This window comes from Fontibacillus panacisegetis (genome assembly GCF_900102215.1).
GTDB classification, from domain to species: Bacteria; Bacillota; Bacilli; order Paenibacillales; family Paenibacillaceae; genus Fontibacillus; species Fontibacillus panacisegetis.
This window is the reverse complement of the sequence record NZ_FNBG01000001.1, coordinates 115,344-173,014: the sequence shown is the minus strand read 5'-3', so window position 1 is coordinate 173,014 and position 57,671 is coordinate 115,344. Positions and strand designations below refer to the sequence as shown.

General features: G+C 42.2%; 50 protein-coding genes and 2 pseudogenes (1 of these 52 only partly in view). 44 read left to right on the top strand and 8 right to left on the bottom strand.

The features are described from left to right. Positions 1-302: 302 nt before the first annotated feature. Together BLS49_RS00790 and cysI are read left to right on the top strand one after the other, a co-directional pair. Positions 303-2,147: an assimilatory sulfite reductase (NADPH) flavoprotein subunit gene (locus BLS49_RS00790; protein ID WP_091225894.1), complete on the top strand. Its 1,845-nt coding sequence runs from the start codon at positions 303-305 to the stop codon at positions 2,145-2,147. A gap of 33 nt (positions 2,148-2,180) precedes the next feature. Further along, positions 2,181-3,896 carry an assimilatory sulfite reductase (NADPH) hemoprotein subunit gene (gene cysI, locus BLS49_RS00785; protein ID WP_091225892.1) on the top strand — a complete coding sequence of 572 codons (1,716 nt, stop codon included), beginning with the start codon at positions 2,181-2,183 and terminating at the stop codon, positions 3,894-3,896. 176 nt (positions 3,897-4,072) lie between these two features. Here cysI and BLS49_RS00780 read toward each other — a convergent pair whose 3' ends face one another. The 3 genes and pseudogenes from BLS49_RS00780 to BLS49_RS25675 all read right to left on the bottom strand — a co-directional run. Then, the gene (locus BLS49_RS00780; protein WP_091225890.1) at positions 4,073-4,900 is read right to left on the bottom strand and encodes a CPBP family intramembrane glutamic endopeptidase; all 828 of its coding nucleotides are present in this window, start codon (positions 4,898-4,900) and stop codon (positions 4,073-4,075) included. Between the two features lie 125 nt (positions 4,901-5,025). Then, positions 5,026-5,385 carry a GNAT family N-acetyltransferase gene (locus BLS49_RS00775; RefSeq protein ID WP_217640014.1) on the bottom strand — a complete coding sequence of 120 codons (360 nt, stop codon included), beginning with the start codon at positions 5,383-5,385 and terminating at the stop codon, positions 5,026-5,028. 301 nt (positions 5,386-5,686) lie between these two features. Further along, positions 5,687-5,914 (bottom strand): annotated as a pseudogene (locus BLS49_RS25675) (alcohol dehydrogenase catalytic domain-containing protein); the annotation flags it as partial. A 329-nt stretch (positions 5,915-6,243) separates the two neighbouring features. On the opposite strand from BLS49_RS25675, the gene BLS49_RS00765 reads away from it, so the two are divergent. The 3 genes from BLS49_RS00765 to BLS49_RS00755 all read left to right on the top strand — a co-directional run bounded on the left by BLS49_RS00765 (position 6,244) and on the right by BLS49_RS00755 (position 9,884). Next, entirely contained in the window at positions 6,244-7,272 is a 1,029-nt protein-coding gene (locus BLS49_RS00765) for a LacI family DNA-binding transcriptional regulator (protein ID WP_091225886.1), read from the top strand. 70 nt (positions 7,273-7,342) lie between these two features. After that, complete coding sequence (locus tag BLS49_RS00760; RefSeq protein ID WP_091225884.1) at positions 7,343-8,899, top strand: ABC-F family ATP-binding cassette domain-containing protein; 1,557 nt, start codon at positions 7,343-7,345, stop codon at positions 8,897-8,899. A 103-nt stretch (positions 8,900-9,002) separates the two neighbouring features. Then, on the top strand, positions 9,003-9,884 hold the full coding sequence (locus BLS49_RS00755; RefSeq protein ID WP_091225882.1) for a LysR family transcriptional regulator: 882 nt from the start codon (positions 9,003-9,005) through the stop codon (positions 9,882-9,884). Here BLS49_RS00755 and BLS49_RS00750 read toward each other — a convergent pair. Further along, positions 9,869-11,107 carry an MFS transporter gene (locus BLS49_RS00750; RefSeq protein ID WP_091225881.1) on the bottom strand — a complete coding sequence of 413 codons (1,239 nt, stop codon included), beginning with the start codon at positions 11,105-11,107 and terminating at the stop codon, positions 9,869-9,871. The genes BLS49_RS00755 and BLS49_RS00750 overlap by 16 nt on opposite strands. 120 nt (positions 11,108-11,227) lie before the next feature. Beyond that, the gene (locus BLS49_RS00745; RefSeq protein WP_091225879.1) at positions 11,228-11,779 is read right to left on the bottom strand and encodes a helix-turn-helix domain-containing protein; all 552 of its coding nucleotides are present in this window, start codon (positions 11,777-11,779) and stop codon (positions 11,228-11,230) included. A gap of 153 nt (positions 11,780-11,932) precedes the next feature. On the opposite strand from BLS49_RS00745, the gene BLS49_RS00740 reads away from it, so the two are divergent. The 12 genes from BLS49_RS00740 to BLS49_RS00685 all read left to right on the top strand — a co-directional run bounded on the left by BLS49_RS00740 (position 11,933) and on the right by BLS49_RS00685 (position 22,409). Further along, a complete protein-coding gene (locus BLS49_RS00740) occupies positions 11,933-12,334 on the top strand; it encodes a DoxX family protein (RefSeq protein WP_091225877.1) in 402 nt (133 codons plus the stop codon). A 291-nt stretch (positions 12,335-12,625) separates the two neighbouring features. Then, positions 12,626-13,051, top strand: coding sequence for a DMT family transporter (locus BLS49_RS00735; RefSeq protein ID WP_091225875.1), 426 nt, complete (start codon positions 12,626-12,628; stop codon positions 13,049-13,051). Between the two features lie 65 nt (positions 13,052-13,116). Continuing rightward, positions 13,117-13,815, top strand: coding sequence for a Crp/Fnr family transcriptional regulator (locus BLS49_RS00730; protein ID WP_091225874.1), 699 nt, complete (start codon positions 13,117-13,119; stop codon positions 13,813-13,815). A gap of 33 nt (positions 13,816-13,848) precedes the next feature. Continuing rightward, the gene (locus tag BLS49_RS00725) at positions 13,849-14,313 is read left to right on the top strand and encodes a DMT family transporter (protein WP_091225872.1); all 465 of its coding nucleotides are present in this window, start codon (positions 13,849-13,851) and stop codon (positions 14,311-14,313) included. 244 nt (positions 14,314-14,557) lie between these two features. Further along, positions 14,558-15,541 carry a carbohydrate deacetylase gene (locus BLS49_RS00720; RefSeq protein ID WP_175471258.1) on the top strand — a complete coding sequence of 328 codons (984 nt, stop codon included), beginning with the start codon at positions 14,558-14,560 and terminating at the stop codon, positions 15,539-15,541. 656 nt (positions 15,542-16,197) lie between these two features. Then, positions 16,198-16,920 (top strand): YebC/PmpR family DNA-binding transcriptional regulator, encoded by a 723-nt coding sequence (locus BLS49_RS00715; RefSeq protein ID WP_091225869.1) that lies wholly within the window; start codon positions 16,198-16,200, stop codon positions 16,918-16,920. 138 nt (positions 16,921-17,058) lie between these two features. Further along, positions 17,059-17,724 carry an acetylglutamate kinase gene (locus BLS49_RS00710; protein ID WP_245742220.1) on the top strand — a complete coding sequence of 222 codons (666 nt, stop codon included), beginning with the start codon at positions 17,059-17,061 and terminating at the stop codon, positions 17,722-17,724. A gap of 282 nt (positions 17,725-18,006) precedes the next feature. After that, positions 18,007-18,831 (top strand): molybdate ABC transporter substrate-binding protein, encoded by an 825-nt coding sequence (gene modA, locus BLS49_RS00705; protein ID WP_091225868.1) that lies wholly within the window; start codon positions 18,007-18,009, stop codon positions 18,829-18,831. Between the two features lie 32 nt (positions 18,832-18,863). Then, positions 18,864-19,553, top strand: coding sequence for a molybdate ABC transporter permease subunit (modB, locus tag BLS49_RS00700; protein ID WP_425432098.1), 690 nt, complete (start codon positions 18,864-18,866; stop codon positions 19,551-19,553). Between the two features lie 148 nt (positions 19,554-19,701). Further along, a complete protein-coding gene (locus BLS49_RS00695) occupies positions 19,702-20,424 on the top strand; it encodes a LuxR family transcriptional regulator (RefSeq protein WP_091225865.1) in 723 nt (240 codons plus the stop codon). A gap of 94 nt (positions 20,425-20,518) precedes the next feature. Further along, positions 20,519-21,163, top strand: coding sequence for a hypothetical protein (locus tag BLS49_RS00690; protein ID WP_091225863.1), 645 nt, complete (start codon positions 20,519-20,521; stop codon positions 21,161-21,163). Between the two features lie 331 nt (positions 21,164-21,494). Beyond that, on the top strand, positions 21,495-22,409 hold the full coding sequence (locus BLS49_RS00685) for a tyrosine-type recombinase/integrase (protein WP_091225861.1): 915 nt from the start codon (positions 21,495-21,497) through the stop codon (positions 22,407-22,409). Positions 22,410-22,432: 23 nt separating this feature from the next. Here BLS49_RS00685 and BLS49_RS00680 read toward each other — a convergent pair whose 3' ends face one another. Both BLS49_RS00680 and BLS49_RS00675 read right to left on the bottom strand, forming a co-directional pair. Continuing rightward, entirely contained in the window at positions 22,433-23,083 is a 651-nt protein-coding gene (locus BLS49_RS00680; protein WP_091225859.1) for a response regulator, read from the bottom strand. After that, positions 23,080-23,910: a sensor histidine kinase gene (locus BLS49_RS00675; RefSeq protein ID WP_091225858.1), complete on the bottom strand. Its 831-nt coding sequence runs from the start codon at positions 23,908-23,910 to the stop codon at positions 23,080-23,082. Before BLS49_RS00675 ends, BLS49_RS00680 begins: the two co-directional genes overlap by 4 nt. A gap of 121 nt (positions 23,911-24,031) precedes the next feature. Here BLS49_RS00675 and BLS49_RS00670 point away from each other — a divergent pair, with 121 nt between their 5' ends. The 25 genes and pseudogenes from BLS49_RS00670 to BLS49_RS00550 all read left to right on the top strand — a co-directional run bounded on the left by BLS49_RS00670 (position 24,032) and on the right by BLS49_RS00550 (position 51,274). Further along, positions 24,032-25,384 carry a PepSY-associated TM helix domain-containing protein gene (locus BLS49_RS00670; RefSeq protein ID WP_091225856.1) on the top strand — a complete coding sequence of 451 codons (1,353 nt, stop codon included), beginning with the start codon at positions 24,032-24,034 and terminating at the stop codon, positions 25,382-25,384. 15 nt (positions 25,385-25,399) lie between these two features. Then, a complete protein-coding gene (locus tag BLS49_RS00665) occupies positions 25,400-25,885 on the top strand; it encodes a FixH family protein (RefSeq protein ID WP_091225855.1) in 486 nt (161 codons plus the stop codon). Positions 25,886-26,060: 175 nt separating this feature from the next. Continuing rightward, entirely contained in the window at positions 26,061-26,489 is a 429-nt protein-coding gene (locus BLS49_RS00660) for a GT-D fold domain-containing glycosyltransferase (RefSeq protein ID WP_091225853.1), read from the top strand. Beyond that, complete coding sequence (locus tag BLS49_RS00655; RefSeq protein ID WP_091225852.1) at positions 26,462-26,752, top strand: GT-D fold domain-containing glycosyltransferase; 291 nt, start codon at positions 26,462-26,464, stop codon at positions 26,750-26,752. The genes BLS49_RS00660 and BLS49_RS00655 overlap by 28 nt, the downstream gene beginning before the upstream one ends. 327 nt (positions 26,753-27,079) lie before the next feature. Next, positions 27,080-28,345, top strand: coding sequence for an ABC transporter substrate-binding protein (locus BLS49_RS00650; RefSeq protein WP_091225850.1), 1,266 nt, complete (start codon positions 27,080-27,082; stop codon positions 28,343-28,345). Positions 28,346-28,364: 19 nt separating this feature from the next. Then, positions 28,365-29,681 (top strand): ABC transporter substrate-binding protein, encoded by a 1,317-nt coding sequence (locus BLS49_RS00645; protein WP_175471256.1) that lies wholly within the window; start codon positions 28,365-28,367, stop codon positions 29,679-29,681. Positions 29,682-30,221: 540 nt separating this feature from the next. Continuing rightward, positions 30,222-33,896: a nitrate reductase subunit alpha gene (locus BLS49_RS00640; RefSeq protein ID WP_091225847.1), complete on the top strand. Its 3,675-nt coding sequence runs from the start codon at positions 30,222-30,224 to the stop codon at positions 33,894-33,896. After that, positions 33,886-35,419: pseudogene (gene narH / locus BLS49_RS00635) on the top strand (nitrate reductase subunit beta). The gene BLS49_RS00640 and the pseudogene narH (BLS49_RS00635) overlap by 11 nt, the downstream one beginning before the upstream one ends. Next, entirely contained in the window at positions 35,412-35,987 is a 576-nt protein-coding gene (gene narJ, locus BLS49_RS00630; RefSeq protein WP_091225845.1) for a nitrate reductase molybdenum cofactor assembly chaperone, read from the top strand. The pseudogene narH (BLS49_RS00635) and the gene narJ (BLS49_RS00630) overlap by 8 nt, the downstream one beginning before the upstream one ends. Then, entirely contained in the window at positions 35,974-36,666 is a 693-nt protein-coding gene (gene narI, locus BLS49_RS00625) for a respiratory nitrate reductase subunit gamma (protein WP_091225843.1), read from the top strand. Before narJ (BLS49_RS00630) ends, narI (BLS49_RS00625) begins: the two co-directional genes overlap by 14 nt. A 50-nt stretch (positions 36,667-36,716) precedes the next feature. Then, the gene (locus BLS49_RS00620) at positions 36,717-37,181 is read left to right on the top strand and encodes a GAF domain-containing protein (protein ID WP_091225842.1); all 465 of its coding nucleotides are present in this window, start codon (positions 36,717-36,719) and stop codon (positions 37,179-37,181) included. After that, on the top strand, positions 37,178-38,263 hold the full coding sequence (locus tag BLS49_RS00615) for a sensor histidine kinase (protein ID WP_091225840.1): 1,086 nt from the start codon (positions 37,178-37,180) through the stop codon (positions 38,261-38,263). Before BLS49_RS00620 ends, BLS49_RS00615 begins: the two co-directional genes overlap by 4 nt. Beyond that, positions 38,260-38,907 (top strand): response regulator transcription factor, encoded by a 648-nt coding sequence (locus tag BLS49_RS00610; protein WP_091225838.1) that lies wholly within the window; start codon positions 38,260-38,262, stop codon positions 38,905-38,907. Before BLS49_RS00615 ends, BLS49_RS00610 begins: the two co-directional genes overlap by 4 nt. 178 nt (positions 38,908-39,085) lie before the next feature. Next, positions 39,086-40,579: a nitrate/nitrite transporter gene (locus BLS49_RS00605; RefSeq protein WP_091226425.1), complete on the top strand. Its 1,494-nt coding sequence runs from the start codon at positions 39,086-39,088 to the stop codon at positions 40,577-40,579. A gap of 77 nt (positions 40,580-40,656) precedes the next feature. Further along, entirely contained in the window at positions 40,657-41,100 is a 444-nt protein-coding gene (locus BLS49_RS00600; protein ID WP_091225837.1) for a molybdenum cofactor biosynthesis protein MoaE, read from the top strand. Position 41,101: 1 nt separating this feature from the next. Then, the gene (moaD, locus tag BLS49_RS00595; RefSeq protein ID WP_091225835.1) at positions 41,102-41,335 is read left to right on the top strand and encodes a molybdopterin converting factor subunit 1; all 234 of its coding nucleotides are present in this window, start codon (positions 41,102-41,104) and stop codon (positions 41,333-41,335) included. Between the two features lie 37 nt (positions 41,336-41,372). After that, complete coding sequence (gene moaA, locus BLS49_RS00590) at positions 41,373-42,389, top strand: GTP 3',8-cyclase MoaA (RefSeq protein WP_091225833.1); 1,017 nt, start codon at positions 41,373-41,375, stop codon at positions 42,387-42,389. 160 nt (positions 42,390-42,549) lie between these two features. Further along, positions 42,550-42,993, top strand: a complete 444-nt coding sequence (locus tag BLS49_RS00585) for a hemerythrin domain-containing protein (RefSeq protein WP_091225830.1) — start codon at positions 42,550-42,552, stop codon at positions 42,991-42,993. After that, on the top strand, positions 42,980-43,270 hold the full coding sequence (locus BLS49_RS00580) for a hypothetical protein (RefSeq protein ID WP_091225828.1): 291 nt from the start codon (positions 42,980-42,982) through the stop codon (positions 43,268-43,270). The genes BLS49_RS00585 and BLS49_RS00580 overlap by 14 nt, the downstream gene beginning before the upstream one ends. A gap of 21 nt (positions 43,271-43,291) precedes the next feature. After that, positions 43,292-43,540: a hypothetical protein gene (locus BLS49_RS00575; protein WP_245742219.1), complete on the top strand. Its 249-nt coding sequence runs from the start codon at positions 43,292-43,294 to the stop codon at positions 43,538-43,540. A gap of 27 nt (positions 43,541-43,567) precedes the next feature. After that, positions 43,568-47,251: a nitrate reductase subunit alpha gene (locus BLS49_RS00570; RefSeq protein ID WP_091225825.1), complete on the top strand. Its 3,684-nt coding sequence runs from the start codon at positions 43,568-43,570 to the stop codon at positions 47,249-47,251. Next, positions 47,241-48,740 carry a nitrate reductase subunit beta gene (gene narH / locus BLS49_RS00565; RefSeq protein ID WP_091225823.1) on the top strand — a complete coding sequence of 500 codons (1,500 nt, stop codon included), beginning with the start codon at positions 47,241-47,243 and terminating at the stop codon, positions 48,738-48,740. Before BLS49_RS00570 ends, narH (BLS49_RS00565) begins: the two co-directional genes overlap by 11 nt. Then, positions 48,737-49,405 carry a nitrate reductase molybdenum cofactor assembly chaperone gene (gene narJ, locus BLS49_RS00560; protein ID WP_091225821.1) on the top strand — a complete coding sequence of 223 codons (669 nt, stop codon included), beginning with the start codon at positions 48,737-48,739 and terminating at the stop codon, positions 49,403-49,405. Before narH (BLS49_RS00565) ends, narJ (BLS49_RS00560) begins: the two co-directional genes overlap by 4 nt. 1 nt (position 49,406) lies before the next feature. Continuing rightward, positions 49,407-50,099, top strand: a complete 693-nt coding sequence (narI, locus tag BLS49_RS00555) for a respiratory nitrate reductase subunit gamma (protein WP_091225819.1) — start codon at positions 49,407-49,409, stop codon at positions 50,097-50,099. A gap of 164 nt (positions 50,100-50,263) precedes the next feature. Next, entirely contained in the window at positions 50,264-51,274 is a 1,011-nt protein-coding gene (locus tag BLS49_RS00550) for an alpha/beta fold hydrolase (protein WP_091225818.1), read from the top strand. Between the two features lie 584 nt (positions 51,275-51,858). On the opposite strand, the gene BLS49_RS00545 is transcribed toward BLS49_RS00550, so the two are convergent. Next, positions 51,859-53,097 carry a nitrate/nitrite transporter gene (locus BLS49_RS00545; RefSeq protein ID WP_091225816.1) on the bottom strand — a complete coding sequence of 413 codons (1,239 nt, stop codon included), beginning with the start codon at positions 53,095-53,097 and terminating at the stop codon, positions 51,859-51,861. 411 nt (positions 53,098-53,508) lie between these two features. On the opposite strand from BLS49_RS00545, the gene nirB reads away from it, so the two are divergent. After that, positions 53,509-55,650, top strand: coding sequence for a nitrite reductase large subunit NirB (nirB, locus tag BLS49_RS00540; RefSeq protein ID WP_091225814.1), 2,142 nt, complete (start codon positions 53,509-53,511; stop codon positions 55,648-55,650). 31 nt (positions 55,651-55,681) lie between these two features. Next, positions 55,682-57,671 carry the 5' portion of an assimilatory nitrate reductase catalytic subunit NasC gene (nasC, locus tag BLS49_RS00535; protein WP_091225812.1) on the top strand. It continues 110 nt past the right edge of the window, so the window shows 1,990 of its 2,100 coding nt (coding positions 1-1,990); its start codon is at positions 55,682-55,684; its stop codon lies beyond the right edge, outside the window.

Below are 57,671 nucleotides of genomic sequence, written 5' to 3'. Positions count from 1 at the left end.
GAAAAGGTGGGTGGAGCGGAAAACAGGAGAATTTTAGCAGGCAGTTTAAAAGATGGACGGGAGAGTCTCCAACAGGCTTTAGAAATCGCTTTCATTAGTAAATTTATACATTATCAATTTTCCTAATAGAACCTATAAAATCATTAGAATTGACCTGTTCTGGCAAGCTATGATAAGTTCTAACAAGAAGATGAAAGTGAGAGAAAGACTACGGAATTACTTGGTATTATTTTTTACTTGTTGAGCTTGGAATTTATTGTTTAAATGTGAAACTTATTATGTAGGGTCGTGAGGTGGATGTGTTGGAACTTCAAGTCACAAACAGTCCTTTTACACAGGAACAGGTAGAGCTTTTGAATCGTCTGCTGCCGCAGCTGGGTGAATACCAGAAAATCTGGTTGAGCGGATACTTAACTGCTGCTCAGGGAACGGCGGTAATTTCCGGATTGGCATCAGCACCTGAAGCGGCTCAAATAACAAGTGCTGCTCCTCAGGCTGCTCCAGTATCCAAAGAGGTAACGGTGCTATTCGGATCACAGACAGGCAACAGCCACGGGCTTGCCAAGAAACTGTCGAAAAAGCTGGAAGAGCAGGGATTTCAAGTTTCTCTGTCATCAATGGGAGATTTTAAATCTAACAATCTAAAAAAAGTAGAGAATCTTTTCATCGTGGTAAGCACACATGGGGAAGGAGAACCACCGGATAGTGCGATTCCGTTCCATGAGTTCCTACACAGCAAGAGAGCTCCGCAGCTCCAGAATTTACGCTATTCCGTACTTGCGCTTGGCGATACTTCCTATGAGTTCTTTTGCCAAACGGGTAAAGATTTTGACCAGCGTCTCGAGGAGCTCGGCGGAACACCGGTAGTACCACGTGTAGATTGTGATGTCGATTTCGATGAACCTGCTGCAGAATGGATGAATCAGGTTTTAAATGCTTTAAATTTAGCTGAGGGAGCCTCTAGCAGTGCAGGTTTAGCAACCGGAACAACCGGAGCGGCCACTAGCAATGCTGAATCACAATATTCACGATCCAATCCTTTTCGCGCAGAAATACTGGAAAACCTGAATTTGAACGGACGTGGATCGGATCGGGAAACTCGCCACATTGAGTTATCATTAGAAGGTTCTGACCTTCAATATGAGCCAGGGGATAGCCTTGGTATTTATCCAGAGAATCATCCTCGCTTGGTAGACGAACTGATCGAAGCTTTTGGTTGGAATGCAGGGGAGCTTGTTCCAGTGGGCAAAAATGGTGAGCAGCAAACCGTACGTGAAGCATTACTGCGTTATTATGAAATTACTGTTCTGACCAAACCATTGTTAACTCAAATTGCAGAGCTTACAGGTCATACCGGACTCAAAGAGCTGCTTAATGCAGGTCATGAAGAAGCGCTACGTTCTTATATAAATGAAAGCGATCTGTTGGATCTTGTACAAGATTATCAGTTGAAAGGCGTATCTGCAGACAAGTTAATACCTCTTTTCCGCAAAATACCGGCTCGTCTCTATTCCATAGCGAGCAGTCCGAATGCTTATCCAGGCGAGGTACATATCACGGTTCGTACAGTTCGTTATGAGACAAAGGGACGTAATCGGTACGGAGTATGCTCAGTTCAACTAGCAGAGAGACTCCAGTCAGGTGACGAGCTGCCAATCTATATTCAGCATAATGACAATTTCAAGCTTCCGGAAAATCCGGAAACTCCGATTATCATGATTGGTCCAGGTACTGGTGTTGCCCCGTTTAGAGCGTTTCTTGGTGAACGTGAGGAAAGTGGTGTCGAAGGAAAATCTTGGTTGTTTTATGGAGACCAACATTTTTCCACCGATTTCCTGTATCAGCTGGAGTGGCAAAAATGGCTTAAGGACGGCGTATTAACTCGTATGGATGTCGCTTTTTCACGGGATACCGATAAGAAAGTTTATGTACAGCATCGGATGCTTGAGAAGAGCAAGGAGCTTTACGCATGGCTGCAAGAAGGAGCTGCGGTATATGTATGCGGTGATGAGAAGAAGATGGCTCATGACGTTCATAACGCATTGCTAACTATTCTTGAGCAAGAAGGAGGCTTATCTCCTGAAGCGGCTGCGGAATATTTAACTTCATTGCAACAGCAGAAACGTTATCAGCGGGATGTCTACTAGAGTCTCATTGATTTACGGAGAGGAGATTGTAATATGTCAGATAATAACTTATTGTCACCTAACAGTGCACCGTACAGCGATGTTGAAGATATAAAAATTAGAAGTAATTATTTACGCGGTACGCTTGAAGAAGTACTTGAGGATCGAATTACAGCGTCGATCCCTGAGGACGAAAACCGCTTGATGAAGTTTCACGGCAGCTATATGCAGGATGACCGGGATTTGCGTAATGAGCGTAAGAAGCAAAAGCTTGAGCCTGCTTATCAATTCATGCTACGTGTGCGTGCTCCAGGAGGAGTAGTAACACCTGATCAGTGGCTAATGATGGATCGTATTTCACATAGCTATGGCAATGGAACCATTCGTCTTACTACTCGCCAGTCGTTCCAAATATACAATGTATTGAAATGGAACATGAAGAAAACGATTCAGGAAGTACACAATTCATTACTGACTACTCTAGCTGCTTGCGGTGACGTAAATCGTAATGTCATGTGTAATCCGAATCCGGACCAATCCGAGATTCATGCTCAGGTGTATGAGTGGGCATGCAAGCTGAGCAGTCACCTTGAGCCACAAACCAAAGCTTATCATGAGATTTGGCTGGACGGGGAGAAGGTACTCGACAGTAAAGAAGAGCAGGAACCGATTTATGGCCATTTGTACTTGCCGCGTAAGTTCAAAATTGGCATTGCAGTACCACCATCGAACGATGTTGATGTATTTTCACAAGATCTTGGCTTTATTGCAATTGTCGAGCAGGGCAAGCTCATCGGATTTAACGTTAGCGTCGGCGGCGGTATGGGGATGACGCATGGTGATCCTAACACTTATCCTCAAGTTGCAAAGGTGATTGGCTTCTGTACTCCAGAGCAAGTGATCGATTTGGCGGAAAAAACAGTTACAATTCAGCGTGATTACGGTGACCGTGCAGTCCGTAAACATGCCCGCTTTAAGTATACGATTGATGATCGTGGAGTCGAATGGTTCGTAGAAGAGCTGAAAAACCGTCTAGGCTGGGGGCTGGAGGAGGCTCGTCCTTATCATTTTGAGCGCAACGGTGACCGCTATGGCTGGGTGAAAGGGAATAAAGGCAAATGGCACTTTACGCTGTTCATCCAGAACGGACGAATTAAAGATGAAGAAGATTATCAGCTAATGACAGGTCTTCGTGAAATTGCGAAGATTCATACTGGTGATTTCCGTCTCACAGCAAATCAAAACCTGATCATTTCAGATGTGACCACCCAGAAAAAGAAGCAAATTGAGGCGCTTGTTGCACAGTATGGATTAACTAACGGCAAGCATTATTCCGCACTTCGCAGAAATTCGATGGCCTGCGTATCCTTGCCAACCTGCGGTCTTGCGATGGCGGAGTCAGAAAGATATTTACCGTCGCTGCTCGATAAGATCGAACCGATCCTGGAAACGAACGGGTTAAGAGATGATGACATCGTCATTCGGATGACAGGTTGCCCGAACGGCTGCGCAAGGCCAGCTCTGGCCGAGATTTCTTTTATCGGTAAGGGTCCTGGCAAATACAATCTCTATCTCGGAGGTAGTTTTTCCGGTAATCGGCTGAACAAGCTGTACAAGGAAAACATCGGAGAGACAGAAATTTTGGATTCGTTAACACCGATTATCAAGCAATATGCTATAGAGCGGAATGATGGCGAGCATTTCGGAGATTTCGTCATTCGTGCCGGATATGTTCCTGAGGTTACTTCAGGCCAATACTTTCACGTATAAACTTATATGAGAAAAAGGAGTGCACCTCTTAGCTGACACCCAATAAGGAAGTATCAAGGAACATGCAGATTGGTAGTCGGCAAGTGGAATGTGACAATAAAAAGACGGACTATCGGCGTAAAGCTGAGCGTCCGTCTTTTGCGTTGAGAGAGGGGAAGGGCGAAGCCATGACACGCTCAACGGGGTTCCAAAGGGGCACTCTTTGGAACTATTTTCCTGCTCTTTTTGTCGTATATCACAACGGTTACAATTGAAACAAGAACAATCACAGCATTTGCGGCAATAGTTCCCGCCCAAGTCATAGGCAGGATGCCAAAGACGGGGGATGCCGCATTGAACATGGTGTGGAATAATACGCACATAAATACATGGCCTTTTCCTGATATTTTGTAGATTGCCCCGTAGAAAAACCGAAACGCAATGAGTTGAACTGCAAACATCCAAAAGTCAATAAGTCCCTCGTAGTGACCCGTCCCCGGAATGAAGAAGAGAGGGAGATGCCATAAAACCCAAATGATTCCAACAGAAATAGAAGATAAAACAAATCCATATTTTTTGTCAAGCTCAGGCTGCAATATGTACATCCAGCCAGATTCCTCCAAGCCACCGATAATAAGATTACCAGGCAGGAAAAGGAAGAACATATAAAATGGAAGCTCCATTTCCGTGCGGCCCTCAATTGCAAGATGTAGTAAGAAATACAGTGCAAGCCCTGCAACAACAAACAAATAGAGAGATAGGTTATTTTTGGCGTAAAAAACAGTTTTCAGCCATTCCTTAAAATCTGCTATTTTGTTGTTTTTCTTCAGAACGATATATGAAGCAATAGCGGGCGATAAAATATAGATTGAAAAAGGAATATTCATCCCAAAGTCCTGTAACGATTGAACCGAAGAGTGAACCGAAAATCCGAATTGCCCAAGAGCAATCAAAGCACCTGACACAAGATAGGCTACGCAAAATGTCAGCATCGTAAATTGTACTATGATTTTTTTGTCTGTCACGATTTCTTCACCTCACATTTTGAAGTATATATTAATTTTAACGGATGGACACTTTGACTTTTATCACCTAATGTTTGCTTTCAGCCATTTCAAAGTTGTGCTCCGCTTAATAATCTCATATTTGTCTATAATTTTTTTTCCATAAGATAAAATAGTCCTTTTCTCCATTGAACTTCTCCGACCTTACGATAGTTTAGTTTTTCATACATACGAAGTGCATATGGATTCTGAAAAAAAGCATCCAATCTGATCGTTTCGAATCCCATTTGTTTTACAAGATCCTCTATAAGCAGCATGGTTGTTGAGCCAATCCCCTTATTCTGGAATAAAGGATTCACACATAATCTATGTATCACGCAAAATGAAGTATCAGGATGCTGCCATTTTCCAAATTGATATTCCTCGTCGAAATCTTGATTTAACACAAATACGGAGAACACTGCATCCAATTCGTGAGCCTTTGCTTTTCTTATTGAAAAATCCATCTGCACTCGATTCCTCCTTATAATAGTATCCATCCTCATAAATTGATTTTTATTATATTGGTCTATCACAAGTTTTACAATAAAAAACAGCCGAATGGCTCCTGAGATAACAGGGCATTCGGCTGTTTTATTAATAAGCTTATTTTTGAGGGGACACCAGGATTTTGACTTGATTTTTTTCTTTGAGCAGAGCTTCAAATCCGTTGTCAACAACCTCAGCCAGCTTAATTTTTTTCGTTACCAATTTGTCAGCAGGGAAGTAGCCTTGTCCCATCAAGCTGATGACAGAAGGGAACACGTCAATTTGACCGGAGAATTCATGTCCCATGACGATCGGAGCTTTTTCACCAGTAAGTGGATGTTCTGTATTTTCAGGAATGAAGATAGGGCCTGCTACATATTTGTGAAGGTCACTACCACAAATTCCGCACCATTCAACTTTAATTTTAACTTTACCTTCAAGAGCTGAAGGTTCGTCAATTGCTTCCAAACGAAGGTCTTTCACACCGTGCCATCTCAATGCCTGCATGAATTGTCATCTCCTAATATTCTATGATGAATTCAGTTGTTAAATATGCTAATTAGGGAAACGTTTCCGAAATCAAATATTTCATGTTTCGCATGAATTGTCAAATATAAAATATTAAAATTTAATCTACTAAAATTATGAATTTACGCACAATAATAGCGTTATCAATGATAGTAAAACGCTGGGATAAGGGAGCGTAGTGATTGTTCGATCATATCCATAATTGTAACTGTGTATCAGTCCATCAGAATGTGGTATAGTAACAGTAATAAAATGAGTGATAATTTCATAATTTCGAAAACGATTCCGAAAATGAAAGGGCGACTAAAGTGTCTAGTAAAAGGAAGGTCACGATTGAGGATGTAGCCAAGCAAGCGGGGGTAGGAATCGCCACCGTATCGAGAGCCATTAACAATTCCGGTGGAATTAGCGAGAAGACGAAATTGCATATTTTACAGGTTATCGATGAGATGGGTTTTGTTCCGAATACATCTGCTCAAAGCTTGAAAATTCGGCAGACCAATCAGATAGCTCTCGCTGTACCTGATATACGAAATGCGATCATACCAGATATTGCATGGTCTGTTGAGCAAGTAGCCAAGCAGTCCGATTACCGGGTGATTCAGATCAATACCTCTGGAAATGCCAAATTGGAATTGGATACATTAAGGGATGTCAAGAAATTGCATGTCGACGGTCTTATTATTATGCCTTTGGCCTATCCGAAGACGATGGTCGAGTTGATCAATAAATTAAATGTTCCGGTCTCAATAATCAATTACGGTAAAAGACTGACAGATACCGTTAAAGCCGATATCGTCAGCTTATCCAAGCTTGAGGGTAATATGGTAATGGAGCATTTGCACAACATTGGAAGAACCCGTATCGCCTATGCCGGGACACAGAAGGATGTTATTGAGGATCGGTATTATGCTTATGAGCATTCACTTCAACATCCTGTAGATGTGTCACTTGTATATTTTGGTGAAGATTTCTCGATTCAAACGGGACGGAGCGCAGCAACTTATTTTTTCAGTCTGAAAAATATGCCCGATGCTATTTACGCTGTAAATGACATGGTGGCGATTGGAATCGTGAATCGGTTTAAGGAGCTTGGGGTGCGTGTGCCTGAAGATGTTGCGGTGGTCGGTATAGACAACAATCTATGGACTACGCTTACTACTCCTCAAATTAGCTCAGTGTCCATCATGGGTGCGGAAGTGGCGAGGGTGGCGACTCAACTACTGCTTAAACGGATTCAGGAAAATAAGAGTGGGGAATATGAGAGGGTACAGCTTGAGCCGCGTCTTATTGTTAGAGAATCGAGTGTTTTAATTTCTCGTAATATTTCGCCTTGAATGGTTGAGTTGTTGTGCCCTTAACCTATATAATATAACGAGTATATTGTTGATATAGAAAGGTGTTTTCATGAGCATATTAAACGTAGAAAAACTTAGCCACGGCTTTGGAGACCGCGCGATCTTCAGTGACGTATCTTTCCGCCTGCTCAAAGGGGAGCATATCGGGTTAATCGGCGCTAACGGTGAGGGTAAATCCACCTTCATGAACATTATTACAGGGAAGCTCCAGCCGGATGAAGGTAAAGTGGAGTGGGCCAGACGTACACGGGTTGGATATTTGGATCAGCATGCGGTTTTAATGCAAGGTATGACGATTCGCGACGTATTGAGAAGTGCCTTCCAATATCTATTTGATATGGAACAAGAAATGAACGATATGTATGGCAAAATGGGGGAGGTATCTCCGGAAGAGCTTGAGCAATTGCTTGAAGAGGTTGGAACGATTCAGGATACCTTAACCAGTCAGGATTTTTATCTGATCGATGCCAAAGTTGACGAAACTGCTCGAGGTCTTGGACTTACAGATATCGGGCTGGATAAAGACGTAAATGACCTGAGTGGTGGTCAACGTACTAAGGTACTGCTTGCCAAGCTGCTGCTTGAAAAGCCGGACATTCTGCTTCTTGACGAGCCTACCAACTATCTTGATGAACAGCATATCGAATGGCTGAAACGTTATTTACAAGAGTACGAAAATGCATTTATTCTCATTTCACATGACATTCCATTCCTTAACAGTGTCATTAACTTGATCTATCATATGGAAAATCAAGAGTTAACCCGTTATGTTGGGGACTATGATTACTTCCAGCAAGTATATGAAGCCAAAAAGCTGCAGCTTGAAGCTGCTTATAAGCGGCAGCAGCAGGAAATTGCTGATCTGAAAGACTTCGTTGCCCGCAACAAGGCAAGTGTAGCTACACGTAATATGGCGATGTCCAGACAGAAGAAGCTTGACAAAATGGATGTGATTGAACTAGCGAAGGAAAAACCGAAGCCGCAGTTTAATTTCCGTGATGGAAGAACCGCAGGAAAGATGATCTTTGAGGCGAATCAACTGGTCATCGGCTATGATAGTCCATTGTCGAGACCTCTTGATCTTCGGATGGAACGTGGACAAAAAATCGCTCTGGTCGGTGCAAACGGAATTGGTAAAACAACGTTGCTCCGCAGCATTCTTGGCGAGATCAAGGCGATTTCCGGCTCCGTACAGCTTGGTGAGAACCTGGAAATCGGTTATTTTGAGCAGGAAATGAAGGATGCGAACTATAACACTTGTATCGAAGAAATCTGGAGTGAGTTCCCTTCCTATACTCAGTTTGAGGTTCGCGCTGCACTGGCGAAATGTGGACTTACGACTAAGCATATCGAGAGTAAAATCGCTGTGCTAAGCGGTGGGGAAAAAGCTAAGGTGCGCTTGTGCAAACTGATTAACCGTGAGACGAATTTGCTTGTACTTGACGAACCTACCAACCATCTTGATGTAGACGCCAAGGACGAACTGAAGCGAGCGCTTAAGGCATATAAGGGTAGTATTTTGCTAATCTCGCATGAACCTGAGTTTTATCGCGATGTAGTGACAGATACTTGGAACTGTGAATCGTGGACGACCAAAGTGTTTTAATCGACAAAGTTAATGAAACATTAGCCTGCAAACCGTATAAGGTTTGACGGGCTTTTTGTCTGAATATATGGGTAACAATATTACTAATAAGGCGGTGTAGTTCATGGAGTGGCAGCAGCTTGAATATTTTCAGACCGTGGCACGAATGGAGCATATGACGAGAGCAGCCCATGCTTTATCTATTTCGCAGTCAGCACTCAGTCGTTCGATATCCCGAATGGAGGAGGAGCTTGGTGTTCCTCTGTTTGACCGTCAAGGTCGATCGATCATCTTGAATCGATATGGACAATTGTTTGTAAAGCGGGTACATCGAATGATCAAGGAGCTTGAGGAGGGACAAGCTGAGCTTCAAAGTCTAATTGATGGGGAAGCAGGAGAAGTAACGCTAGGATTCCTTCATACGTTAGGATCAAATGTCATTCCAGACCTCATTGTCAATTTTCGTGAAATATGCCCGAATATCCGGTTTCAGCTGAATCAGAACAACACCTTGTCACTTCAAGAACAGCTGATACAGGGTTCTGTAGATATGTGCCTATTGTCTTATCCAAATGAACATGTCCATTTAATGGAATGGAGGGAGCTGAAGAGTGAAGAATTGTACGTGTTTGTACCGCTTCATCATCGTTTGGCAAATCGCTCTTCCATTGATTTATCGGAAATAGCAGGGGAGCCGATGATTTCTTTCAAGAATGGCTTTGGACTTCGAAATTTAATTGATTATTACTGTATGGCAGCTGGCTTTACACCAAAAATTGCCTTTGAGGGAGAAGAGGTTCCAACGATTGAGGCTCTGGTAGCCGCTGGATTGGGGGTAGCTATCTTACCGGGTGTCAAAGGGATTAACAACCATCAGATCGTCAGGTTGAAGGTGACTTCACCCCAGTGCCGTCGGGTAATCGGGATCGCATGGATGAAGGAGCGCTACATGTCTCCTCCAACCAAGCGTTTTCTTGAGTTCGTGATTCATTATTTTAAGAGATGAGGGGCCTTTTTCGGTAGTACAACGGTGAGTTCCAGGGACACAAACATTGCGATTAGCAGCAATATGCTGATCATATCGACGATGCCAGTCCATCCTGCACGGCTCCAGAACAATCCGCCAACGGTACCGCCCAGACTAGATCCTACATAGTAAAACAATAAGTATAGGGATGAAGCTTGAGCTTTACCTAATTTAGCACGGCTGCCTACCCATGAGCTGGCTGTTGAATGTGCTCCAAAAAAAGCAAATGTGACAACTGCGGCCCCGAACAAAATAAGGATAAGATGGGATGACAATGTGACTAAAATTCCAAATAACATCAGAGCAAGGTTGATCCAAAGCACTTTACTTCGACCTAACCGATCGCTTAATTTTCCCATGAAGGTTGAACTAAAGGTGCCTACAAGATAGAGAATAAAAATCCAGCCTAATACGGTCTGCGATAAATGATATGGAGCATCGCTTAGTCGGTATCCCAGATAATTGTACATCGTCACGAAACCGCCCATAAGAACTCCACCTAAAATAAACAGGCAAACAAGCCCTTTATCATGAAATTGTGCAGCAAATAAGGATAACACTTCCTTGGGCTGCATTTTTTTTGGTGTGAAATGGCGGGAGGCAGGCAAGTGGCGCCAGAAATAGATGCTGGCAATAAGGCTGATCATTGCTAAAACTCCAATGGCCCATCTCCAGGAGCTGAGGTCAGTAATCGTTCCGACCGAGATCCGTCCAAACAAACCGCCTACTGTATTTCCACTAATATATAGACCCATAGCAAAACCAAGGCTTTTGGGTTCCATTTCCTCTGATAAATAGGTCATTGCTATAGCTGGTAAACCCGCCAGTACAATCCCCTGAAAAGCTCTAATAATTAGCAGGCTTCCATAATTCGGCGCCAGTGCAGTCAGTAAGCAGCAGATTGAAGAAATGACTAATGAAATCGACATTAAAGATTTTCTGCCCACGCGGTCTGAGATAAAACCGGCTATAGGCAAGGATATCGCGAGTAATATTGTGCTCACCGATAGTGTGATGCTTGCAGCAGCAGGTGTTAAATTCATGGTTTTAGTGAATACTGGAAAAAGAGGCTGCACGCAGTATAGTACTGCAAAAGTAGCTAAGCCTGCCGCAAATAGCGCCAGGCTTCCTCTTTTATATTCGGCACTGCCGCGAGATAAATAATGATCTTGCTGATGTGATGATCGCGCACTTGCACTCAAGGTGTTCAGATCCTTCCTGGATAAGATACGCTAAGCATACACCCGAATATTATGATGTGTACAATTCATCTTTTACACTAAATCAATGCATTTCGGTAATCGATCGAATTGTTTAGTGAACTAAATAATGCCTAAATCCTGCTCTGATTCTCTATAGACAGCGATCATAATCAGGGCTGTTTCTGTACCTATATTTTTAACTAAATGAGGGGTACAAGCATTCCAGCTGAAGGAATCGCCCTCTTGAAATTCAGCAGCATCTTCCCCTTGCTCTGCATAAATAAGGCCTTTAATGACGATATGAACTTCCTCTCCTTCATGTGCATGGGGAGTATCTCCTGTAGAGGAGCCGGGGGGCAGTTCAACGATCATGGTTCTTACGTTTTTGGTAGAGCTTAAGTGCTCCACCTTTAATTTATCGCTCCCGCTTGTTGTAACTAACCGTTCATCTTTGCGCACGATATTCATTCGTTCTTCTTTTTTTAGCAGCAAGTAAGCAAGGGGGACTTTTAGGGCTCGTGCAATATTTTCTAATGTGGCAATGGATGGTGAGGTTTTATTGGTCTCGACCTGACTCATGAAACCTTGTGATAATCCTGTCTCTTCACAGATTTGTGCTATTGTTATGTTTTTTCGTTTACGTATCAATCGGATATTTGAACCGATATCCATATTGTAATCACTCCTGGAATATTTATAATACTTATTTTGATTTGATATTAGCATTAAAATGGTTGACATGCTAGTGAATCGATAATATATTAGTAAAACGAATATTAGTTCTTTATCGCTAATATTAAAAATACACAGAGAAGGTGGAGAGACATGAATAAGACTGCTGTTGTATCTATGTTAATGCGCATTGTGCTAGGTATAATTTTTGTGGCACACGCAGTAAGTAAATTTCAAATGGGATTAGAAAACGTATCAGGATGGTTTGGCAGCTTGGGCATACCTGGTTTCTTGGGATATATCGTGGCGTTCATCGAATTGCTTGGTGGGATTTTCCTAATTGTCGGCTTCCTTACGCGGTATGCATCTATATTGTTAGCCATTGTGCTTGCTGGAGCTATCTTTACTGTGAAGCTTCCACTCGGTTTGCTGGGCAGCGATCAAGGAGCTGGATATGAGCTTGATCTGGCATTGTTTATGCTGGCTCTATATTTTATAGTTGCTGAACGTACACCGTTATCTCTTGATCAAGTATTTTTTAAGAGACGGGGATAAATCATTAGCTTGAGGTGAACGAAGATGAATCCGACTTGCAAATATGATATACATTTTCCGAGCAAGCTTGATGGCAATAAAAAATATCCTGAAGTGGTTTAATAAAGAAACGATTAATGCTGTAAAAAAAGACTAAATTTGCACATTGATCACAATGAGGCTGGACTCTGGATAAGAGTTCGGTCTCATTTTTTCTATTTCAGGACATATGTCCTTCCCTATATATACTGAAATATCTTTTAATTAGGTTCAGATAATAATAGACAGAACATAACCAAGGAGCGAAACACAGTGAGAGGAATTATTTTTTCGATTTTAGGAGGAGCTTTTATTACTCTGCAAGGAGTAGCCAATGCCCAGATTAGTCAACAGCTTGGTACTTGGCAAGCGGCGACGCTTACCCAATTTACAGGGTTTCTGATGGCGCTTATGATCCTTCTTATTGTAAGGGATGGAAACAGACAAGGTTTCAAGCAGATAAAACCGTTGTATCTGATGAGTGGTTCATTTGCAGCGATCATCATTTACAGTGAAGTTACTGCCATACATCAAATTGGAATAACATTTACGATTTCCGCTTTATTGATCGCTCAATTGTGCCTGACTTTTTTGATTGATACTCAAGGATGGTTCGATGTACCAAAGCGGAAAATGAATCTTCCGCAATTTATTGGAATCGCGATGATGGTGGCCGGTGTAGTCATACTGAAATTTTGATATATTATGATTTGAAATCACTGATTTCCACAGATGTATGAAGGCTGGAGGCGAATGTTAATTCGATGAGAGAAATTCAGGATCAGGGGCTTATGAAGCAATATTTTCGAGCTCATCAAATTGAAGCTGTTTTTAATGAACCATTAATGCAGCATTTGGCTTTATATAGTTTTGACCGGGGAGAACATATTTGCACTCAGGGTGAATCCGCGCAGATGTTGTACGTTTTGGTCAAAGGAAAGGTTAAGATATACACTACATCTGTAGAAGGCAAGTCTCTAATTTTATCCTTTAAAACACCCCTTGAGGTGATTGGCGATATTGAGTATGTAAGAGGAAGCGACATTATTAATACCGTGGAGGCAGTCTCTCCGTTACATATGATTGGCATCCAATATCATTGGTTAGAAAAGTTCGGTAAAGAGTATGCGCCGTTTTTGCAATTTTTGCTTGAAATCATCACTCAGAAGTTTTATATCAAATCCGACTTTTTAAGCTTTAATTTGTTGTATCCGGTAGAGGTGAGGTTGGCCAGCTATTTGCTTTCCGTTTCGTTCGATGAATCAGATTCGTTATTTCAAGGTCAGCTTTATACTGTGAGCCTAATGGATACCGCCAATTTAATTGGAACCAGTTATCGGCATCTGAATCGGGTGATCCAAAAGTTCTGTCAGGATGGACTGGTTGAACGCAGTAAAGGTGGAATCATCGTGAAGGATCGGGAAGGATTACAGCAGCTGGCGAGCAGGAATATATATGAATAGAGCTATGTGAAAAAAAATTAGGGAGTTATCGAAATGATATTAGGAATCATGCTGGCGCTGATCGCTGGATCATTAGTTAGTTTGCAAAATATTTTCAACAGCAAGGTGAATGAATATACTGGCTCATGGTCGACTACGACACTAGTATTAGGAATGGGTTTTGTTGCTTCCTTTGTCATTGGCTTAATGGTCGAAGGAACTCAATTATTTGCTTTACAGAACCTGCAGGTATGGCATATGCTTAGCGGATTAACCGGAGTAGGCGTCGTGATTTGTCTAGTCCAAGGCATGAAACGGCTGAATCCTACTTATTCCATAGCGATCGTATTAACCTCGCAGCTTGTCACGGCATTGATGTGGGATTCCTTTGGATGGTTAGGTGTCGAGAAAATTCCTTTTACACTGAATAAGCTGTTAGGGGTAATTGTTATAGTTGGCGGGATTCTAGTGTTCAAATTCGGGGAGAGCAAGCAAAGAAGTGTGTCGAGCAGTAAGTAGTAAGATCGATGTTTCTTAGGCGTGCAAGCTACGGTTAAAGATCATGAGCTGAAGGTTTTGAAATTAACTAGAGGATAATTTATCTTTTTACGAATAGCACTTTTTAGAAATGACATTAGTGAACCTACCCGTTTGCTATTGGCGCTCTAAAAAGTGCTTTTTTGATATCAATGCTGATTTCTAAAAAGAACTGTAATGAAAGGAACGACATACAATATGTAATCTAGTGATGGAGGTGATTCCTATGTCCAAATATCTCATAATAAATGGTGATGACTTTGGTTTGAATGAGGCGGTTAATCGTGGAATTGTTGAAGCACATGCTGCAGGTACATTATCAAGTACTTCGCTTTTAGTAAATATGGCAGCGTTCGAGCAAGCCATTCAATTAGCTCGGCAATTACCAACATTAGGTGTAGGACTCCATTTTAATTTAACCGAAGGAATGTCAATTTCATCAGCTGAACAAATTCCATCACTCGTTTATACAGACGGTCTGTTCTCGGGAAATCGAAAACAATGGGTCAATAAGGAAATTGAATGTGAATTAAGCAACCAGTATAACAAAATGGTGTCAGCAGGCATACAACCTACTCATATTGATACTCATCATCATATTCATATGGAAATGCCGATGGTATACATTGTGATGAAGCGTTTTGCACAACGATTGAATATTCCTCTCCGCTTGAACTTAAAACTGAAGAGAATAATTAATCAATCATCAAGTACAGAACATCTTATTTTGGATACGTACGGCAAGCAAGATGGAATTACGCGAATGTTATCTCATTTGGAAGAGGTACAATCAGGAACGACAGAAATCATGACACATCCAGGATATCCTGAGGAGCCAGTCAAATCACTTAAACCTGAACAAGATTGGCGAAGCAATGAATTTCTCGTACTTACTAATGACCATATTAAAGATGCTCTACGAGAACATGGAATTCAATTAATTCATTATGGACAACTTGCAAAAGTTCGAGTAGATCATCAGGAAAAAGTGATGGAAGATCCAATAAAGATTATAGATATACCTCTTGTTGAAGACTCTGTTCAATACAAAGATTTAAGCACTAAGGATGAAATAGGTCAAAATATTATCTACACCAGAGTGAGCCATAAGAAAACCAGATATAGAAATAAGAAACGGAAAACAATCAAAAAAAATAAGAATGTACGCAGAAAAAGAAATTCACGTGTAGGACATTCAAAAAGAAGGTAATCGAAGCGAACTGAATCAACTATGATAAGATATTTATTAAATCATATATACAGGATGACGAGCCAGGAGAGCCAAACGATGGAGACAGAATATTTTGATGTGTTTGATGAGAATTTGTAGATCGCTCAAGAGAATCAGTATGCCGAGCATTTGATAGACAGAGAGTTTAACCATGTATTAATATATGAAAATGTAGAGCATAAGGAATTAAGAGTACCCGGTGTGACGAGCTATGTTCAAATTGCTAAAGAATCGGTTATAATATATACACTGGGGTAGATTTCTTAAATCATGTATATAGTACTCTATAGTATTCAGTAACCACTAAAACCTGCAAATGTGCAGGAATTTTCGACTGATGCTGCTGAAATAGAAGAAAAGCCTGCAAAAGTGCAGGAATTTCGCGCTATTATGGACAAACCAGATGATTGAGCTGAAAAAAGATGTACTTTTGCATGCTTTTGATTCGACTGGTCGAGTGAAGACAAAAAAGATGCACTATTGCAGGAATTTTGTGTCTAGTCACTGATCTGGTTGTAAATGTGATACGGTGGCAGGAGTTTCTCCTTTTTCCGCTTAATAAATAGCGTTGTATTATACGTATGGGTTCTGAAATTGTTTCTCTTGTACAAGTTTATAAAGAAAGCGGGAACAACATGGGTCGTAAATGGAATAATATCAAGGAAAAAAAAGCTTCAAAAGACGCAAATACAAGCCGCGTTTATGCCAAGTTTGGCGTAGAGATTTATGTAGCAGCGAAAAAGGGTGAACCGGATCCAGAATCGAACCGCGCTCTTAAAGTCGTACTTGAACGTGCAAAAACTTACAATGTTCCTAAGGCGATCATTGACCGTGCGCTGGATAAAGCAAAAGGCAGTGCCGAGGAAACATATGAAGATCTTCGCTATGAAGGTTTTGGACCGAATGGTTCCATGGTCATTGTAGATGCTTTAACAAATAACGTAAACCGTACTGCACCGGCTGTACGTTCCGCATTTAATAAAAATGGCGGGAATATGGGTGTGAGTGGCTCGGTATCTTATATGTTTGATTCAACTGCAGTAATTGGCATTGAAGGTAAAACAGCTGATGAAGTGCTTGAAATGATGCTTGAAGCTGATGTGGATGTAAGAGACATTGTGGAAGAAGACGGGTCTGTGATCGTATACGCTGAACCGGATCAATTCCATGAAGTTCAGGAAGCTTTCAGAGCAGCAGGAATTTCTGAATTTACTGTAGCCGAGCTTACAATGCTTCCTCAAAACTATGTTACGATCCCTGAGGATTCTCAAGCGCAGTTTGAGAAGCTTATCGATGCTCTTGAAGATCTTGAGGATGTTCAGCAAGTGTATCATAATGTGGAGTTTGAAGACGAATAGAAACAGTTGGATTTTAATCAATACCTTATTTTTATTTAGGAAAAACCGCAAAAAGCGGTTTTTCTTTTTTTATGCCCAGACTTTTTAGCCCTTACCCACATATTTTATGGGTATATAACTATGCGGGAGGTAAAAAGAGTGAATCATTATCCGATCAGCGGACAGCAGCCTTGGACACAAACAGCAAGTATTTATGGTGTAACCGTATATTATCCAGCCATTTATCCATACAGGTCAGTACCATTACAAAGCATTCTTTGTATAAGTAAAGCAGAAGCTCAGTTGAATCAAATATGGCGAAGCTTGTGGGAGCAGCATGTAGCTTGGACTAGAATGTTTATCATTAGTGTTGCTGGAAATTTAGCGGATGAGAAATTTGTAACGGAGCGTTTACTTCGTAATGCGCCTGATATGGCTGCTGTAATCAAAAAATATTACGGCGATTGTGTAGCGGCGAGGTTTAATCAATTATTTACCGATCATCTGGCTATTGCGGCAGAATTCGTGAAAGCAGCGAAGGCTGGGGATCAACAAGCGGCTGCGAATGCCGAGAAAAGATGGTATGCGAACGCTGATGAGATAGCAGAATTTCTGAGTTCAATTAATCCATACTGGTCCAAGGAAGAATGGACTAAAATGCTACACGAGCATTTAAAGTTAACGAAGGATGAAGCTGTATATCAATTGACAGGGCAATATAAATCAAGTATAGAAACATATGATTTAATTGAGAAACAGGCATTGGAGATGGCAGATATGCTTACGAAAGGAATTGTGCAGCAGTTTCCGAAAATGTTTAGCTAGACACTTCGCTCCGGCAAAAGCTGAAAGAATTGCAGGAGTCAGAATTCCACCTGTATTTTTACTACCCTCTTATTTGACAGATATCTGTCAGAATAAGGGGGTTTATTTTTGAATTTACTGGAATCAGGTAAGGTTGTTTAACGACGACATTAATTCACTAAACTGTACTATTTGTTTCAAATGATGATTTGATTTTCTGAAAACTATTTACATACAAATTACCATCATAATATAATCAGATATAATTAATTATAACTAAATATAAGATAGGAGTGTTTGTGGATGAGATTAATTAAGAGTAGTTATGTTTTGTTATCAATGTTGCTTTGTGTAGTATTGGTTGTAGGATGTAATAATGCGAACACTTCTAATACTTCGTCAAACCAGAATAATCAGATTAAAGAAGTGAAAAAGGTAGAGCTTACGATATCTGCAGCTGCCAGCATGACGGATGCCCTGCAGGAGATTCAAAAAGCATATGAAGAGAGTCATTCCAATGTGAAGATCAATTTTAATTTTGGAGCCTCAGGAGCACTTCAGCAGCAAATAGAGCAGGGAGCCCCTGCTGATTTATTCCTTTCAGCTGCGACCAAAAATATGAAGGCACTTGTTGATAAACAACTCATCGATTCCGGCGAGCAGCTGAATTTATTGAAGAATGAACTGGTCGTGGTTGTCCCCGCTGATTCACAAGTTAATGTTCAGACACTAAAAGATTTATCATCCTCAGAAGTAGGCAAACTTGCGATTGGGATTCCTGAGAGTGTACCTGCCGGAAACTATGCCAAAGAGGCGTTGACGACGGAGAATGTTTGGGACACGGTAGAAGCTAAAACTGTGCAGGGCAAGGATGTCAGACAAGTGTTACAATATGTTGAGACCGGAAATGCTGATGCTGGTTTTGTCTATAAAACAGATGCATTAACTTCTAGTAAAGTAAAGATTGCTCTTACCGTTGATTCTTCTAGTTACCCTGCTATTGAATACCCAATCGGTATAGTAAAAGCAACCCAATATCATGAAGAAGCAGAAGATTTCTATACCTATTTGCAATCACAGGATGCCATTGATGTATTCATCAAATACGGATTTACATCTGCTAAATAATATCCTCGATGAAGGTGACTAATATGACGACTATGGCGACAACAATATATGGTTCTGATTTTTGGTCACCTATCCGAATTTCCTTGCAGGTGGCGCTTCTGTCGAGCATCATTGTAATCATATTAGGTACGTTAACCGCATGGGGAATGTCACGTCGAAAATTTGTTGGAAAGACAGTAATTGAAACGGTGCTTATGCTTCCATTAGTTCTTCCTCCAACAGTAGTTGGTTTTCTACTCCTGATGCTGCTGGGACGAAAAAGCCGATTAGGGCAATTTATTGAATGGTTATTCTCTGCACCGATCGTATTTACGTGGTGGGCTGCAGTGATCGCTTCCATCGTAGTGGCTTTTCCGCTTGTATACCAGACGATGAAAGTAGGCTTTAGCTCAGTGGATCGAGAGCTTGAGGATGCAGGACGTTCAATCGGTGCGAATGAAAGGCAAGTGTTTCGTTACATTACGTTTCCGTTAATTTATCGTTCCTTTATGACTGCTTATATTTTGGGGTTCGCTCGTGCGCTTGGCGAATTTGGTGCAACCTTAATGCTTGCAGGAAATATACCTGGCAAAACTCAAACCTTGCCTACTGCAATATATGTAGCAGTCGATGCTGGCAATATGACTATGGCCTGGGCATGGACAGGCATGATGATTCTGATATCATTTCTTATGCTGCTGTTAATAGGCCGAAAGCAAGGGGAAGAAGTTACTCACAAGTAATATATTGTTTGAAAGACGCCTGATATGGGCGTTTTTTTTGTCAGTATTAAATCTGCTTCACCTTCAAAAATTGCCGGAATTTACCGATAATAAATGAAGCTTCAACTGTTTCCAGATCCAACATATACAGCGAGGAGGTACCGTCATCATGACAGAAGCAGTTACTTTTTTACCGAAAAAATGGGAACAGGTGCCCCGACAAAAATTTGAAGAGGTCCTTTCAAACAACTGTTTGTTAGTTAGTGCATTTCAAGACAGCATATTGCAAATAAAGGAATACCTGTCGGATACATACTTATTCTTACTTACTAATGTAGAAGGAATATTACTGGATCTGGATTTCAGTCAAAATATTGAGTCCATAGTAAATCATTCGCCAATACGAGCTGGAATGTATTTTACCGAGCAAAGCTGCGGAGTTAATGCAATTTCTGAAGCCATGAAGCATGAAGCCCCTATTTATTTACCGCCTGAAGAGCATGAATGCCTTGCCTTTAAAGACTGGCACTGCTTCTCGGTTCCATTGAAAATTGATAATAAAACAATTGGTTATCTGGATGTGTCAACCATTAACTCTGGAATGAACAGAGAACTAGTTGCTATAACGAAGCTTCTTCCTGCTCAAATGTTAATTAGTTATCAAGAGTACGTCAATGAGCAAGAGTCAGAGCTATTTTTCCAGAGTCTTACTGAACGCCAGCTAAAAGTACTTCAGCTTATTTCAAAAGGATACACAGTAAAAGCGATTGCGATCAAGCTCAAAATCAAGGAATGCACAGTGAACCATCATAAAAAAATTATTTTTGAAAAATTGGGCGTTCAGTCCAGCACAGAAGCAGTTTCCATCGCCGCTCGACACTCCATCTTGTGATTAACCTATAGATTTATATAGGTGGTAACATAAGGATCTTATGATAAACTTTTCTGGTATGAAAAATAAAGAGATATTCTATCAGGAGGGTACTATGTCTAAGAAAAAAATTGGGCTTTTGACGGTTATCCTAGTGCTGACTATGGCATTGGTAACTGCATGCGGGGGTACAAAAAAAGAGATTAGCTTAGGAACGACAACAAACGGCTCTTACACGAATGATTATTTTGGAGTGTCGTTGTCCTTTCCAAATGAATGGACATTTCAAAATGAAGCAGCCCTGAAGCAATTGATGGAGGAAAGCCGTGAAATTATTGCTGGTGACGACGAGAGCAAGAAAAAGCAACTGGATCTTGCTTCAATTAAAACATTGAACCTGTTAATGGCATCACAATATCCGCTGGATTCTGGACAGCTTGGTCCTTCAGTCGTGATCGTAGCTGAAAAGGTTAGCCTTCTTCAAGGTGTGAAGACAGGTAAGGACTATCTTGAAGCATCCAAGAAATTTTTGATCGATTCTCAGCTTCCATATAATTATAAAGACATTACGACGGCTAAGGTTGGCGGAAAAGATATGGATATGATGCAGGTTACGATCGAAAATGGCGATATGGTTATTACTCAAGATTACTATTGTTCAATCATTGATGGTTACGCATATAATATGATTTTTACCTACGCAGATGATGAAATGAAGGCAGAAACAGATAAAATTGTTCAATCTGTTAGTTTTAAGTAAGCTGTAATCCTATAACATCATTCTTTTATCTATCGAATCAGGCCTGATTTAAAAGGCCTGATTTTTGTTGTTTAGTGACTAATCGAAGATATACTAGTCAATGTTGTTGGAAATATTCAGGGATGTTTTTTATAGCATTTAAATAATGTGCTATAATTAAGTGCGCAAAACACGTATTTTGCGCACTTTTCATTGCAAGGGATTAATAATCTATAAGGTGGGGCGTAATTCTACTAAATCGTCGCACATATTATTCATATATTGGTATAAATCAACATCAATGATCAAACACACTGGAGATGGCACAACATGAATAACAGAAGTGATGACAATGGCTAGAAATTATTTACTGCAAGAAATTTATGCTGAGCCGCTACAAGCATTCACGATTTGGATGAAGCAATCCGGATATACGGAAACGACAAGAAAAGAATATTTGAGAGAAATTCACAGCTACTTGGAATACTTGGATGAACTACCTGTACAGCAGGCTGGAAAAATGAATGTTGTTGGTTATTTAGTATCTAAACAGGATACTGCAGGCGACAGAACGAGAAATCGAACGCTCTCAGCGATTCGGTCTTTTTATGCTGCATTAATAGATTTTGAGCTTGCATCTAAAAATCCTGCGATGGATGTCAAAAAGTCAAAAACAGAGAAAAATAGAAACCCTGTGTATTTAGAGGAGAAGGAGCTTGAGGAAGCACTTTCTTATGTAGGTGGAAGATATCGCGATAGAAATTTAGCTATCTTTTTATTGATGGGATATTGCGGGTTGCGTGTAGGTGAGGTGCATCGATTGAATCTATCTCATTTTAAGAAGACAAAGGGCACTCTTGAAGTGCTTGGAAAAGGGCGAAAATGGAATGAGATTCCGCTGCCAGAAATGGTTATGAAGTACCTGGAAAAAGTAGAGAAGGAGAGAATTCATCCCTACAGTAAGAAGGAAGATGCATTTTTTGTATCCCAAAAGGGGAGAAGACTCTCGATTCGTCAAATTCAAAAAATAGTGTCCGGAATCTTTGATGATTTTAAAGAGGATCACCCGGAAATGGCAGATATGAAGCTGTCCTGTCATAAACTCAGACACTCATTTGCAACGATGATGCTGAATCATAACGTAGATATACGAGTTGTTAAAGAGTTGTTAGGTCATGCATCTATCGAAACAACGATGGTGTATACGCATGTGAATGATGAACAGAAACGTACGGCAATGACTGCGCTACAAGTTCCCGACTTATAACAGACACAGGATTATGAACGATGTCATTTATTCATCCAACCCTGCTCATAGGCGTATTTTGTTAGCTGTACTCGATTTTCTAAATGAAGCTTTTGCAAAATATTTTTGAGATGATTTTTAGTCGTATGCTCTGAAATATTTAATTGGTTTGAAATGTCGCGATTGGACAGGCCTTCTGCTACGAGACCGAGAATTTCCTTTTCCCGCGCTGTTAAAGGACTTTCACTGACATCAGGTCTTTCATATTGAGAAAACTCCTTCAAAATGCGAAAAGCCAATTCTCGCGACATCGGTGCTTCATCAATCGCTATGGCCTTGAGATATTCATGCCAGGATTCAGGCTTTAGATTTTTGAGCAAATATCCCTGCGCGCCCTTTTTAAGAGCGTCAAATAAGTGAGTAATGTCGTCGGAGACGGTCACCATAACAATTTTTACATAAGGGAAGTTTTCCTTCACAAGCTTTGTTGCCTCCAGTCCACCCATACCTGGCATTTGAATGTCCATAAGGATGAGATCAGGCATCCATAACTCCGTTAGTTCAAGTGCTTCTTCGCCGCTGCTGCCTTCCGCAACAATTTCAAAGGCTGGATCATTGCTGAGTATGGTACGAATACCTTCTCTGGCCATATCACTGTCATCAATAATAAGTACTCTAAACCTTGAGGTATTCACTTCGATGGATTCTCCTTCCTGATCTTAACTACAGTCTGACCATCTTCTCTTAACATGTCGAATTGCCATTTCATTGTCGAACACCGATCTTTCATGATTTTAATGCCATAGTGGTTATTATTGGTTATATCATGTGGGTCAAAACCTTTTCCGTCATCAGCAATAGTGCATGTCCAGCCATTTTCGGTTACATGGGCATGAATTTTCACATGTTTTGCATTTGCGTGCTTGTGTATATTTAATAATGCTTCCCGGATTGAAGCCAGCAATTCTATTTTTTCTTTGGAGGATAAGGCTTCATCCGGTATGTCCCACTGTACCTCAAAACGTAAATTCGTTTCTTCATGTAAATCTTCAATAAGAGACTTTAGACCTTGCATCCAGGGAACGAATTCCGGATCAACTGGATGACGCAAATTAGCAATAGCTTCCCTTACATAAGTGTTGGTACGATGAATACTCTTCTTGAACTCCTCATATGGCAGGTTATCGCTGTTCCCCGTCTTTTCAATACGATCGATTTGTGCATTCAAAAGAAAGAGAGACTGAGCGATTCCATCATGCAGTTCTCTGGCGATTTTTTCCCGTTCCTGCATGGTGGCGTGGAGTGCTCTCGCCTTGTTTAATTCCTCCTGATTGCTCTCCATCATGGAGAACAGCCTTGTTAACAGAAGGATCGTAACCAAAAAAACGATTACAGGGGCAAGAAAATTTCCAAGCTCCATCGAAAGATAGTTCAGTAAAAATTCATGACGCACATATTCCCATATGCCGATAGTTAGTGTAGGAATAATTAAAATTAACCATTTAATTTGTTTATATGACATTTAAGTTATTCACCTCATTAAAAATGACTCTTTCGAGTCATAGGCTTGACCACTGACCCATGCATATAATAACAGTTAGTAATCGGATAGTAAATCACTTGGAATAGGAGTCGTAAACAATATGAAGGCCCAAACATCATGGTATCAAGCCGTATGGAGATGGCATTTTTATGCGGGTATAATATTTGCTCCATTTCTCATTATTTTAGCGTTCAGTGGTTCTATGTATTTATTCAAGCCGCAGATTGAGGGGCATTTGTACAAGGATCTACTGACAGTGAGAGAGGTGGGGACATCATTAGTTTCACCTACAGCTCTGATGGAAAAAGTCACTTCAACTTATCCTGAGCTGAAGATTTCATCTGTTACATTTCCTGATCAACCGAAATCCACGGTCAAAATGTCTGTGGAACATGAAGGGATTGCCTCAACTCTTTACGCTGATCCATACAGTGGTCACATACTAGGGATTCAGGATAATAGCAAAACATTTTCCGCTTATTTCAAAAAAATGCACAGTCAGCTACTCATGAATGGTACGTGGCCTAATCGTCTTGTTGAGCTGTCTGCTTGCTGGGCATTTATTTTGACCGTAACTGGACTTTATTTATGGTGGCCGCGTAAGAAATCTGCGATTTGGGGAACGTTTCTTCCAAGGTTCAAAAATAGAGGCAGCCGTACCTTCTGGCGCGATATGCATGCAGTACCGGCATTTTGGCTGTCCCTGTTCATTTTGATTCTAATTGCAACAGGACTCCCTTGGTCAGGTGTACTGGGTCCACAAATTGACCGTATCGCTAACGCGACTAACACGAATTATCCGCCGTATGGGACTGTTTATATGGAGAAGCCTGATTCTGTAACAGTAGCAAAAGATGTTGCGGATAATATCCCATGGGCAGCTGAAAATATTCCAGTTCCAAGCTCTATTAGCGGAAGCTATATCCAACTGGATATGAATGAGATCGTCGGGATAGCAGATAAGCAAAGCATCCAAAAGCCTTATACGATTTCAATCCCGCAAGACGCGAGAGGGGTATATACGATATCAACCGATCATGTTAGACCTGGCAGCGATGCTACATTACATGTAGATCAATACAGCGGCGCCATTCTTACAGATGTACGATTTGCGGACTATGGCATGATGGCAAAGGCAATTACGTATGGTATCGCACTACATGAAGGCAGATTATTCGGTATATTTAATCAACTTCTCGGTTTAATTACCTGCATCGGCCTTATTCTGATTTCGATCAGCTCGTATTTTATGTGGCGCAAACGTAAAACGAATGGCAGGCTTGGAGCCCCAAACAAACCGAGAGACAAACGTACCACCATCGGTGTGCTTATAATAATGCTCATTTTTGGTATCCTAATGCCACTGGTAGGTTTATCTCTTATCGTAGTTCTCATTCTGGATTTGCTAGTTATCCGAAACGTAAGGCCGCTAAAGCATTGGTTCTCGGCATAGGAGGAATATGTAATCATGTTTACTATAAACAGAGCCATCAGGGTTCCATTCATTGTACTCATTTTAGCTTTCATTTGCGGATGCACTGCACAAGTGCCTGTATCTGATCGAAATGGATTAAAGCCTCATTTGAACGTTGATTTGCAGGTAACCTCTGCGACAGATGCGTACCATACCAACAAATTTTCAATATTTCTTACCCAAGAGGATGTTCCTTATCGTGACGCTGCTCAGGTGCAATTTGAAGTTTGGCCCGAAGGAAATAAGGATGCTGTCATCAAGGTTGATGGCAAACAGAGTTCCTCAGGACTATACACAGCGAGTTACAGCTTTTCTGAAGAAGGAATTTATATCGTAAAAGGTCATGTTTCTACACAAGAATATCAGGTGATGCCATCCAAACGTTTTGCAGTTGGCAACGAAGCTGTTGAGGAGCTCATAGCTCAGGAACAGGCGAGCGAAAGCGAAATGGATCATACTCACGCTGAGCACCATCACTAATCAAACATAGAGCCGCATTATGCGGCTTTTTTGCTTTATGATGTCATATTTCAATAAATTATTTGTATTCGTGAAAACGTCTATTGCCAGCCTTGTATTTGCTTCATAGTATATGTGACCAAGTGAGTCATTGCCATAGGTTAAGATAGCCCCTTTCTAAGGAGGAGGTTTTAATATGTTGGATTCTTCAGTATATGTAAGCAGTGGAGTACTCATGGATCGTATTCATTCGGAGGAATATTTTATGAATCATCCAGAGGCAGCCGTTGCGAACGCAGGTCATAAACGAGGGGTTAAGCATCGAGGAGTGAGATTTCCTAATATTGAAATACGGGATGCGGCGATAGAGGCAGTGAAAAAAGCTGACATCATCGGATACTGTCTATCTGTTCACAACATGGATGCTGGTAAGCTTACTGAAATCGTGTTTGAAAAAAATAATATAAAACCGTTATTTGTATACGACGCATATATTAGGCGGGTTATCATGGTTTCACAAAAAAATAAATTCGAAAAAATGCTATCAGGCAGAAAGATTTTACTAATTAGTACAATGGCTGAAGAAGTAAGCAACAGATGGAGGAAGAGCTTCAAAAGAGATTAGGTTTCACGATCACCGGAACGATTCTAATTGATCAATTTGAGGACATCCCTCGTGTTAAAGAAGAAATAGCCGGCTGTGATTTCGATTTATGTCTGCTAGCGGCAGGAACTAATGCTTTAATACTTGCTCCTTATATCGCGCAAACCTACGGGAAGGTTGCCTTTGATTTAGGGCAGGGAATGGCTAGCATTGTGACAGGTGAAATCGAAATAGATATATGGATGAAAAAAATTATTGGGATGGATAAGTTAATGAATATGTGATTGCACAGGGTGTATATGGAAAGAGGCTGTCCAAAAGTAGGTTTAGTGTCAAAACTAGAAATAGCGGTGCAAGGAAGACGATCCCTGCAGATTCTCTTCAAACTGGTCTATTCTGAACCATATTCCATTTTTACATGCTTTTCCTGATATTTTGCCTTTTCTACTGCTAGAAGTGCCCCAAAAGTTATCTTAGATAACTTTTGGGGCAGCCTCTTCAATACATTTTTTATTAATAAATTATTGAACTTTAAAAATATTAAATATTGATATAGTCGTAATATTGTGTTGATAATAGAATATATTGTAAATTAGTATGGGGGTTTATGTTTGAAAAACTCAATTATTATTTTAATTTTATTTCTGTTCATTTTACTTGTTGGATGTTCTAAAGATGCTATTGAGAAATTCCCTAAGGATAGTAACGTCACTATAAATATAGGATATATAAATGAAGAACAGTTCAAACAAAGATATAAGGAGTTACTTGAATCAGAATATCCAAATGTACGATTTAACGTTGTTTCGACAAAGGTTTTAAATGATCCTGAAATGATGCCACTTCAGTATTTACAAGAAAATGATGTTGATGTTTTATTTATTCCAGCCCATCGCATTCAAGAGTTTATTGACGAAGGATTACTAACAGATATGGGGCCACTCATTGAGAGAGATCAGATCAATCTAAAGAACTATGTGTCCAGCGTCATTGAACTAATTAGACAATATGGTCAAGGGAAACTATATGGAATGCCAACTACTTTTTATGGACAAGCAATTGCATTTAATAGTGATATATTTGATGAATATAAGATTGAATATCCAAGAGATCAAATGAGCTGGTTGGAAATTTTACAGCTTGCTAACAAATTTTCGGTTGCTGAATCAAACCATAAGGAATTGAAGGGTATTACATTGAGATATTCTAATTTGGTTAATCTTATTCTGCACATAGGAAATACGGAAGGACTTCAAGTTTATAATGCAAAACGACAACAAGTAATGATCAATGGATCAGCTTGGTCCTCCATTTGGATGAATACAATTGAAATAGACAAATTGGGTTCACTGGATTTTAATGTAGATCTTAACACTTATATTGACCCCTTTTTGTCAGGGGATCGCGCTATGGCAATTATTTCGTATGATGATTTCAAGAGGCTAGAACAACATAGTCCGTCATTTAAGTGGTCAACAGTTACGATGCCAGTCAGCCCTAGTGAACCAAGTTATACACATTATTTAAATGTTCCCGGTATTTATGCCATTCCAAACTCTACCGACAATAAGGAAGCAGCCTGGGATATAATTAAGTTCCTCAATTCTGATCAAGCAGCACGCTGGGAATATAGAACAGATTATGGATTTTCGACGCTAAGTAATCACTTGGTTACAAACGAGAAGTACGAGGAACTCGTGATGCCATTTTATCAATTATCACCTGTGACAGATAGTTTTGACGAATTACCATTTGAAATATTGGAATTATTGAATCCATATGCGGAAGATATCATTAATGAGAGGATTTCTTTGCAAGAAGGGTTAGATCGTATGCAAGAAGAAGCTGAGAATACGCTAAAAGATGTTCATCCCTAATTGTTGTGGAGGTATTATAATGATACATAGAACTAAAGTGTGTGCGTTGTATCTTCTTAGCATGTGTATCATTCTAGTTGGATGTACAAAGGAAGCAACTCAAGAGCCTATCACACTTACTGTGAATTATCCTTCAGAAAGACTGTTTTATCAGAAATATGGTCGTGATTTTGAGCATAAATATCCAAACATTACGATCAAAGTGATAGACCCAAATTTGATAGAGAACTCCGAGAATATTAATGTTGATATTATTTTTATTGATCAACTTAAGGTGTATAAGCAAATGATCGAAAGGGGTAAGCTGTTAAATCTTGATCCATTTATCCAAAATAGTAAATATCCTTTATCGGAAATTACACCGATCGCTCTACAATCTTTACGATCTGATTTAAATGGCGGAATTTATGGTCTTAGTCCTACATTTATTAGTTATGCACTGTTTTATAATAAAGACTTGTTTATAGAATACGGGGTTCCTTTTCCAACCAATCAAATGACATGGAGCGAAGTGCTTGATCTGGCTGAAAGATTTCCAACGAACAATGCTTCAGGGGAGAGGGTATATGGCTTTAAGTCAAACTATTATATGAATATAGCGTTTTCTATGATCTTAAGGATGGGTCAGACAGAAGGTCTTACTTTTATCAATCCGACCACATTACAGGTGAATCTATCCTCTGCTGAGTGGAGGGAAATATTTAATAAAGTTGTGGAATCTTTTCGTAAAGGTGTCATATATGATCAGGAGGAGAGTGAAACAGGCGAGATAGCGCCTTCACCAATATTAACAAATACAGCTGCGATGGAGATTCAATCGTACTCAATGGCATACAATTTTGATTCAAATAGTGAGTTTATTGGTGGCAACCCTATAAATTGGGATATGGTGACAGTTCCCGTGCCTACTAGAAATAAAAATCAAAGCGATTATTATGAAATTCAAGAAATCTATAGCATATCGAATTCAACTCCCTATAAGGAGGAAGCGTGGAAATTTATTGATTTCGTAACAAACAATGATCAGAACATGGGGGCAAAACATGAAAAGCAATTATTATCTGGGTTACCAGTAAAGACTGATCTCATCAAACCAGTAGGGAATCACGATGTATCACCACTATTTTTGTTAGACCCTGCTCCTTATAGCAATGATCCTTATGATGCAGTGAATTATGAAATTCTTAATGCTTTTAAAGAAGTAGGTCAAAAAGTAGTTGAAGACACCATTCAAAATGCATTATCCATTGATGAAGCCATTCAGCAGATTGAAATAGAAGGACAGCGAGCAGTTGATGAAGGTAAAATGAGGCTTGAGTTGGATCGTAACCAATAGTGGTTACGGTCTTTTTTTCTACTAAAATGATCTATATAAGTTGTACTAAAGAAAGGACGACGTCATTAGCAAAAACAGGTCCAAGATTAGGGAAAGTATGCAAAAATACAGTTTTTTTAGAAGTAAAAATGAAAGAATGAGCAAGAGGTTGCAAATGTGCAGCAATTTTTTTCGTAAGGGTCCAGTTTGAAGAGGATTTTAGAAAAAGCCTGCACATTTGCAGCAATCTAGCATATTTTGAGACTTTACATCATAAAAGCCTGCACATCTGCAGGAATTTCTGGAATTTTGCATTGCGAACCTCATAACTCAAGTGTTGAAGGAAAAGCGATGGAAAGAACATTTTACCCGGATGCCTATATACATACAATCATTAGATCAATATATAGAGATCGAGAAAAAGAGGGAATTCCTCTAGCGAAATAGGAATATCCCCTAATAGTCATAACAATAGCTCCCTTTCATAATGAAAGTATAAGAATTGACAATCATTGATTCCCGTCATAATTTGTCATTCTGCAGAGGGAGTGAGTACGTCCAATGAAACGGAAATTTGGATTGCGGTTTTTTAAGCCGACAGAAAGCTATTCTGGCAACTGGTCTATTCTTGAAGAGAAGGATCGTTCTTGGGAGAACATGTATCGTGGACGTTGGTCGCATGACAAGGTTGTTCGCACAACGCACGGTGTCAATTGTACAGGTTCTTGTAGTTGGAAGGTGTTTGTGAAAAATGGAATTATCACTTGGGAGAATCAACAAATAGATTATCCGTCCTGTGGACCGGACATGCCGGAGTTTGAACCGCGCGGTTGTCCACGGGGGGCATCCTTTTCATGGTATGAATACAGTCCGTTACGTATTAAATATCCTTATATGCGCGGACGTTTATGGCGTATGTGGCAGAAGGCCTTGGAGGAACATCCTGATCCGGTTGCTGCATGGGCAAGTATTGTCGAAGATCCGGAAAAATCGATGGTCTACAAGAAAGCACGCGGCAAAGGCGGACATGTTCGTGTATCCTGGGGAGCTGCCACACAATTAATCTCAGCACAGCTTATTTACACAATTCGTAAATATGGGCCAGATCGGATTGCTGGTTTTACACCTATTCCTGCCATGTCAATGATTAGCTATGCATCAGGTGCACGGTTCATTTCGCTATTAGGTGGAGAAATGCTCAGCTTCTATGACTGGTATGCCGATCTCCCGCCAGCTTCCCCGCAAATATGGGGCGAGCAGACGGATGTACCGGAATCAAGCGACTGGTATAATGCAGGCTATCTTATTATGTGGGGATCTAACGTTCCTTTGACGCGAACACCGGATGCACATTTTATGACAGAGGTTCGATATAAAGGAACCAAAGTCGTATCCGTTGCACCGGACTATGCGGAAAATGTGAAATTTGCCGACAACTGGCTCGGGCCAAACCCAGGGACAGATGCGGCAATTGCACAAGCGATGACTCACGTTATTTTAAGCGAGTTCTACAATGATCGGCAGGAGCCGATGTTCCTGAATTACGCTAAGCAGTATACGGATATGCCGTTTCTGATCCTGCTTGATGAGTATGAGAACAGCTATAAAGCAGGACGGTTTCTACGTGCCAGTGATCTTGGCGAGGCTACGCAGCATGCAGAGTGGAAACCAGTCATTCTAGATGAGGAAACGAATGAAATCCTTATTCCTAACGGAACGATGGGTCAGCGTTGGGAGCAGGATAAGAAGTGGAATTTGATACTGGAACGTGAAGACGGCTCGAAGATCCATCCTGCATTATCTGTGGAAGGACATGATGAACAGTGGCAAGAGATCGTGTTCCCGTTTTTTGATAATAATGCAAATGGCGTTTTTAAACGTCCAATACCCGTACGCAAAATTAAACTTGCCGATAGTTCAGAACGTCTAGTATCCACCGTGTATGATCTGATGATGAGTCAATATGGTGTTCGTCGCCTTGGCAATGGTCTTGAGGCTAAGGGGTATGATGATGCTTCATCACACTATACCCCGGCATGGCAAGAAGCCATTACGGGTGTTAAAGCCTCGATCGTTACTCAAATTGCTCGTGAATTTGCTCAGAACTCTCTGGATACAGGTGGACGCTCGATGATTATTATGGGAGCGGGTATCAATCACTGGTTCAACAGCGATACGATTTACCGTTCCATTCTGAATCTGGTCATTTTGACTGCTTCGCAAGGGGTGAATGGAGGCGGATGGGCGCATTATGTAGGACAGGAGAAATGCCGTCCAATTGAAGGCTGGTCCACAGTGGCGTTCGCCAAGGATTGGCAAGGTGCTCCACGTCAGCAAAATGCAACTTCGTTCTTTTATTTTGCAACAGATCAGTGGAAGTATGAAGAGACAGGTATAGATTCATTAAAATCACCAACCGGAGATGATGTGCGTTACCAGCATCCAGCGGATTACAACGTACTTGCCGCTCGACTAGGCTGGCTGCCGTCTTATCCTCAGTTTAACAAGAGCAGCTTAGCGTTTGCTGAAGAGGCTTCACAACAAGGCGCTGCGACTAACGAAGAAATTATTCAACATACATTGAACCAGATTATTTCTGGAGAAACCAAATATGCAATAGAGGACCCGGATGCACCTGAAAACTTCCCTCGCTCCTTATTCGTGTGGAGATCGAATTTGATTTCCAGCTCGGCTAAGGGTCAGGAATATTTTATGAAGCATTTGCTCGGTGCAACGGATGGACCGCTCGCTACGCCAAATGAGGAGGATAAACCGGAAGAAATCACTTGGCGTGAAGAGGTAGAAGGAAAGCTGGATCTGCTCGTTGCCCTTGATTTTCGTATGACTGCAACCCCGATGTATGCAGACATCGTGCTTCCTGCAGCCACTTGGTACGAGAAAACCGACTTATCCTCTACAGACATGCATCCGTTCGTGCATCCATTTAATCCGGCGGTTGATCCTCTATGGGAATCTAAATCGGACTGGGATATTTACCGCACCATTGCGAAGGATTTCTCGGAAATGGCAAAAGTACATCTGCCAGGAGTGTATAAGGATGTTGTATCTTCACCGCTTACTCATGACTCAGTTAATGAAATTGCACAGCCGTTCGGTATCATCAAGGATTGGCGCAAAGGTGAAGTAGATCCGGTTCCGGGCAAGACTATGCCGAATCTCAGCATCGTAGAGCGTGATTACAGCAAGGTTTATGATAAATATGTTACTCTCGGTCCTAATCTTGCCACAGGTAAAGTAGGCGCTCACGGTGTCAGCTTCTCTGTAGCTGAGGAATACGAGGAAATGAAACGAATTAATGGCACTTATCATGATGAAACCATTAAAAACGGACTTCCGAAGCTCCATACAGCACGCCATGCTGCGGAAGCGATTCTGAACTTATCGTCAGCAACAAACGGAAGAGTATCTCAGCGTGCCTGGGAATCGGAAGAGCACCACACAGGTGTTGAGCTTAAGGATATATCAGCAGATCGGGCTGCGGAAAAAATTACATTCCAGAGCATTACGGTTCAGCCACGTGAGGTTATTCCAACACCGGTATTCAGCGGATCGAACAAAATGGGCAGACGTTATTCGCCATTCACTACAAACATTGAGCGTCTTGTACCATTCCGCACTCTGACGGGTAGACAGCATTTCTATATCGATCATGAGCTGTTCCTGCAATTTGGCGAATCATTGCCTGTATATAAACCTACTTTGCCGCCAATGGTGTTCGGAACGAGGGATAAACAGATTGCTGGAGGCAAGGATACGCTTGTGCTTCGATATTTAACGCCGCATGGAAAATGGAATATTCACAGTATGTATCAGGATAATTTGCACATGCTGACCCTGTTCCGCGGAGGACCGACCGTTTGGATTAACAATGAGGATGCCGCTGCGCATCAAATTCAAGACAATGACTGGCTAGAAGTGTATAACCGCAACGGTGTCGTAACAGCTCGGGCCGTTGTCAGTCATCGGATGCCGAAAGGCACGATGTTCATGTATCATGCGCAGGATAAACATATTAACGTGCCGGGTTCAGAGATTACGAAGGATCGCGGAGGAAGTCATAATGCACCAACGAGAATACACGTCAAGCCGACTCAAATGGTAGGCGGCTACGCTCAGCTCAGCTATGGCTTCAACTATTACGGACCGATTGGAAATCAGCGCGACGTTTATGTAGCTGTCCGTAAAATGAAGGAGGTCGACTGGCTTGAAGATTAAAGCGCAAATCGCGATGGTAATGAATCTGGACAAATGTATCGGCTGCCATACCTGTAGCGTGACTTGTAAAAGTACATGGACCAATCGCCCAGGTGCAGAATACATGTGGTTCAACAACGTAGAGACCAAGCCGGGTATCGGCTATCCGAAGCGTTGGGAGGATCAGGACCACTATAAAGGTGGATGGACCCTAAAGAACGGTAAGCTAGAACTGAAATCAGGGGATAAGCTATCCAAAATTGCACTCGGTAAAATTTTTCATAACCCGGATATGCCGGAAATGAAAGATTACTATGAGCCTTGGAATTATAATTATGAGCATTTGACTACTTCTGGTGAGAAGAAACATCAGCCTGTCGCTCGTCCAAAGTCGGTGATAACAGGCGACAATATGGATCTGAATTGGGGACCAAACTGGGAGGACGACTTGGCTGGTGCACACGTTACAGGGCCAAAAGATCCTAACATCGAAAAAATTGAAGAAGAGATCAAATTTAATTTTGAGCAGGCTTTTATGATGTATTTGCCTCGCCTTTGCGAGCATTGCTTGAATCCGAGCTGTGTAGCCTCTTGTCCATCGGGTGCGATGTACAAACGCGACGAGGACGGTATTGTTCTTGTAGACCAGGAGGCTTGTCGCGGCTGGAGATATTGTATGACAGGCTGTCCTTATAAAAAGGTGTATTTCAACTGGCAAACAAACAAGGCGGAGAAATGTACGTTTTGCTTCCCAAGAATCGAAGCGGGTCTTCCAACCGTATGCTCCGAAACCTGTACAGGACGCATCCGCTACCTTGGCGTGCTCTTGTATGATGCTGACCGCGTGAAGGAAGCGGCTTCTATGCCGGATGAGAAGGATTTGTATCAAGCCCAATGTGATTTGTTCCTGAATCCTAATGATCCAGAAATAATTGAACAAGCCCGCAAGGATGGGATCACGGACGAGTGGATCGAAGCCGCTCAAAATTCACCAGTGTATAAACTGGCTATCGAATACAAGCTGGCTTTCCCGTTACATCCAGAATATCGGACGCTTCCTATGGTATGGTACGTACCGCCGCTTAGCCCGATCATGAATTATTTTGAAGGGAAGGATTCGATTCAAAACCCGGATATGATCTTCCCTGCGATTGAGGAAATGCGCCTGCCGATCCAGTATTTAGCGAATATGCTGACTGCTGGTGATCCAGAGCCAATTAAAGAATCCTTGCAGCGTCTTGCCATGATGCGCTCGTATATGAGAACTACGCAAACAGGACATTCCTTTGACGAGCAACGATTGGAACGTCTTGGCTTGACAACGCACCAGACAGAGCAGATTTATCGTTTGCTCGCTATTGCTAAATATGAGGATCGTTTTGTCATCCCAACGTCACATAAGGAATCTTATTTGGACACTTATCATGCACAGGGTACAGAAGGCTTCGGTATGGATTGCGGAGGCTGTGGAATCTCTGGTGGATCAGGTGCAAAGAGTGCAAAAGACGAGGATACCTTCTATGGGGGGGATTTGGCGTGATTAACTTAGAGAAGCTCTATGAAAATAAGCATTTATTCGGTTTCTTTGCTCAGCAGCTAACCTATCCGGAGAAAATTGATTTTCATCCCGCTGTTCTGGAAGAATTACTAGAGCCTGCCGATCCTGCTTATGCTCATGTCGCTAAGTTCTGGGAGCTTATGCACGATTACAGTATGGAACAATTAGAAGAGATGTATGTACAGACCTTTGACTTTCAAAAGGATTCAACCTTGTATATGACCTACTTCAAATTCGAGGACTCCAAGGAACGCGGTCAAATGCTTGCCAAGCTGAAAATATTGTACCAAATGTTTGGACTGGATATGCCGGATCATGAGCTTTCTGATTTTTTACCGTTGATGTGCGAGTTTATTTATGCAGCGGAGTGGAGAGGAAATGAACAGGCAGAGAAGGATTTTAGCGTATTGGTGGGCGTCATTGAGGATGGTACTTATCATTTGTTGAAAACGTTAGAGAAGAATAAAAGCCCCTATTATCATTTAATAAAAGCATTAAGAGAAACGTTGAAGGCTTGTATTAGGCAGGAGGCGATGAATCATGAACTTGCTTGATCAATTCCTGTGGGTGATTTTCCCTTATTTGTGTATCGTCATCTTTATTGTGGGGCACATCTACCGTTATCGTCATGATCAGTTCAACTGGACAGCCAAGTCTAGTGAATTTATTGAGAAAAAGCATCTTAAGCTTGGAAGTCTAATGTTTCATCTAGGGATTATTCCTGTTATAGGCGGACATATTGCAGGTCTAGGCATTCCGAAGGAATGGATGGAAGCGATAGGTGTAAATGATCATTTGTATCATATAGGCGCTGTGTATGTGGGGAGTTTTTTCGGTTTCCTCACATTAGGCGGGATGCTTCTGCTAACAGCTCGTCGTCTGACGATTAAAAATGTTCGCAGGCTTAGCTCAGCTTCAGATATTATTGTAAACCTGCTGCTGCTCGGAATCGTGTGCCTTGGCATGTATAGTACAATCGTGACAAATGCAGTCCAGCCGGAATTTGATTATCGCTCGACCATTTCGATTTGGTTCCGCAACCTTTTTATTCTTGCACCGGATGCAAGTTATATGGTCGATGTACCGTTCTCGTTTAAGCTGCATATTTTGTCAGGCTTCTTCATTTTTGCTCTTTGGCCGTTCACTAGATTGGTTCACGTATGGAGCGTTCCGTTGAATTATGTGGGCAGAAGTTATATCCTATATAGAAAGAATCGTAAACATGGAATGTAGGGAGAAGGCTTAATGCCTTCTTTCTTTTCCATAAGTAGGGGAGAAAACCTATGAAGGGTGAAGTAAATTTTGAAATTCAGCAGGCGATTGATTCACTTCGTGAAGTGTTTGATTTTGACTTTGTCTCTATAGCTCTGGTACAGTCTGCTGCCGATCAATTCGTGCTGACATGGCAATATGTATCAGGCAATTTAAATAATAGATATAAACGAATCGTATTGCACTCCGGGAAAGGTGTGGCGGGTAGAGTGTTCAAAACAGGCAAGCCGATGCTCATTCCAAGTGTAAAGACTGAGCTTGAGCCTAACGATTTGTTTAACTACCCGATTATTGTATCCGAGCAGCTTCAGAGCGTGTGCGCTGTACCTCTTTGGAAGGATGCTCGTGTTGTAGGTGTATTAATGGTTGGCTTTCGTGGAGAGGGACGGTTAACTGAAGTCTTGATTCATGATTTTCAGCAATCCATTGATCCATCCTTTGGGCCATATTTCACCAGGGAGCTGGTTGAGGAATGAGTCAGCTAAAGAATACTCTGAAATCCGATTTACTGAAAAAAATGTATGAACACAGCATGGAGGCTATTTTTTTTGTAAACGCAGATGGTGAAATTGTGGATATGAACCCGGCCGCAGAAGATATCCTTGATCTGAATGTGATTGAATTGATGCATAAAGGCGATTCGATTACGATCTGTCATTCCTGCGAGGGTTATACGAGTGAAGTAGCGATGATGTCTTGTGTAAACTGTTTTTTGAAAAGCACAAAGGATGATTTTTCTTCCTTTCAGGTCTATTTAAACACACGTGGGCAGGGGTTAGTTCCCTATGCAGCAAGCTTTCATACGATAGATGAGGACGAAGGGATTCGCGTCTTCATGCTGCTCAATTTAACGAAACAATATCGAACCCAAGAAGTGCTGTATCAGACGAATATGACGAAATATGTAATCAAAGCACAAGAGGACGAACGTAAAAGAATTTCGCGTGAACTACATGATAGTGTAGCTCAAGAATTGTTGAGCTCTCTCGTTGATCTGCGTGTCTTAAAATATATGGATACAGATGAAGTGGTCTTAAATAAGCTGCAGCATACCGAGGCTTCGTTAACACGGTTATTGGATGATATCCGGCGTCTTGCTGTTGAGCTGCGCCCAGCGGCTTTGGATGACTTTGGATTAGAAGCAGCCTTTCGCTCTCATTTTAAATGGATTGAGAAAAATTATGGTTTGATTATAGATTTTAAAGCAGAGCTGTCTGCTGCCAGGTACAACAATGAGATCGAAACGGTAGTCTACCGCATATGTCAGGAAGCAATACTTAATGGGCTGAAATATGCAAATACTGATGAAATCCAAGTTAGACTTTTTGAGGAGGAGGGTGAGCTTCAACTGATCGTCCATGACGAAGGGGATGGATTTCAGCTGAATTCAAGAGAGCCGAAAGGAACCGGACTCGGATTATTCGGAATGCGGGAGAGGGCAGAACTTGTACATGGTGAGTTAAGTATTGTTTCGGAGGTAGGAAAGGGGACGACGATCCACCTTCGTATTCCTTTATCGCCATTGTCGCTATTGCCTGAGAAGGGGGATGCTCAATGAAAATTGTGATCGCTGACGACCATGCCGTCGTTCGCAGCGGGTTCTCCATGATATTGAATTATCAGCCCGATATGGAGGTTGTTGGTACTGCGGCTGATGGGATTGAAGCTTACCAGATGGTCGCCAAGCATAACCCTGACGTGATATTGATGGATCTAAGCATGCCTCCGGGTGAAAGTGGATTAATTTCTACTGGCAAAATAAGCAGCGATTTTCCCGATACAAAAATATTAATTTTAACGATGTATGATGATGAGGAGTACATGTTCCATGTGCTCAGAAACGGAGCAGCAGGGTATATATTAAAGAACGCCCCTGATGAGGAATTGCTAACTGCGATTCGAACGGTGCATAAGGGTGGAACCTATATTCATTCCAAGATGGCAACATCTTTAGTCAGGGAATTTATTAAAAAGGATCTGGATTCGGTTGATTCAGATCCCTTCCATTTATTATCGAAACGTGAGATTGAGATTTTGCCCTTAGTTGCTAAAGGTTACGGTAACAAGGAAATCGCAGAGAAGCTGTTCATCTCAGTGAAGACTGTCGAGGTTCACAAGGCGAAAATCATGGAAAAATTGAACTTGAAAAGTCGGCCAGAGCTAGTGGAATATGCACTTAAGAAGAAACTTCTCGATTTTTAATTTCGTATAGAAAATATCAAAAATGTGAACTATATCACTTATGGGGAATTACCTTTTGCAGCCGAGGGATTTCCCTATTATTTTTTATTGGGTCTCGATTTACAATTATAAGCGGGAATCAATAAAAAGTCATTCGAGTGTAAAGCAGCTTTAATTTACTAAAAGAATGGGTGATATGATGGCCAAGAAGTTTCAATTACCACTACAGACATTTAACTTAATACTTGGATTTATGGTATGGGTAATCCTTTCTTCACTCCTTTCATATATCAAGCAGGATATTCCTATTCCGGCAGATCGATTAGCTCTTGTAACAGCAATTCCAGTTGTGTTAGGTTCAATCCTTAGAATTCCGTTTGGCTACTATGCTAACGTTATTGGATCACGACTGGTGTTTATGATCAGCTTTATTCTACTTCTGTTTCCCGTTTATTACATTAGTGAGGCTAATTCGTTAAGCGACCTAATTATAGGAGGGATATTCCTTGGGATAGGTGGTGCCGTATTCTCGGTTGGGGTAACATCGATACCTAAATATTTTCCTAAGGAAAAGCATGGACTAGTCAATGGTATTTATGGTCTGGGGAATGCGGGGACTGCAATTTCAACATTTGCGGCTCCTGTTCTAGCGGATCGATATGGATGGTCTACAACTATTAAGTTGTACCTTATATTGTTGCTTGTATTCGTAGTCATTAACTTTTTTCTAGGTGATCGTAAAGAAAAGAGAATGAAAACCCCGTTGATGAAGGAAATCAAAGCGGTATACAAAAACGAGAAGCTGTGGCTATTCTCCATGTTTTACTTCATTACATTTGGTTTATTTGTTGCGTTAACGGTGTTTTTGCCTAATTTCCTAGTTACTAACTTTGAGTTAACGAGGGTAGATGCAGGTATTCGGACAGCTGGATTTATCGTGTTATGTACATTGATGAGACCTGTGGGTGGGTGGTTAGGCGATAAATTCAAACCGAATTATTTGCTTATGATCGTTTTCGCCGGTTTAACGCTTTCTTCGATTCTTCTGGCGTTTTCACCATCAATCAGACTATACACCGTAGGCTGTCTGTCTATCGCATTATGTGCAGGGATCGGAAACGGGGTCATTTTCAAGCTCGTTCCACAATATTTTAGTAAACAGGCGGGAACGGTAAACGGCATTGTGTCCATGATGGGGGGGCTCGGCGGTTTCTTTCCACCGTTGATTTTATCTGCTATTCATTCCATAACTGGTCAATATTCAATCGGATTTATGGCGTTGTCACAAGTTGCTCTGGCAAGTCTTATCCTTGTGCTATGGATGCACTACACGGATAAACTGAAAGTGTCTGACGAAGTGTTTCGCTCAACAGGCCAAGGTATTTTGGTGACAGATGCTGCTGGAGTTATCAAATCTATAAATCCTGCCTTTACGGTACTTACCGGATTAACGGAAAAAGAAGCTCTCAATCAAAAACCGAGTATTCTGAAGTCAGGTAAGCAGTCACGTGCTTTTTATGATGAAATGTGGAATAATATTAGAACATCAGGCCAGTGGCAAGGGGAAATCTGGAACCGTCGAAAAAATGGAGAAGAGTATTTACAGCTACTCACGATTAACACGGTTCGAGATGAATCAGGGGACGTCGTACGTTATGTAGGATCGTTTAGTGATATTACACCCCATAATTAATCGATTTGTAACCAGAGTTTCTAAGGGTGACCGGGTCAATATGACTGGAAGCCCTTATGTTGTAGGGGGCGGCTTGTATGAAACAATTTGAAATCGTTGAGGGACCTCTTCATGTTCAACAATACATTGACTATGTTCTTCACCCGGGTGCAGGAGCAATTACTACATTTACAGGACATGTTCGTGAATGGACGAATGGAGTTCGGACATTATTTTTATCTTATGAGGCTTACGTTCCGATGGCTGAGAAGAAACTGGCACAAATCGGTTCAGAAATTGATGAGAAATGGCCGGGCTCGAAGGTTTCGATCGCTCATCGAATCGGAGAATTACAGATTTCGGACATTGCTGTCGTGATCGCTGTGTCGTCTCCACATCGAAAATCAGCCTATGAGGCTAATGAATATGCGATAGAACGAATTAAAGAAATGGTTCCAATCTGGAAGAAGGAAATTTGGGAAGACGGAGAGGAATGGATGGGTGATCAAAGACGTAAGCCGTTTGAAGGAGGAAATTTGTAAAATGATCCATTTGCGTTATTTTGCAAGTTTAAGAGATGCGACAGGGAAATCAGAGGAAACGCTTGATCGAAACAGCTGGACGGTGAAGGAGCTCATAGAATGGGCCGAAGAGAATTATGCCGGATTTAATAATAAAACGATTTTGGTCGCGGTGAACGAAGAATATGCCAGATCAGAGGATATTATACAGGATGGTGACGTTGTTGCCTTTATCCCTCCAGTAAGTGGTGGCTAATTGTAGGTTCAATCTCGTGGAGAGAGGAGGGGATAACATGACAACATCACCGATACGAGATCAGTTGCAGCGGCCGATTAGAGATTTGCGTATTTCGGTTACTGATCGGTGTAATTTTCGATGTACTTACTGTATGCCTAAGGAATTGTTTGGCGATGATTATCCATTTATGCCGAAGCATGAGCTGCTCACCTTTGAAGAAATGAGTCGTGTTGCCCGGCTATTTGCTTCTCTCGGCGTAAAGAAGATTCGATTAACAGGTGGAGAACCATTGCTTCGCAGAGATTTACCAGAGCTAGTGGAGAAGCTGCTCCAAATCGATGGTATTGAAGATATGGGATTAACTACAAATGGATTGCTTCTTAAGCAATATGCACAGTCATTATATGATAAAGGATTGCGCCGGGTAAACGTTAGTCTGGATGCGCTGGATCCGGAATTATTTGGACATATGAATGGTCGGGGGATTCATCCAGAGGTCATTCTGGATAACATAGATTTTGCTCACAAGATCGGCTTTAAAATAAAAGTAAATATGGTCGTGCAAAAAGGAATGAATGATCATGAAATTTTGCCTATGGCCAAGTATTTTAAGGATAAGGGGATCACACTTTGTTTTATAGAATTTATGGATGTAGGTAATGATAACGAATGGAGTTTCCAGCGAGTGGTGACCAAAAAAGAAACTTACGAACGTTTATCAGCCATATACGATTTGGAGCCGCTTGAGGAGCATTACTTTGGCGAGGTGGCGAAGCGATATAGATATAAGGGCACAAATGCTGAAGTTGGCTTTATTACTTCGGTATCTGAATCGTTCTGCTCGACATGTACCAGGGCAAGGCTATCCTCGGATGGCAAATTTTATACCTGTCTGTTTGCTGCACAGGGCTTCGACCTTCGTGACATGATCCGCAGCGGCGCTACCGACGAGGAACTGCTTCAAGCGATTGCTTCGGTATGGGAGAAGCGAAGTGATCGATATTCGGACGAGCGTACAGAGCAAACAGCGAGAAATCGAAAAAAGAAGAACATGTCATATATGGGTGGATAGTTGCCCGAAGTTATTTGATCAGAGCCTGCAGTGTGCAGGCTTTTTTTTATGGAAAAATGTTTTGGTTAGTTTGCTCTTTTCACTTGATTGAGTGTATATTACATCCTGTTTTGGGCGATAAAGTGTACAAAAGTGATCGTACAAAAAGGAGATTTGAATAATGTCAGGTCCGGCACTTAGGAAGGTAGATAGTCATTCTTTGATCCATCAGGCTGCTCTTGGGGAAGCGAGAGAACTGACAAACGTTTTGGAGCGGTTTCTTGTTCGTGATGAGATGGAGCGAGCGCTTGAAGTAGCATATATTACTCTGGAGCATTGGGAATCCAGGACGTTACAACATGCTCAAAGTGAAGAAGAAGGTCTTTATAAAGAGATAGCTGAATCTCATTCCGAGCTGAGAGATCATGTTATTGCCTTAACAAGAGATCATCAATTAATGAGAAAACTAGTGGCTGAAATTAAAGAGCTGTTGAGCAGAGAAGGAGTTACTAAAAAGGTGCTTGAAAGGTTCACAGCATTAATCATAGTTGATGAAATGCATAATCACGATGAGGAGAGCATGATCGGTCAAACGGAACAGGGGGCAAAACATGCTGCCACTTGAATACACAAATCCGGAGCTATACTCGATTTTGAGACAGGAACTAGCCCCATATCATTTGCATTCCTTTGATGTACAAGCATGCGGAGCAGCATGTAATGAAGGCTTTACCGTCGTTTTAAAGTACGGTGACAATCTGTCTTATACAAAAGAAAAGAGCTTCAGCCAACATATGATGAAGGAAAATATTGAGGATATACGCAAGTTTTTCCGATCTGCTGGAGATGATATAAAAAAGGCTTTAATATCTGATTATTTCAAAATGATGAAAAATGAATGAGGTTGAAAATGGATGGAATTCATGAACGAACAGCAATTTTTGATGGGGGATCGTGAGGATATTTTCACTATTTTAAGGATGAGATTTGGTGAATTATCTACTGATATTATACAAGCAATTGGGAAAATTCAAGATCTTAGCACACTTCAGAGGTTAATTCTTGTTGCATGTAATGCACCGCATTTAGATGTGTTTCTCGAGGAAATGCGCGAAGGGAATCAGGCATACAAAATAACGGGTGAACGCTTTAATCCTTTGGGATTAATCTAGATTATTTTCTAGGAAAGGGAGATCAACGTGAGTAGTAGGCAGAATAAGTTACTAGAATCCTTGAAGCATCTAAAGCGTGGAGAAACTATCTCTGATGGTTGGATTGAACAAACTGAAAAGCCAAGAGCGTGGGAGGATCTGTATCGTGGTCGTTGGCAGCATGATAAGGTAGTTCGATCTACTCACGGCGTGAATTGTACGGGGTCTTGCAGCTGGAAGGTGTATGTCAAGGATGGCATTATTACTTGGGAAACGCAGCAAACCGATTATCCGACAACAGGGCCGAATTTTCCGGAGTACGAGCCAAGAGGATGCCCTCGTGGAGCAAGCTTCTCCTGGTATACCTATAGTCCAGTACGTGTGAAATATCCCTATATTCGTAGCGAGCTTGTTGAAATGTGGCGGGCAGAAAGACAGCTTGGACATGACCCTGTAACCGCATGGACGAACATTGTTACGGATTCGAAAAAACGCGAACGTTATGTTAAATCAAGAGGAAAAGGTGGCTTTGTGCGTGCAGATTGGCGAGAGTCATGTGAAATTATTGCCGCTGCTACGATTTATACAATCAAAACCTATGGCCCTGACCGTGTCATAGGTTTTAGTCCTATTCCTGCGATGTCTATGGTGAGTTATGCTGCAGGAAGCCGATTCCTTTCTCTAATTGGCGGAACTATTCTAAGCTTCTACGATTGGTATGCTGACCTGCCGCCTGCCTCTCCGCAAATTTGGGGAGAGCAGACAGATGTGCCTGAGAGTGGGGATTGGTACAATTCCAAATACTTCATCATTTGGGGGACGAACCTTCCGCAAACGAGAACTCCGGACGCTCACTTTATGGTGGAGGCTCGATATAACGGAACAAAAGTTGTTGGAGTAAGCCCAGACTATGCCGAGTATGAAAAGTTTGCAGATATTTGGCTCCCTGCCAAAGTGGGTACAGATGGTGCGCTAGCCATGGCGATGACTCACGTCATACTCAAGGAGTTCTACGAAGATCGCGAAACCCCTTATTTTCGAAGCTATGTTAAAAGGTTTACAGATCTGCCTTTCCTCGTTCTTCTTAAGGAGAATGGAGAGCTTAGTCGTACGGATCGCTTTTTGCGCGCTTCGGATCTTGGGGATGAGCAAGCACTTTCTGAATGGAAAACTGTGCTCTGGGATACCCATTCTGATGCTCTATATATTCCGAACGGCAGCCAAGGCTTTCGCTGGGACAAAAGCGGGAAATGGAATCTCGATTTAGAGCATGAAGACGGTGCTCCAATTGATCCGAAGTTAACTTTTATAGATATGTCTGATGAAGTGATTATCGTTGATTTTCCTTACTTCGCTGAGAAGGACGGAGAAATCATTCGCAGAGGTGTGCCTGTTAAACACATTAAGACTACGGACGGCGATATTTTAAAAGTTGCAACAGTATATGACCTTATGATGGCGCATGTCGGCATACAGCGAAATTTACCGGGCGATTACCCGCGTGATTATGATGATATGAAGCCCTACACACCAGCATGGCAAGAAGCGATCACGGGTGTGAAAAAATCGCATGTCATCCAAGTCGCAAGAGAGTTTGCAGAAAATGCTGCCAAAACAGGCGGTAAATCGATGATTGCGATGGGGGGTGGAACGAATCATTGGTACCATAGTGACCAGATTTATCGTTCTATTCTGAACCTTGTTCTACTGACTGGATCACAAGGAGTCAACGGCGGTGGATGGGCTCATTATGTAGGTCAGGAGAAAGTTCGCCCGTTAGAGGGTTGGCAGCAAATCGCTTTTGCAAGTGATTGGACGAAGCCGCCACGACTTCAGAACGGAACCTCGTTCTTTTACTTCACAACCGAGCAATTCCGTTATGAATCCAAGGTAAATCAAGAAGAGACAACACCTTGGGGCGGAAAATATACCCATATGCATCCTGCAGACGTTAATGCTCTGTCCGCACGTCTTGGCTGGTTACCGTCATTCCCGCAGTTCTCTCAAAATTCTATAGAGCTTGTTCGCAAGGCTCGAGATCAAGGTGCTAGGACAGATGAGGAAGCTGCTAAGTATATAGCTGATCAGGCAGCTAAGGATGAAATCCAATGGGCGATTGAGCATCCTGATGATCCACGTAATTTTCCAAGAGTATTTTTCAATTGGCGTTCCAACCTGCTAGGGGACAGCGGAAAGGGACATGAGTATTTTGCCAAGCATTTAATCGGCGCCGATCATCAGGTATTAACGGATACAACTCATTCCTGGAGACCCAAAGATGTGCATACCGATGATGTGCCTCCTGAAGGGAAAACAGATCTATTTGTTAGTATAGATTTTCGCATGACAAGCTCAGGCTTGTTTTCTGATATCGTCTTACCGACTGCGACCTGGTATGAGAAGTTTGATATCAGCAGTACGGATATGCATCCGTTTATTCATCCGTTTAATCCTGCGATTTCACCGCCGTGGCAAGCGAAAAGTGATTGGGATACGTTTAGAGAGATTGCCAAAATATTCTCTGAGCTGGCAGAGAAGCATCTCCCGGAATCAGAAGATGTAGTCATGTCACCGCTTGGTCATGATTCACCGAATGAAATTGCACAAGCATTTGGAAAAATCAAAGATTGGAGAAAAGGAGAAACCGCGGCAATCCCAGGCAAAACTATGCCAACGTTCCATATAGTACGACGTGACTTTCCGAATGTTTATCAAAAAATGACCACGATCGGACCTAATATCAAAAAAGGATATAGCTGCAAAGGGATAACGATCCCGGGTGACAGAGTATATAAACAGCTTACTGAAAGGTTAGGAATATCGCGTAGAGAAGGGGTCGGTAAGGGAAATCCTGATCTATTCACTGACAAACAAGCGATTGAAGCGATTCTTCTTATGTCAGGTGCAACGAATGGACAAAGGGCGGTTGAAGGTTGGCGTTCAATGGAAGCTAGCACAGGTAAAAAGCTGACAACCATCGCTGAACCACGTGAAGAAGATGCTTTTACACTCGAAGAAATTACAGCCCAGCCCAGGCTGGCTATTTCATCCTCTGTATGGAGCGGGCTGGAGAAGGATCATAGACGGTATTCGCCATTTACACTGAACACGGAATATAGTATTCCTTGGCGTACGGTGACAGGCAGACAAAGCTTCTATTTGGACCATGAGATGATATTGGATTTTGGTGAAGCTCTGCCGATCTATTTACCACCATTAGAGCATAGTCCGTTTCTAAAAGGGGAGAAGGAGGTTCCGAACACCGGAAAGTCCATCACCTTGCGATATTTGACTCCACATCAAAAATGGGGAATTCATACGATGTTTACCGATACCAACCAGATGGCGACATTGTTCCGTGGTTGGCAGGTTGTATGGATGAATGAGAAGGATGCGGCTTCAATCGGTATTAAGGACAACGACTGGATTGAGGTATATAACCGCAATGGTGCTGTTGTAGCCAGAGCAGTCACTACATACCGCATCCCTGAAGGGATTTCCTATATGTACCATGCTCAGGATCGAACGATGGGTGTTCCGGGTACTGACATTAATAAGAAACGCGGGGGGACGCATAACAGCGTAACTCGAATAACGATGAAGCCCACGCATATGATTGGCGGGTACTCACAGCTAAGTTACGGATTTAATTACTATGGACCGACAGGCAGTCAAAGAGATACGATGACGATTGTGAGACCGCTGAAGGAGGTGGACTGGCTTGAGGATTAAAACGCAAGTTGTAATGGTTATGAACCTGGACAAATGCATTGGCTGTCATACGTGCTCCGTTACATGCAAGAACACTTGGACCAACAGACCAGGTGCCGAGTACATGTGGTTTAACAATGTTGAGACACGTCCAGGACCGGGATATCCGAAAAAGTGGGAGGACACAGGCAAGTTCAAAGGTGGTTGGGTCCTGCGTAATGGCCGCTTGACTCTACGTGCTGGAGGACCTATTACGAAGCTGGCGAACATTTTTTATAATCCGAATATGGCGACTATAGATGATTTCTATGAGCCTTGGACCTACGATTACGATAACCTTATTCACAGTCCCAAGAGAGAGAACCTTCCAGTCGCACGCCCTGTATCGATGATTACCGGGGAATTTATAGACAAGCCAGAGTGGGGACCCAATTGGGATGATGACCTTGCGGGTGGCAGTGAGATTGTTCCGATGGACCCTAACATCAAAAAGCTCCAGGAGCATATAGCAATGGAGTATGAAAAAACGTTCATGATGTATCTGCCCCGGATCTGTGAGCATTGTCTAAATCCTTCTTGTGTTGCCTCTTGTCCTTCCGGCGCACTGTATAAACGAGATGAAGATGGAATCGTCTTGGTGGATCAGGATGCTTGCCGTGGGTGGCGTTTTTGCATGAATGGCTGTCCGTACCATAAGGTGTATTACAACTGGAACACACATAAGGCGGAAAAATGTAATTTTTGCTATCCACGGACTGAAGCGGGACTGCCAACGATTTGCTCGGAGACCTGTGTTGGACGTATTCGTTATATAGGAGTTGTTCTGTATGATGCGGATCAAATAAAAGAATCGGCTTCTGTGGAAAACCCTCAGGATTTATATGAATCACAGCTTTCTGTGTTCAAGGACCCATTTGATCCTGACGTAATCGAAGCGGCTCGTGCCGCAGGCATTACGGACGCATGGATTGATGCTGCGCAGAACTCTCCTGTGTACAAACTGGCTATGAAATGGAAGGTGGCGTTACCACTGCATCCTGAATATCGAACACTACCGATGGTGTGGTATATTCCTCCGTTAAGCCCGATCATGAATCATATCGAAGAGGATGCACTTCAGACCGATCACTATATTCCTGCTGTTGATCAGATGCGTATTCCTATGGAGTATCTTGCATCGCTCCTTACCGCCGGAGATACAGATGTAATACGTCGTGTGCTTCTGAAAATGACCGCAATGAGGGTCCATATGCGGAACAAGACAATGGGGGGTATGGATGAGCTCAGGCATAGCAAATTGCTTCAGGAAGCAGGTATGTCTGTAGATGATATCGAGGAAATGGCGCGTCTGTTTGCTGTAGCTAAATATAATGAACGTTTTGTAATTCCTACGGGACGTAGAGAGATGGATGATAATCTTCATTACAAGCAGGGAGCATGTAGCATTGAAGGAATCGCTCCACCCGAAGGGGTCATCCCTTCTGCTCTGAGAAAGGAGAACACCCGATGAACGAGGAGAAGAGATTCATTCTGGCTGCTGTAGCACGAATGATCGGGTATCCGGATCATTGCTTTCCAGATGAACGGAATGGAATATTGATGGCTATTCAAGAATGGCCTCTGGGTGATGATCTCAAGCAAGGATTGTCATTAGCACTAAGTCAACTGTGCGGTAATACGGTAATGGAGCTGCAAGAGCTATATGTCACAACATTTGATATGAAGGAAGATACAGGTCTCTATTTGACTGCGATGGAGCTTGGTGATAGTCGTGATCGAGGGGCGGCGCTCATTTTACTAAAAAATATTATTGCGGATGCAGGATTTACTCCAGCGTATGGTGAGCTTGCTGACTACATCCCTGCACTTTACGAGCTGCTCGCAGTTTCGAATGATAATGTTCACATTAAGGCGCTGGAGAGAAGATTGTCAGTTGCCACTAAAAAAATTGCTGATTATTTGCCTGATGGCCATCCTTACAAATCTTGCTTCAGCATTTTAATTAATGATGTGTTCGGTGAACCGACAGCAGAAGATATCGAGAAACTGACACATACAAGAGAAGCCGCTGACATAGAAGATTTGCCTTACCCTGTTCTTTATGGAATGGACGGGATGGCAAGAGGAGATATTTCGATGCCAAGTATGAACTTTTGTAATGGGATGGAGGTTTAATATGGCCGATATTTTCTGGTGGGTTATTTTCCCGTACATCACTTTGGCGATGATGATCATAGGACTTCTATATCGTTTCGCCTATCGTCAGAAGAGCTGGACTGCTCCATCCACTGAAATGTTTGAAAAGAAATGGCTCAGAGTGGGGTCTACTTTATTTCACTGGGGCATTATTTTCGCTCTTGTGGGCCATGTAATGGGTGTTCTTATCCCTAGAAGCGTGTATTTGTCTCTTGGTGTCTCGGATGAAATATACCATATATTCGCAATTGCGGGCGGCGGGATTGCCGGTCTTATGGTCGTAGTCGGGATTATCGTGCTGATCATAAGAAGGTTAACAAACAGGCGAATACGTAAACACGCTAAGTTCGCTGACTATTTCTCAGGTATTATGCTGTTGATTACAGCGGGTCTTGGAACAGGTATGACATTAATCTATAACACGACCGTAACCGCCTATGAGTACAGAACATCCATTGGTCCATGGTTTCGAAGTCTTTTCATCTTTCAGCCAAAGTACCAGCTCATGAAAGAAGTCCCGCTTCTGTTTCAAATCCATATCATCGTTGCTTTTCTTTTGTTTGCTTCGATTCCGTTCACAATGCTGGTGCATATGTTTTCGTTTCCTGCTCGTTATCCAGGCCGAGCGCCGCAGCAATATCGTACAAGATCGGAAGGAAGAAACAAGATTTAGTTATCTTGTAATTAAAATTTTGGTTTGTCACCAAGGACCTGGCGGTTTCGTCAGGTCTTGTGATATTATGTACCCGGGTTGCCGCGGTGTTCTGTACTAGGCGGACTAATTTTTCTTCTATATAATGAGAAGAGAGTTATTGGCGCGCTGGAAGGAGAAAAATAATGAACACCACATGCTTAGTCATTTCCTGTATTTCTGAAAGTAATTATGAATCTGATATGTTAGGCATAGTGGAGCCTGCGATATCTGCTATAAGAACCTCAGGTCGGTTCGAACGAATGAAAGGTGAAGAAATTTATTGGGAACGGTACACACCGGATGCATATGTCGGAAGTATTGTGATAAGCCATGGTTTTGCAGAATCCTGTGATAAATTCGCAGAAATGATCTATTATTTTGTGCAGGCTGGATATCAGGTTTTTATATGTGAACATCGTGGACATGGTCGTTCATATCGTGCAGCAGAGGAAATGTGGCTAACTCATGTAGAGCGATTTGATGATTATATTCAGGATTTTCACCATTTCATGATACATATAGTTTTGCAAAATCTAAATGAGAAGCCGCTATTTTTATATGCCCATTCAATGGGCGGAGCCATTGGTGCTCGTTATTTGGAGCTTTATCCAGGCGTATTTGATCGTGCAGTGCTGACTGCCCCAATGCTGGAGCTTGATTCAGGCAATATTCCGATGTTTGCCGCAAAGCTGTATGCGGGTTATCAGAGTTTTGTCGGTAATAAAAGGAAGCCATTGTTTATCCATAAGCCATTTCGGGAGGACGAACCTTTTGAAGAGGGGGTAGCTACCTCTCTCGCAAGATTTAATTATTATTTGAATAAACGGATCAAAACGCCATATTTGCAGAACAGTGCGGCAACCTATCAATGGATGCGGGAATCTTTAAGAACCGTCAAGCAGATTGTGAATCGGAAGAATTGCAGCAGGGTAACGGTTCCTGTGCTCCTGTTTCAGGCAGAACATGATTCACTCGTTAAGCCGGGGGGACAGAATCGTTTCATTTCTTATCTGGCAAATGGAAGGTTAACCAGAATCATTGGCTCCAAACATGAAATATATCGCAGCGAAAATGAGATATTACAGCCGTATCTGGATGAGCTGCTGCAGTTTTATCATGATTTTTATGAAACAAAGGGGCTGTCCCAAAAGTAGGTTTAGTGTCAAAACTAGAAATAGCGGTGCAAGGAAGGCGATCCCTGCACCACTTGATCCCGCCACATTCCATGACCGTATCTCATGTGTAAGTTGGGCGTTTTCAGCCTATCTCAGCACTTCGGTATCAATAAAGGAAAAAAGTTCCCCTATTCCATCAGGATTCGCTCAAGATCATAAAATAAAGGAACTTAATTCCTCTATTTTGGTGATAAACGCTTGTTTTTGGAATTTTAGGGCAATTTCAGTAAGGATAAAGGAAAATAATTCCTCTATTTTCTTTAAAATCATCTCATTTTCGAAAATAAAGGAGATTTTTTCCTCTACTGTGTTCGATCTGCAATCCTCTGACTTCTCACGAATAAGCTAGCTGTACTATTTCGATAAAGCGCAATTTGGAAATTTGGAGTATCTTATTTTCATTTTAGGTGGTGACGCTTGGGCGTCATAGTTGTTTTTACATGCTTTTCCTGACATCTTGCCTTTCCACTGCTAAGAAGCGGGGGTGTCCCAAAAGTCATCGCAGATGACTGAGGAACACCCTCTTTGTTTATGCATGATATTAACGAATACCCTGTATTCATTTATGCCTTAGCCGAATCTATCGGAGTTATTGCTGTACGTGGAGTGTGGATCTTGCTTAACCAGCTTCTACGCCATTTCATTTGCATCACAAATATTAGAATAAATGATCCTCCAGCAATGAGACTTAAAATGATGAACCCTGGAGTATATGATCCGGTTAGCTGATACAATCTCCCAAGAATTAAAGGTAGAGCATATCCTCCCAAACCTCCGGCTGCTCCGACTATGCCAGTGACAAGACCAATCTCGCCACCAAAGCGCTGCGGTACAAGCTGGAATACGGAGCCATTTCCTGCGCCAAGGCACATCATTCCAATAAATAATAGGGCAACGACAACAATAAGCGGAGGCAAGAAGGACACACTAGCCAGCATGATCGCTGCTCCAGCATATAGAATCATCAGCATTCGTGTCCCGCCGATCCGATCCGCTAAAAATCCCCCAACTGGACGGAAAAAGCTGCCTGAAATGACACAGAGAGTTGTGATGTCTGCCGCCATAATTGGTGAAAGACCATATTGGGTATTGAAAAAAATCGTTAAGTAGTTAGCCAGACCAACGAATCCGCCGAAGGTTACACAATACAATGCACAGAATACCCATGCGTCACGCTGCTTGATAACGTTGCTGTATTCGGACAATGTTTTTTTCGCGGGCCGATTTGGGCTGTTATGTGCAAACAATGAGAAGTAGATGAAGACGATGACAATTGGAATGATCGCAAGTCCAAATACAATTTCCCAGCTGCCAAAATGTTGGGCGATCCTGTTGGCGAACAATGTAGCTAATACAGTGCCGCTATTGCCAGCTCCAGCAATACCCATTGCCAAGCCTTGATGTTCCTTGGGATACCATTGACCTGCCAGAGGAAGAGCAGCAGCAAAGGAGGCCCCGGCAATCCCAAGTAGTAGAGCGACAATATACAATTGGTTCAGCGAATCTACCCATAACCAGCCTAGCAGCAGAGGAATTAATGTACTTAACATCCCGATTTGTGCGGTCAGCTTAGGTCCGATCCGGTCAGCGAGAAAACCGAGAACAAGTCGTAGAATAGATCCCCCTAAAATCGGCAACGCAACTAGATTCGCCTTTTGTACCGGGCTCATGGGAAAGTCTTCGGCAATAACAACCGCAAGCGGTCCGAGCATTCCCCAAATCATAAAGCTGATGTCAAAGTACAAAAATGCTCCAAACAGTGAGGGCTTATGCCCGCTTTGCCAAAAACTTTTTTTCTCCATCTTAATCACTCCTAATCCGATTTACATTCTTTTTCATCTGATAAGGCAGAAAAGGCCGCAATACGCCCTGTGAAAGAACGATTTGCGGCCTCATTGCCCCAATTACAGAACACGTCTTTGTGTATCTGTAAGAATATCTATCACAACATTGTGATTTTGATTCAAATTATAGATAATCTATGAATTTAATGTCAATATAAATAACATAAATTTTCAAAAAAATAATTTTATTTAAAAATCGTTTTTTTGTGTTAACTATATTGACATTAACTATAGGATCGACTAATCTGAACTTAATTAAATCCAGCACAACGGTGTGCTGAACAAGAAGGCAACGGCGCCCTTTTCATTTGTATATGGAAAGGGCTTGTTATGTTTTTTTAGACCTAGATAGACAGGGCGGTGGAGCTCGTGGAGAGAAGAAAATTACTACTCATCGGCAATGGGATGTCAGGAATTAGATGCATAGAGGAAATTTTAAAGCTTGATCCGGATTTATTTGATATTACGGTGATCGGCTCTGAACCAAGGCCAAACTACAATCGGATTCTTTTATCTAAAGTGCTGCAAGGTGAACATTCCTTCCAAGAGATTATATTAAATGATTGGAACTGGTACGAGGAGCATAGGATCACTTTGCTGGCTGGTGAGATCGTTCGGCATATTGATACGAAGGCACGTTATGTCGATACAGTGTCAGGTATACGTAAGAGATATGATGTATTGATCATTGCTACAGGTTCTACACCATTTATTCCGCCAATCCATGGAACGAATATCGAAGGAGTCATATCTTTTCGTACATTGGATGACTGCAACAGGATGACAGAGTTGTCGAGAAGTTATTCCAGGGCTGCTGTTATCGGAGGTGGATTATTAGGCCTTGAGGCTGCCCGCGGACTTCTTCATCTCGGTATGGAGACCGAGGTTATTCATAATGCACCCTATATTATGAATCGTCAGCTAGATCCTATTTCCGCCCGAATGCTGCAGCGAGAACTAGAGAAACAGGGGATGAGATTTCACCTTTCAAAAAATACAACAAGGATCGCCGGGCGAACAAGAGTCCAAAGCCTGCGATTTTCAGATGGAACCCAGCTTGATGCAGATGTGGTTGTTATAGCAGTTGGAATTCGGCCAAACATAGAATTAGCACAGAAATGCGGGCTGCACACTAATCGGGCTATTGTAGTAGATGACTTCATGCGGACGAGTGCGCCAGATGTCTATGCAGTAGGTGAGTGCGCTGAACATCGCGGTATAAGCTATGGATTGGTCGCACCTTTATATGAGCAAGGAAAAGTTCTCGCCAGAGCGATTTGCGGACTGGAGTCAGAGTCTTACAATGGTTCGATTCCGTACTCGCAGCTAAAGGTATCCGGTGTTGATGTTTTTTCTGCTGGAGAGATTACAGGTGATGATAGTAACATAGCATACCAAAATTACGATGCCATTCAGGGTACTTACAAGAAGGTGATGATGGCCGAAGGGAAAGTAACAGGAGCAATTCTGTTCGGGGATACATCTGAAGGAACCACACTGTTAGGTATGGTGAAAAAAGGGGCCTCAGTTGCCGAGTTAATTCCAGATGAGGCAAGCGGCAACGATAATGCAAGTGCGGCAGACAAAGCGGCTGCAACCCTGCCTGATCAGGAGACAGTGTGTGCCTGTAACGGAGTTAGTAAGCATGATATTATGACAACCATTGTAGAGCATGGTTTGAATAATGCAGATGAAGTGAAGGTCAAAACGAAGGCTTCCGGTTCCTGTGGTGGCTGCCGTCCGATGGTAGAAGCTCTGGTTCATTTTACGTTGAGGGGAAGTAATGGCAGACGTGAAATCACAAATTCGGAATCAAATTTAACGGCAAAGTCAGCTGCGCTGCCGGTGTGTGATTGTACTGATTTAAGCCATGAGTTGTTAAAAAAAGAAGTTCAGAAACTATTACCCACCTTTAATGTTAACAGTGGTCATACTGAAATAATTAATCTAATGAATTATCTGGGCTGGAAGAGGGGGACCGGGTGTATCCTATGTCGTACGAGCATCCGCTATTATTTGGAGTTATTGGGCTTAGGCGCTGATAGGGAAATAGATTCTTATTCACTGCTTAAGGAGCCTTTGTATCGAGGGGTTCGAGTCTTAACTGGGGAACTGGATGGTACTGGAGGGAGTGTTGTACAAGAGAACTTATACAGGATTGCACAAAGATTGAGATCGGAATGGGAGTATATATCATTGCCATATCCTCTCCAAGCGGCAGTTACAGAAAGTACTGATTCTGCTGTGAGTGTGTTAGTTCAGGGGATAGGGATTTGCAGCTCACCTGCGGGCTTTGAGGTTTATCTAGGTGGACATGCAAAGCATCCTGTTTGTGAGGGACAACTAATGGGTGTAGCTGAAGATGTAGAAGAAGCCGTTCGATTAGCGACAGCTTGTCTTCAGTGGTATCGACAAACTGCAACGTACGAGGAGCCTCTGTGGAACTGGGTGAAACGAGTAGGTGTCATATCGATTCGAGAAAATGTGCTGAGGGAGAGTATGGTCTGTTAATCCCTATAGATAGAAGGAGAGGTGAACGATTATGCAGCAAGCGGTGGAGACGCAATGTCCTTTTTGCAGTGTGCAATGCAAGATGACGGTTCAACAAATAGGGGAACAACATGACAACGGCGATCAGCGCCGGGCAATGTTTGATGTTCAGGGGGCTCCAAATGCGGCCTCGGAGGGCAGGGTTTGTGTCAAGGGCATGAACGCGCATCAGCATAGTGAACATTCACAGCGTTTGTTAAGCCCGATGATTCGTGTAAATGGTGAATTAACACCTTGTTCTTGGGGTGAAGCGCTCGCTTGCATTAGTCAAAAGTTTACCGCAATCTCTGAGCAATATGGCCGTGATGCGATAGGGGCATACGGTGGCGGCTCACTTACGAATGAAACAGCTTATTTGCTTGGAAAATTTACTAGAGTAGCACTTGGCTCCAAATATATCGACTATAACGGACGGTTTTGCATGTCGGCAGCGGCATCCGCCGGCAGCAAAACATTCGGTATGGACCGCGGACTGACGTTTAGACTCGCGGATATCCCGCTTGCGGGGTGCATCATTCTGGCAGGCACGAACATAGCGGAATGTCAGCCGACCTTGCTGCCTTATTTTAATCAGGCCAAACAAAATGGCGCGAAAATTATCGTCATTGATCCGAGAAAAACGGCCACGGCAGCGATTGCTGATCTGCATTTGCCGATCAGACCGGGAAGTGATACTCTGCTTGCGGACGCGATGCTAAAGATTATGATGGATGCAGGATTGGTTGACGATGGGTTTATTCAGTCTAGAACAAATGGTTACGACGAACTGAAGTTGTATATTTCTGGCATCAATTTGGAGGAAGCAGCGACTATTTGTGGAATAGATCTAGAGCTGATTCGAGAGGCAGCCTTGACCTTTGGTCATGCAGATACCGGAATGATTTTAACGGCAAGAGGTGTAGAGCAGCAGACAGACGGGCATCTTGCGGTACGTCATTTTATTAACATTGTGCTGGCAACGGGAAAAATAGGAAGAGACGGCTGTGGTTATGGTGCGGTAACTGGACAAGGCAACGGCCAGGGCGGAAGGGAGCATGGTCAAAAAGCGGATCAGCTTCCAGGGTATAGATCGATTGAAAATGAGGAGGATCGTGCTTATGTTGCTTCAGTATGGGGCGTCGAGCCCTCCAGCATACCAGGAAAAGGAGTCTCTGCCTACGAAATGATGGAGCTTGTACATCAGGGAGAAATTAAATCACTTTTTGTAATGGGTTCGAATCCGATTGTCTCCAATCCGAACGCACATTTAGTGGAAGAGGGCTTGCTGAAGCTTCATTTTCTCGTTGTAGCGGATATGTTCATGTCGGAAACTGCGCGGCTCGCACACCTTGTTCTGCCAGTAACCTCTTACATGGAAAATGAGGGGACATTAACGAATCTGGAGGGGCGCGTTCTTTTGCGTGAAGCGGGACGACCGCCATTAGGAGAAGCTCGCCATGATTGGATGATTCTCTGCTCGATTGCCAGTTTACTAGGTAAAGAGCAGTATTTTAAATATAATAGTCCGGAAGAAATATTCGATGAGCTGCGGCTGGCGAGTAAGGGGGGGATTGCGGATTATTATGGAATTACTTATGAACGGCTGCGTAAAGAAGGAGGAGTGTACTGGCCGTGCATTTCACTTGACGACTCCGGATCAGGCTTGTTGTTTCGCGATTCATTCGCTCATACGGATGGAAAGGCTGTATTTTCTGTGATAGAGAGTTCTGGCTGGAATGGTGTCTCCGAACAATATCCGCTTATTTTAACTAACGGCCGAGTTTTGTATCACTACTTAACAGGGGTGCAAACCCGAAGAAGTCCGTCTTTAGCTGCACGAGAGCTTGAAAATTTTGTTGAGATTCACCCGCGGACAGCGCAGCGATATAGGATTCAGGATGGAGAATGGGTGGAGGTGGAGTCGCCTCACGGCAAATTTATTGTGCGCAGCCGAGTGAAGGAGCATATTCGGGAAGACACCCTGTTCGTACCGATGCATTGGG

Excerpts from the sequence above, each read along its gene's own strand:
- BLS49_RS00725 (WP_091225872.1), top strand. The coding sequence starts at position 13,849 with ATGATATTAGGAATCATGCTGGCGCTGATCGCTGGATCATTAGTTAGT.
- modA (WP_091225868.1), top strand. The coding sequence starts at position 18,007 with ATGAGATTAATTAAGAGTAGTTATGTTTTGTTATCAATGTTGCTTTGT.
- BLS49_RS00775 (WP_217640014.1), bottom strand. The coding sequence starts at position 5,385 with ATGGATTTTTCAATAAGAAAAGCAAAGGCTCACGAATTGGATGCAGTG.
- BLS49_RS00740 (WP_091225877.1), top strand. The coding sequence starts at position 11,933 with ATGAATAAGACTGCTGTTGTATCTATGTTAATGCGCATTGTGCTAGGT.
- moaA (WP_091225833.1), top strand. The coding sequence starts at position 41,373 with ATGACAACATCACCGATACGAGATCAGTTGCAGCGGCCGATTAGAGAT.
- BLS49_RS00585 (WP_091225830.1), top strand. The coding sequence starts at position 42,550 with ATGTCAGGTCCGGCACTTAGGAAGGTAGATAGTCATTCTTTGATCCAT.
- BLS49_RS00665 (WP_091225855.1), top strand. The coding sequence starts at position 25,400 with ATGTTTACTATAAACAGAGCCATCAGGGTTCCATTCATTGTACTCATT.
- BLS49_RS00745 (WP_091225879.1), bottom strand. The coding sequence starts at position 11,779 with ATGGATATCGGTTCAAATATCCGATTGATACGTAAACGAAAAAACATA.
- BLS49_RS00610 (WP_091225838.1), top strand. The coding sequence starts at position 38,260 with ATGAAAATTGTGATCGCTGACGACCATGCCGTCGTTCGCAGCGGGTTC.
- moaD (WP_091225835.1), top strand. The coding sequence starts at position 41,102 with ATGATCCATTTGCGTTATTTTGCAAGTTTAAGAGATGCGACAGGGAAA.
- narJ (WP_091225821.1), top strand. The coding sequence starts at position 48,737 with ATGAACGAGGAGAAGAGATTCATTCTGGCTGCTGTAGCACGAATGATC.
- cysI (WP_091225892.1), top strand. The coding sequence starts at position 2,181 with ATGTCAGATAATAACTTATTGTCACCTAACAGTGCACCGTACAGCGAT.
- BLS49_RS00685 (WP_091225861.1), top strand. The coding sequence starts at position 21,495 with ATGGCTAGAAATTATTTACTGCAAGAAATTTATGCTGAGCCGCTACAA.
- BLS49_RS00655 (WP_091225852.1), top strand. The coding sequence starts at position 26,462 with ATGGAGGAAGAGCTTCAAAAGAGATTAGGTTTCACGATCACCGGAACG.
- BLS49_RS00645 (WP_175471256.1), top strand. The coding sequence starts at position 28,365 with ATGATACATAGAACTAAAGTGTGTGCGTTGTATCTTCTTAGCATGTGT.
- BLS49_RS00550 (WP_091225818.1), top strand. The coding sequence starts at position 50,264 with ATGAACACCACATGCTTAGTCATTTCCTGTATTTCTGAAAGTAATTAT.
- BLS49_RS00575 (WP_245742219.1), top strand. The coding sequence starts at position 43,292 with ATGAACGAACAGCAATTTTTGATGGGGGATCGTGAGGATATTTTCACT.
- BLS49_RS00660 (WP_091225853.1), top strand. The coding sequence starts at position 26,061 with ATGTTGGATTCTTCAGTATATGTAAGCAGTGGAGTACTCATGGATCGT.
- BLS49_RS00600 (WP_091225837.1), top strand. The coding sequence starts at position 40,657 with ATGAAACAATTTGAAATCGTTGAGGGACCTCTTCATGTTCAACAATAC.
- BLS49_RS00605 (WP_091226425.1), top strand. The coding sequence starts at position 39,086 with ATGGCCAAGAAGTTTCAATTACCACTACAGACATTTAACTTAATACTT.
- BLS49_RS00715 (WP_091225869.1), top strand. The coding sequence starts at position 16,198 with ATGGGTCGTAAATGGAATAATATCAAGGAAAAAAAAGCTTCAAAAGAC.
- BLS49_RS00580 (WP_091225828.1), top strand. The coding sequence starts at position 42,980 with ATGCTGCCACTTGAATACACAAATCCGGAGCTATACTCGATTTTGAGA.
- BLS49_RS00615 (WP_091225840.1), top strand. The coding sequence starts at position 37,178 with ATGAGTCAGCTAAAGAATACTCTGAAATCCGATTTACTGAAAAAAATG.
- modB (WP_425432098.1), top strand. The coding sequence starts at position 18,864 with ATGGCGACAACAATATATGGTTCTGATTTTTGGTCACCTATCCGAATT.
- BLS49_RS00760 (WP_091225884.1), top strand. The coding sequence starts at position 7,343 with ATGAGCATATTAAACGTAGAAAAACTTAGCCACGGCTTTGGAGACCGC.
- narI (WP_091225819.1), top strand. The coding sequence starts at position 49,407 with ATGGCCGATATTTTCTGGTGGGTTATTTTCCCGTACATCACTTTGGCG.
- BLS49_RS00755 (WP_091225882.1), top strand. The coding sequence starts at position 9,003 with ATGGAGTGGCAGCAGCTTGAATATTTTCAGACCGTGGCACGAATGGAG.
- BLS49_RS00720 (WP_175471258.1), top strand. The coding sequence starts at position 14,558 with ATGTCCAAATATCTCATAATAAATGGTGATGACTTTGGTTTGAATGAG.
- BLS49_RS00545 (WP_091225816.1), bottom strand. The coding sequence starts at position 53,097 with ATGGAGAAAAAAAGTTTTTGGCAAAGCGGGCATAAGCCCTCACTGTTT.
- BLS49_RS00620 (WP_091225842.1), top strand. The coding sequence starts at position 36,717 with ATGAAGGGTGAAGTAAATTTTGAAATTCAGCAGGCGATTGATTCACTT.
- BLS49_RS00675 (WP_091225858.1), bottom strand. The coding sequence starts at position 23,910 with ATGTCATATAAACAAATTAAATGGTTAATTTTAATTATTCCTACACTA.
- BLS49_RS00690 (WP_091225863.1), top strand. The coding sequence starts at position 20,519 with ATGTCTAAGAAAAAAATTGGGCTTTTGACGGTTATCCTAGTGCTGACT.
- BLS49_RS00730 (WP_091225874.1), top strand. The coding sequence starts at position 13,117 with ATGAGAGAAATTCAGGATCAGGGGCTTATGAAGCAATATTTTCGAGCT.
- BLS49_RS00640 (WP_091225847.1), top strand. The coding sequence starts at position 30,222 with ATGAAACGGAAATTTGGATTGCGGTTTTTTAAGCCGACAGAAAGCTAT.
- narI (WP_091225843.1), top strand. The coding sequence starts at position 35,974 with ATGAACTTGCTTGATCAATTCCTGTGGGTGATTTTCCCTTATTTGTGT.
- BLS49_RS00695 (WP_091225865.1), top strand. The coding sequence starts at position 19,702 with ATGACAGAAGCAGTTACTTTTTTACCGAAAAAATGGGAACAGGTGCCC.
- BLS49_RS00670 (WP_091225856.1), top strand. The coding sequence starts at position 24,032 with ATGAAGGCCCAAACATCATGGTATCAAGCCGTATGGAGATGGCATTTT.